This window comes from Photorhabdus namnaonensis (assembly GCF_001684335.1).
Taxonomy (GTDB): Bacteria; Pseudomonadota; Gammaproteobacteria; order Enterobacterales; family Enterobacteriaceae; genus Photorhabdus; species Photorhabdus namnaonensis.
This window is the reverse complement of sequence record NZ_LOIC01000034.1, coordinates 1-57,671: the sequence shown is the minus strand read 5'-3', so window position 1 is coordinate 57,671 and position 57,671 is coordinate 1. Positions and strand designations below refer to the sequence as shown.

General features: G+C 43.4%; 57 protein-coding genes and 1 pseudogene (1 of these 58 running past the window's edge). 31 read left to right on the top strand and 27 right to left on the bottom strand.

Translation table 11 applies throughout. The annotated features are described in order from the left end of the window. Positions 1-1,202, top strand: the 3' portion of a protein-coding gene (locus Phpb_RS06755) for an ABC transporter ATP-binding protein (RefSeq protein ID WP_065389695.1). The gene continues 724 nt to the left of window position 1, outside the view; only the last 1,202 of its 1,926 coding nucleotides appear in the window; the start codon falls outside the window, past its left edge; it ends in the stop codon at positions 1,200-1,202. A 208-nt stretch (positions 1,203-1,410) separates the two neighbouring features. On the opposite strand, the gene Phpb_RS06750 is transcribed toward Phpb_RS06755, so the two are convergent. The 10 genes from Phpb_RS06750 to Phpb_RS06705 all read right to left on the bottom strand — a co-directional run bounded on the left by Phpb_RS06750 (position 1,411) and on the right by Phpb_RS06705 (position 7,054). Continuing rightward, a complete protein-coding gene (locus tag Phpb_RS06750; RefSeq protein WP_065389694.1) occupies positions 1,411-2,301 on the bottom strand; it encodes a LysR family transcriptional regulator in 891 nt (296 codons plus the stop codon). Between the two features lie 540 nt (positions 2,302-2,841). Beyond that, complete coding sequence (locus Phpb_RS06745; protein WP_065389693.1) at positions 2,842-3,240, bottom strand: DUF1240 domain-containing protein; 399 nt, start codon at positions 3,238-3,240, stop codon at positions 2,842-2,844. A 47-nt stretch (positions 3,241-3,287) separates the two neighbouring features. Then, positions 3,288-3,689 (bottom strand): DUF1240 domain-containing protein, encoded by a 402-nt coding sequence (locus tag Phpb_RS06740; protein WP_065389692.1) that lies wholly within the window; start codon positions 3,687-3,689, stop codon positions 3,288-3,290. Between the two features lie 47 nt (positions 3,690-3,736). Next, positions 3,737-4,138 (bottom strand): DUF1240 domain-containing protein, encoded by a 402-nt coding sequence (locus Phpb_RS06735; RefSeq protein ID WP_065389691.1) that lies wholly within the window; start codon positions 4,136-4,138, stop codon positions 3,737-3,739. 47 nt (positions 4,139-4,185) lie between these two features. Beyond that, complete coding sequence (locus Phpb_RS27370; RefSeq protein WP_338046864.1) at positions 4,186-4,446, bottom strand: DUF1240 domain-containing protein; 261 nt, start codon at positions 4,444-4,446, stop codon at positions 4,186-4,188. Positions 4,447-4,603: 157 nt separating this feature from the next. After that, positions 4,604-5,005: a DUF1240 domain-containing protein gene (locus tag Phpb_RS06725; protein WP_065389757.1), complete on the bottom strand. Its 402-nt coding sequence runs from the start codon at positions 5,003-5,005 to the stop codon at positions 4,604-4,606. Between the two features lie 46 nt (positions 5,006-5,051). Next, positions 5,052-5,345 carry a DUF1240 domain-containing protein gene (locus Phpb_RS06720; protein ID WP_338046863.1) on the bottom strand — a complete coding sequence of 98 codons (294 nt, stop codon included), beginning with the start codon at positions 5,343-5,345 and terminating at the stop codon, positions 5,052-5,054. A gap of 155 nt (positions 5,346-5,500) precedes the next feature. Beyond that, positions 5,501-5,902 (bottom strand): DUF1240 domain-containing protein, encoded by a 402-nt coding sequence (locus tag Phpb_RS06715; protein WP_065389689.1) that lies wholly within the window; start codon positions 5,900-5,902, stop codon positions 5,501-5,503. Continuing rightward, complete coding sequence (locus tag Phpb_RS06710; protein WP_075489409.1) at positions 5,892-6,761, bottom strand: hypothetical protein; 870 nt, start codon at positions 6,759-6,761, stop codon at positions 5,892-5,894. The genes Phpb_RS06715 and Phpb_RS06710 overlap by 11 nt, the downstream gene beginning before the upstream one ends. Positions 6,762-6,841: 80 nt before the next feature. Further along, entirely contained in the window at positions 6,842-7,054 is a 213-nt protein-coding gene (locus Phpb_RS06705; protein WP_036780271.1) for a hypothetical protein, read from the bottom strand. A gap of 343 nt (positions 7,055-7,397) precedes the next feature. Here Phpb_RS06705 and Phpb_RS06700 point away from each other — a divergent pair, with 343 nt between their 5' ends. The 3 genes from Phpb_RS06700 (at position 7,398) to murP (ending at position 10,549) form a co-directional block, all read left to right on the top strand. After that, positions 7,398-7,877 carry an Hcp family type VI secretion system effector gene (locus tag Phpb_RS06700; protein ID WP_065389688.1) on the top strand — a complete coding sequence of 160 codons (480 nt, stop codon included), beginning with the start codon at positions 7,398-7,400 and terminating at the stop codon, positions 7,875-7,877. A 285-nt stretch (positions 7,878-8,162) separates the two neighbouring features. After that, complete coding sequence (gene murQ / locus Phpb_RS06695; RefSeq protein ID WP_065389687.1) at positions 8,163-9,068, top strand: N-acetylmuramic acid 6-phosphate etherase; 906 nt, start codon at positions 8,163-8,165, stop codon at positions 9,066-9,068. 29 nt (positions 9,069-9,097) lie between these two features. Then, complete coding sequence (murP, locus tag Phpb_RS06690; RefSeq protein ID WP_065389686.1) at positions 9,098-10,549, top strand: PTS N-acetylmuramic acid transporter subunit IIBC; 1,452 nt, start codon at positions 9,098-9,100, stop codon at positions 10,547-10,549. Here murP and tauD read toward each other — a convergent pair. From tauD to Phpb_RS06665, 5 genes are all read right to left on the bottom strand, one after another. Beyond that, positions 10,541-11,425: a taurine dioxygenase gene (gene tauD, locus Phpb_RS06685; RefSeq protein WP_065389685.1), complete on the bottom strand. Its 885-nt coding sequence runs from the start codon at positions 11,423-11,425 to the stop codon at positions 10,541-10,543. The two genes, murP and tauD, sit on opposite strands and share 9 nt — an antisense overlap. After that, positions 11,418-12,266, bottom strand: a complete 849-nt coding sequence (gene tauC, locus Phpb_RS06680; RefSeq protein WP_065389684.1) for a taurine ABC transporter permease TauC — start codon at positions 12,264-12,266, stop codon at positions 11,418-11,420. The genes tauD and tauC overlap by 8 nt, the downstream gene beginning before the upstream one ends. Next, on the bottom strand, positions 12,263-13,030 hold the full coding sequence (gene tauB / locus Phpb_RS06675) for a taurine ABC transporter ATP-binding subunit (RefSeq protein WP_065389683.1): 768 nt from the start codon (positions 13,028-13,030) through the stop codon (positions 12,263-12,265). Before tauB ends, tauC begins: the two co-directional genes overlap by 4 nt. Beyond that, a complete protein-coding gene (gene tauA / locus Phpb_RS06670) occupies positions 13,017-14,036 on the bottom strand; it encodes a taurine ABC transporter substrate-binding protein (RefSeq protein ID WP_065389682.1) in 1,020 nt (339 codons plus the stop codon). Before tauA ends, tauB begins: the two co-directional genes overlap by 14 nt. Positions 14,037-14,176: 140 nt before the next feature. Continuing rightward, entirely contained in the window at positions 14,177-15,346 is a 1,170-nt protein-coding gene (locus Phpb_RS06665) for an RNA-guided endonuclease InsQ/TnpB family protein (protein ID WP_065389681.1), read from the bottom strand. 207 nt (positions 15,347-15,553) lie between these two features. On the opposite strand from Phpb_RS06665, the gene Phpb_RS26630 reads away from it, so the two are divergent. Continuing rightward, positions 15,554-15,877: a hypothetical protein gene (locus tag Phpb_RS26630; RefSeq protein WP_065389680.1), complete on the top strand. Its 324-nt coding sequence runs from the start codon at positions 15,554-15,556 to the stop codon at positions 15,875-15,877. A 168-nt stretch (positions 15,878-16,045) separates the two neighbouring features. Here the strand turns inward: Phpb_RS26630 and Phpb_RS06655 are convergent, their stop codons facing one another. Beyond that, positions 16,046-16,654: a LysE family translocator gene (locus tag Phpb_RS06655; RefSeq protein WP_065389679.1), complete on the bottom strand. Its 609-nt coding sequence runs from the start codon at positions 16,652-16,654 to the stop codon at positions 16,046-16,048. 104 nt (positions 16,655-16,758) lie between these two features. On the opposite strand from Phpb_RS06655, the gene Phpb_RS06650 reads away from it, so the two are divergent. The 3 genes from Phpb_RS06650 to Phpb_RS06640 are packed head-to-tail and all read left to right on the top strand — an operon-like array spanning position 16,759 to position 18,842. Beyond that, positions 16,759-17,739 carry a hydrolase gene (locus tag Phpb_RS06650; protein WP_065389678.1) on the top strand — a complete coding sequence of 327 codons (981 nt, stop codon included), beginning with the start codon at positions 16,759-16,761 and terminating at the stop codon, positions 17,737-17,739. After that, positions 17,736-17,954 (top strand): YheU family protein, encoded by a 219-nt coding sequence (locus Phpb_RS06645; protein ID WP_065389677.1) that lies wholly within the window; start codon positions 17,736-17,738, stop codon positions 17,952-17,954. Before Phpb_RS06650 ends, Phpb_RS06645 begins: the two co-directional genes overlap by 4 nt. 18 nt (positions 17,955-17,972) lie before the next feature. Next, positions 17,973-18,842 carry a phosphoribulokinase gene (locus Phpb_RS06640; RefSeq protein ID WP_065389676.1) on the top strand — a complete coding sequence of 290 codons (870 nt, stop codon included), beginning with the start codon at positions 17,973-17,975 and terminating at the stop codon, positions 18,840-18,842. Between the two features lie 125 nt (positions 18,843-18,967). Here Phpb_RS06640 and Phpb_RS06635 read toward each other — a convergent pair whose 3' ends face one another. Next, positions 18,968-19,375 (bottom strand): OsmC family protein, encoded by a 408-nt coding sequence (locus tag Phpb_RS06635; protein ID WP_065389675.1) that lies wholly within the window; start codon positions 19,373-19,375, stop codon positions 18,968-18,970. A 318-nt stretch (positions 19,376-19,693) separates the two neighbouring features. On the opposite strand from Phpb_RS06635, the gene crp reads away from it, so the two are divergent. Next, positions 19,694-20,326, top strand: a complete 633-nt coding sequence (crp, locus tag Phpb_RS06630) for a cAMP-activated global transcriptional regulator CRP (protein WP_010848517.1) — start codon at positions 19,694-19,696, stop codon at positions 20,324-20,326. 49 nt (positions 20,327-20,375) lie between these two features. On the opposite strand, the gene argD is transcribed toward crp, so the two are convergent. After that, on the bottom strand, positions 20,376-21,587 hold the full coding sequence (argD, locus tag Phpb_RS06625; RefSeq protein WP_065389674.1) for a bifunctional acetylornithine/succinyldiaminopimelate transaminase: 1,212 nt from the start codon (positions 21,585-21,587) through the stop codon (positions 20,376-20,378). A 122-nt stretch (positions 21,588-21,709) separates the two neighbouring features. Next, positions 21,710-22,285 carry an aminodeoxychorismate synthase component II gene (locus Phpb_RS06620; protein ID WP_036813465.1) on the bottom strand — a complete coding sequence of 192 codons (576 nt, stop codon included), beginning with the start codon at positions 22,283-22,285 and terminating at the stop codon, positions 21,710-21,712. Positions 22,286-22,529: 244 nt separating this feature from the next. Between Phpb_RS06620 and Phpb_RS06615 the strand changes: the two genes are divergently transcribed. Further along, positions 22,530-22,880, top strand: coding sequence for a YcgJ family protein (locus tag Phpb_RS06615; RefSeq protein ID WP_065389673.1), 351 nt, complete (start codon positions 22,530-22,532; stop codon positions 22,878-22,880). A gap of 90 nt (positions 22,881-22,970) precedes the next feature. Here the strand turns inward: Phpb_RS06615 and ppiA are convergent, their stop codons facing one another. Further along, positions 22,971-23,540: a peptidylprolyl isomerase A gene (ppiA, locus tag Phpb_RS06610; RefSeq protein ID WP_065389672.1), complete on the bottom strand. Its 570-nt coding sequence runs from the start codon at positions 23,538-23,540 to the stop codon at positions 22,971-22,973. 307 nt (positions 23,541-23,847) lie between these two features. Here ppiA and yihA point away from each other — a divergent pair, with 307 nt between their 5' ends. After that, entirely contained in the window at positions 23,848-24,480 is a 633-nt protein-coding gene (gene yihA, locus Phpb_RS06605) for a ribosome biogenesis GTP-binding protein YihA/YsxC (RefSeq protein ID WP_065389671.1), read from the top strand. A gap of 81 nt (positions 24,481-24,561) precedes the next feature. Here yihA and spfP read toward each other — a convergent pair whose 3' ends face one another. Next, positions 24,562-24,609 carry a small protein SpfP gene (spfP, locus tag Phpb_RS27655; RefSeq protein WP_438361642.1) on the bottom strand — a complete coding sequence of 16 codons (48 nt, stop codon included), beginning with the start codon at positions 24,607-24,609 and terminating at the stop codon, positions 24,562-24,564. Positions 24,610-25,677: 1,068 nt separating this feature from the next. Here spfP and Phpb_RS06600 point away from each other — a divergent pair. Together Phpb_RS06600 and Phpb_RS06595 are read left to right on the top strand one after the other, a co-directional pair. Next, positions 25,678-26,988 (top strand): RCC1 domain-containing protein, encoded by a 1,311-nt coding sequence (locus Phpb_RS06600; protein WP_065389670.1) that lies wholly within the window; start codon positions 25,678-25,680, stop codon positions 26,986-26,988. Positions 26,989-27,149: 161 nt separating this feature from the next. After that, positions 27,150-27,755: an RCC1 domain-containing protein gene (locus Phpb_RS06595; protein ID WP_065389669.1), complete on the top strand. Its 606-nt coding sequence runs from the start codon at positions 27,150-27,152 to the stop codon at positions 27,753-27,755. A gap of 90 nt (positions 27,756-27,845) precedes the next feature. Here Phpb_RS06595 and polA read toward each other — a convergent pair whose 3' ends face one another. After that, complete coding sequence (polA, locus tag Phpb_RS06590; RefSeq protein WP_065389668.1) at positions 27,846-30,635, bottom strand: DNA polymerase I; 2,790 nt, start codon at positions 30,633-30,635, stop codon at positions 27,846-27,848. Positions 30,636-31,100: 465 nt separating this feature from the next. On the opposite strand from polA, the gene Phpb_RS26625 reads away from it, so the two are divergent. From Phpb_RS26625 to Phpb_RS06575, 3 genes and pseudogenes are all read left to right on the top strand, one after another. Beyond that, positions 31,101-31,340 carry an HTH-like domain-containing protein gene (locus Phpb_RS26625; protein WP_065389667.1) on the top strand — a complete coding sequence of 80 codons (240 nt, stop codon included), beginning with the start codon at positions 31,101-31,103 and terminating at the stop codon, positions 31,338-31,340. A gap of 26 nt (positions 31,341-31,366) precedes the next feature. Then, positions 31,367-33,994: pseudogene (locus Phpb_RS06580) on the top strand (TrlF family AAA-like ATPase). Then, entirely contained in the window at positions 33,973-35,136 is a 1,164-nt protein-coding gene (locus Phpb_RS06575; protein ID WP_065389666.1) for an RNA/DNA-binding domain-containing protein, read from the top strand. The pseudogene Phpb_RS06580 and the gene Phpb_RS06575 overlap by 22 nt, the downstream one beginning before the upstream one ends. A gap of 157 nt (positions 35,137-35,293) precedes the next feature. On the opposite strand, the gene dsbA is transcribed toward Phpb_RS06575, so the two are convergent. Both dsbA and Phpb_RS06565 read right to left on the bottom strand, forming a co-directional pair. After that, positions 35,294-35,917 (bottom strand): thiol:disulfide interchange protein DsbA, encoded by a 624-nt coding sequence (gene dsbA / locus Phpb_RS06570; protein WP_065389665.1) that lies wholly within the window; start codon positions 35,915-35,917, stop codon positions 35,294-35,296. Positions 35,918-35,937: 20 nt separating this feature from the next. Then, complete coding sequence (locus Phpb_RS06565) at positions 35,938-36,930, bottom strand: serine/threonine protein kinase (RefSeq protein ID WP_075489407.1); 993 nt, start codon at positions 36,928-36,930, stop codon at positions 35,938-35,940. Between the two features lie 315 nt (positions 36,931-37,245). Between Phpb_RS06565 and mobA the strand changes: the two genes are divergently transcribed. Further along, positions 37,246-37,836: a molybdenum cofactor guanylyltransferase MobA gene (gene mobA, locus Phpb_RS06560; RefSeq protein WP_065389755.1), complete on the top strand. Its 591-nt coding sequence runs from the start codon at positions 37,246-37,248 to the stop codon at positions 37,834-37,836. Continuing rightward, complete coding sequence (gene mobB, locus Phpb_RS06555) at positions 37,833-38,351, top strand: molybdopterin-guanine dinucleotide biosynthesis protein MobB (RefSeq protein ID WP_065389663.1); 519 nt, start codon at positions 37,833-37,835, stop codon at positions 38,349-38,351. Before mobA ends, mobB begins: the two co-directional genes overlap by 4 nt. Positions 38,352-38,459: 108 nt before the next feature. On the opposite strand, the gene gorA is transcribed toward mobB, so the two are convergent. The 3 genes from gorA to Phpb_RS06540 form a co-directional block, all read right to left on the bottom strand. After that, positions 38,460-39,812: a glutathione-disulfide reductase gene (gene gorA / locus Phpb_RS06550; protein WP_065389662.1), complete on the bottom strand. Its 1,353-nt coding sequence runs from the start codon at positions 39,810-39,812 to the stop codon at positions 38,460-38,462. A gap of 111 nt (positions 39,813-39,923) precedes the next feature. Further along, positions 39,924-40,766, bottom strand: coding sequence for a 23S rRNA (adenine(2030)-N(6))-methyltransferase RlmJ (locus Phpb_RS06545; protein WP_065389661.1), 843 nt, complete (start codon positions 40,764-40,766; stop codon positions 39,924-39,926). 638 nt (positions 40,767-41,404) lie between these two features. After that, the gene (locus tag Phpb_RS06540) at positions 41,405-41,923 is read right to left on the bottom strand and encodes an Hcp family type VI secretion system effector (protein ID WP_065389660.1); all 519 of its coding nucleotides are present in this window, start codon (positions 41,921-41,923) and stop codon (positions 41,405-41,407) included. A gap of 936 nt (positions 41,924-42,859) precedes the next feature. Between Phpb_RS06540 and tssB the strand changes: the two genes are divergently transcribed. From tssB to tssA, 13 genes are all read left to right on the top strand, one after another. Continuing rightward, on the top strand, positions 42,860-43,357 hold the full coding sequence (gene tssB, locus Phpb_RS06535; RefSeq protein ID WP_036813439.1) for a type VI secretion system contractile sheath small subunit: 498 nt from the start codon (positions 42,860-42,862) through the stop codon (positions 43,355-43,357). 23 nt (positions 43,358-43,380) lie between these two features. Next, entirely contained in the window at positions 43,381-44,859 is a 1,479-nt protein-coding gene (tssC, locus tag Phpb_RS06530) for a type VI secretion system contractile sheath large subunit (RefSeq protein WP_065389659.1), read from the top strand. Between the two features lie 6 nt (positions 44,860-44,865). Continuing rightward, complete coding sequence (gene tssE / locus Phpb_RS06525) at positions 44,866-45,306, top strand: type VI secretion system baseplate subunit TssE (RefSeq protein WP_065389658.1); 441 nt, start codon at positions 44,866-44,868, stop codon at positions 45,304-45,306. A 1-nt stretch (position 45,307) separates the two neighbouring features. Next, positions 45,308-47,155, top strand: a complete 1,848-nt coding sequence (gene tssF / locus Phpb_RS06520) for a type VI secretion system baseplate subunit TssF (protein WP_065389657.1) — start codon at positions 45,308-45,310, stop codon at positions 47,153-47,155. After that, the gene (tssG, locus tag Phpb_RS06515) at positions 47,119-48,171 is read left to right on the top strand and encodes a type VI secretion system baseplate subunit TssG (protein ID WP_065389656.1); all 1,053 of its coding nucleotides are present in this window, start codon (positions 47,119-47,121) and stop codon (positions 48,169-48,171) included. The genes tssF and tssG overlap by 37 nt, the downstream gene beginning before the upstream one ends. Before the next feature lie 5 nt (positions 48,172-48,176). After that, positions 48,177-49,463 (top strand): type VI secretion system-associated FHA domain protein TagH, encoded by a 1,287-nt coding sequence (tagH, locus tag Phpb_RS06510; RefSeq protein WP_065389655.1) that lies wholly within the window; start codon positions 48,177-48,179, stop codon positions 49,461-49,463. Beyond that, positions 49,463-50,029: a type VI secretion system lipoprotein TssJ gene (tssJ, locus tag Phpb_RS06505; RefSeq protein ID WP_052105895.1), complete on the top strand. Its 567-nt coding sequence runs from the start codon at positions 49,463-49,465 to the stop codon at positions 50,027-50,029. The genes tagH and tssJ overlap by 1 nt, the downstream gene beginning before the upstream one ends. Before the next feature lie 2 nt (positions 50,030-50,031). Next, positions 50,032-51,384: a type VI secretion system baseplate subunit TssK gene (gene tssK / locus Phpb_RS06500; protein WP_065389654.1), complete on the top strand. Its 1,353-nt coding sequence runs from the start codon at positions 50,032-50,034 to the stop codon at positions 51,382-51,384. After that, positions 51,384-52,154 (top strand): type IVB secretion system protein IcmH/DotU, encoded by a 771-nt coding sequence (icmH, locus tag Phpb_RS06495; RefSeq protein ID WP_109396568.1) that lies wholly within the window; start codon positions 51,384-51,386, stop codon positions 52,152-52,154. Before tssK ends, icmH begins: the two co-directional genes overlap by 1 nt. Before the next feature lie 11 nt (positions 52,155-52,165). Further along, positions 52,166-54,811: a type VI secretion system ATPase TssH gene (gene tssH, locus Phpb_RS06490; RefSeq protein WP_065389653.1), complete on the top strand. Its 2,646-nt coding sequence runs from the start codon at positions 52,166-52,168 to the stop codon at positions 54,809-54,811. Then, complete coding sequence (locus tag Phpb_RS06485) at positions 54,808-55,608, top strand: helix-turn-helix domain-containing protein (protein WP_065389652.1); 801 nt, start codon at positions 54,808-54,810, stop codon at positions 55,606-55,608. The genes tssH and Phpb_RS06485 overlap by 4 nt, the downstream gene beginning before the upstream one ends. Further along, positions 55,605-56,252, top strand: coding sequence for a type VI secretion system-associated protein VasI (gene vasI, locus Phpb_RS06480; protein ID WP_065389651.1), 648 nt, complete (start codon positions 55,605-55,607; stop codon positions 56,250-56,252). Before Phpb_RS06485 ends, vasI begins: the two co-directional genes overlap by 4 nt. A 5-nt stretch (positions 56,253-56,257) precedes the next feature. Then, a partial coding sequence (gene tssA / locus Phpb_RS06475; RefSeq protein WP_065389650.1) for a type VI secretion system protein TssA occupies positions 56,258-57,671 on the top strand: 1,414 nt, incomplete at its 3' end.

Sequence of the window (57,671 nt, the reverse complement as noted above, 5' to 3'; positions counted from 1 at the left end):
TGGCGCAACAACAGGCCCTTTATAAAAGTCAGCAAGAGAAAGTCGCCCATCTGCAAAGTTATATTGACCGTTTCCGAGCCAAGGCCAGCAAAGCCAAACAGGCTCAGAGCCGTATCAAGATGTTAGAACGGATGGAGCTGATCGCCCCTGCCCACGTTGATAACCCGTTTCATTTCAGTTTCCGTAAACCAGAGAGTCTGCCCAACCCACTCCTGAAAATGGAAAAAGTCAGCGCAGGCTATGGTGAACGGACTGTTTTAAACTCCATCAAACTGAATCTGGTTCCCGGCTCTCGCATTGGTCTGCTTGGCCGTAATGGCGCGGGTAAATCCACGTTGATTAAACTGTTGGCTGGAGAACTGCAATCTCAGAGTGGAACCGTAGAATTAGCTAAAGGGATCAAACTGGGGTATTTCGCCCAGCATCAACTGGAATATTTGCGTGCTGATGAATCACCATTACAACATCTAGTCCGTATTGCGCCACAGGAAACAGAACAGCAACTTAGAGATTATCTGGGGGGCTTTGGTTTCAAAGGCGATCAAGTGACTGACCCAAGTGGACGTTTCTCCGGGGGAGAAAAAGCGCGTTTGGTTTTGGCATTAATGGTCTGGCAACGCCCTAACCTTCTATTACTTGATGAACCAACAAACCATCTCGACTTGGATATGCGTCAAGCACTGACAGAAGCTTTGATCGACTTTGACGGTGCATTGGTTGTAGTTTCCCATGACCGACATCTATTACGTTCAACAACAGATGAGTTGTATTTAGTTCACGATGGCCGGGTAGAATCGTTCAATGGCGACTTAGAAGATTATCAACAATGGCTGACAGATCAACAACGTCAACAAAATCAGCAACTACGTGAAAACAACGACAAGGAAAAAGAGTCATCCAGCCAAAGCGCTCAGGAAAGAAAAGATCAAAAGCGGCGTCAAGCTGATTTCCGTAATCAAACGCAACCATTGCGCAAACAGCTTACTGATCTAGAAAAACAGATGGAGAAACTGGGTAACGAGATAGTTGCACTAGAAAACCAACTTTCAGACAGCGCTATTTATGATAGCAGCCGTAAAACCGAATTGACTGAATACCTGCAAAAACAAAATCAGACCAAATCAAAACTGGAAGAAATTGAATTAGCATGGATGGAAATTCAGGAACAACTTGAAAAAATGACGCAAGAGTTTGAAGGATAAATGATTTCATAAATTATCATTCAATAAAAATAGAGCGGAGAAAATAATCCGCTTTATTTTTCGATAATAGTCATATTATTTCATTTAAAACAGCAATAGATAAATCCAACCATAATACTCCATATAGACTTCATCTTTATCCAAAATAATATCACCGTACAATTTCAATATAATCACTCCCTATATAAATAACAGCTATCTTTCTTATTCACATATTATCGATTAATGAAGAGAATAATTCCGCTTCACTTACCAACTCATAATCGATAACAGGACTCCATAAGATACCAAAGTCAATCTCCATATCAGTTTTCAACACCTCTAATGAATCCAGATATTGTGATGGAATTGAGCGAATAACTTTTTCCGGCACTAAAGAAAAACCATTGCGTTTAATGATCAACTCAATCATGACCATAATATCATTAGTTCTTAACATTAAATTCATATTATTATTATAAATAGAAAATGTATTAATACCATCGGTAAAATCAAACGATATATTACTCTCACCAGTATCAACAAGGTTATATAATGATACTATTTCCTTATTTAACTCAGCAAAATTCTGATTCCAATCACTGCCTTTTTTAAAAAGATAAACGAGTTTTTCAGTAAAAATCTTCCTTGGCATAAGTGATGAAGTTAACGGTAAAGGAACAATGGCGATATGTAATAGACCTGAGTTTAATAGATTCATTTGCTGCTCAAATGTCAGCCCCGTCATTAGCACAAGTACCACCTTTTCCTTACTACCTAGAAAAAGCCGCTCTTCCATTTTCCCGGAATCATAAATAGGAAAACAAGAGCTAACATAGAGGTAATGTGGCGAATCATATTGCAAATCATGACTAACCTGAGTCTGAAACTGCTCAAAATGACCTAATAACTTCTGAGCACTCTCAAAGGTCTTTTGCCCAAAATCAGTCAATCTAGTACCATTCGGCCCTCTGGAAAACAAAGAAGCCCCAAATTCTTCTTCCAGCGCATTAATTTTCTTAGTCAACCCAGGTTGTGAAATATGTAGTATTTGAGAAGCCTGATGATAATTAAGTGTTTCAGCCAACACGATAAAAGCTTTGAGATTACGTATATCCATATCTCCACCATTCGGGTTTATCTTTCAAACTTTGCTTGCGTTATTATTTCAACAATAGACTAAATGACTTAGACTTAACTGAAATTAATTAAATAGAGATTAAACAACAATTATAAGATGATCAATTAATTTATTATAAAAATGTTGATAAAAATTTATTTATACCATAATTCCTTTCTACTCCTTGAGGTAAATGACTAAATAATCCATCTAAATTAAACGCTTTAAAATATAATGAATTTTACGCTTTTTAGGTGTTTTACCTATAGCAATCCCTATACATCCTGTGACATACATTCGCTACTACACAAGGTAGATAAATATATCTGGTGAATATCATTATGAAAACATCGCTATTAGCCTTAATTTTTAAATAACACAGGCAAAATCAGCGATAATATGGAGGTATTTATTATCTATAAATGATGATATATCATAAAATAAGCAATTATAGATAAATCACTATTTGATTCTTATTTTTTCAATAAACAATAATAAAATCACATCGTATAAAAATACGCCTATATAACCAAACTAATATTAATCATACAGTTTAATATCTTTTACATAGGTATTAGGAGATTTCCATGATATTCTTGGACATACCAAATAACCATCACTTTTTAACTTATAATGCACATACAAAGATGTAGGAAAACTTAAAACAATTGAAACAAGAGCTATCGAACAAAAATACTTGTTAAAGCTATCATGATGTTTTGGATAACGACCAACCACATTAACAAAAACAATAAAAACTATATAATATAAAACCAAAGGAAAAGAAAAAAATGTCATAAAAACACTGCTTGAAAATGTTATTTTATCATCCATTAAAACCAACGAAATCAAATATTCACTTACTATAAACATAGAAAACGACATTAAAGCCAATATTAAAATTGCGCAAATAATACGTATTATTTTATTATTTAACATATCTCCCCCAGTTATTAAGGAATTGATTGAAATCAAACTTAATAATATCAATCACATAGCTTCATATCTTTCACATAGGTATTAGGCGACATCCAAGATATTCTTGGGCATACCAAATAGTTATCACTTTTCAGTTTATAATTCACATAGAAAGATATAGGAAAACTTAGAAAAATTGAGGAAAGAGCTATTACAGCCGAATATCTTATATAGATCTCATGATGTTTAGGATAACGACCAGTTATATTAATAAAAACAACTAAGATCATAAGATATGAAAGAAAAGGGAAAGAAAAAAATATCATAAAAACACTACCTGAGAACGTTATTTTCTCATCCATTTTAACTAAAGAAATTAAATTTTCTCCTGTCAAAAATAAACATGATGACGCTAAAACAAGAATAGCAATGGCGATAATTATATGTATAACTTTTTTCTTATTTTCCATAACTCCCCCAGTTATTAAGGAATTGATTGAAGTTAAATACGACAATATCAATCACATAGCTTCATATCTTTCACATAAGTATTCGGCGACATCCAAGATATTCTTGGACATACCAAATAGTCATCACTTTTTAACTTATAATGCACATACAAAGATGTAGGAAAACTTAAAAAAAGTGAAATAATGGCTATCGTTCCAAAGTACTTATTAAAACTATCATGATACTTAGGATAGCGACCAGTTATACTGACAAAAATAATAAAGAAGAAAGAATAAAAAAGCAGAGGAGAAAAAAATAATATAATAATAACACTACTTGAGAATGTTATTTTCTCATCCATTTTGACTAAAGAAACTAAATTTCCCCCTGCCAAAAAGACAGCGAATAACGTCAAAATAAAAATAGCAAGAGTACCGATAATACGTATAATCTTTTTTTTATTTTCCATACTGCCCCCGATTATGAAGAAATTGATTGAAGTCAAATACAACAATATCAATCACATAGCTTCATATCTTTCACATAAGTATTAGGCGACGTCCAGGAAATTCTTGGACATACCAAATAGTTATCACTTTTCAGTTTATAGTCCACATAGAAGGAGACGGGAAAGCTCAAAAAAACTGAAACAATCGCTATCACAAATAAATATTTTGCACAGGTATCATAGTGTTTTGGATAACGCTTTGCGAAAGAAAGATAAACAGCCGAAACCACAAAATAAACAATAAAAGGGAATGAAAAAAAGAATATCATAACATTACCTGAAAATGTTATTTTTCCATCCATTAAAATCAACGAAAGCAAATATTCACTTACTATATACATAGAAAACGACATCAAAGACAATATGAAAATCGCGCAAATAATGTGTATTATTTTTCTTTTACTATCCACAACCATATCACTCATATCAATCACATAACTTCATATCTTTCACATAGGTATTAGGCGACATCCAAGATATTCTTGGACATACCAAATAGCCATCACTTTTTAATTTATAATGCACATAGAAAGATATGGGGAAACTTAAAAAAAGTGCAACAATAGCTATCGAAAAAAAACATTTAACAAATTTATCATTATGCTTTGGATAATGATCAGTCACAGTAAAAAAAATAATAAGAAATGTAGTATAAGAAATCAAAGGAAAAGAAAAAAATATTATAAAAACATTACTTGAGAATGTTATTTCCTCATCCATCTCAACTAAAGAAATTAGATTCCCCCCTGTTAAAAAGAGTCCTAATGATGCTAAAATAAAAATAGCAAGAGCACCGAGGATCTGTATAGCCTTTTTTTTATTTCCCATACCCCCCCAGTTATTAAGGAATTGGTTGAAGTCAAATACAACAATATCAATCACATAGCTTCATATCTTTCACATAAGTATTCGGAGACGACCAAGATATTCTTGGACATACCAAATAACCATCACTTCTTAACTTATAATCCACATAGAAAGATATGGGAAAACTTAAAAAAAGTGAAATAATGGCCATCGTTCCAAAATATTTATTAAAGCCATCATGATACTTAGGATAATGACCAGTAATAATGACGAAAATAATAAAGAATAAAGAATAAAGAACCAAAGGAGAAAAAAAGAATATAATAATAACACGACTTGAGAATATTATTCTCTCATCCATTTTAACTAAAGAGACTAAATTTTCCCCTGTCAAAAAAAAAGTGCATGACGTTATAATGAAAATAAAAATAACGAAGATGATATGTATAACCTTTTTTTTATTTCCCATAACTTCCCCAGTTATTAAGGAATTGATTGAAGTCAAATACAAAAATATCAATCACATAACTTCATATCTTTCACATAGGTATTAGGCGACATCCAAGATATTCTTGGACATACCAAATAGTTATCACCTTTTAACTTATAATGCACATAGAAAGAGGTAGGAAAACTTAAAACAATTGAAACAATAGCTATCGAACAAAGATATTTAACAAAATTATCATGATACTTTGGATAATGACCAGTCACAGTAAAAAAAATAATCAAAAATGTAGCATAAGAGATCAAAGGAAAAGAAAAAAATATTATAAAAACACCACCTGAGAATGTTATTTTCTCACTCATCCTAACTAAAGAAATTAAATTTTCTCCTGTCAAAAAGAAAGCAAATAACATCAAAATAAAAATAGCAAGAGCGCCGATAATATGGATAATCTTCTTTTTACTTCCCATAATTCCCCCAGCTATTAAGGAATTGATTGAAATTAGCTTCTGGAGTTCTTGGTTTTCTCTCCATTTCCTTTCTGATTAAATTAATAACAGTTTCGCTAATATTAAATTTTTTATCCACAATATCAAGTAAATATGTCATTCCAAAACCTACAATAAACACAACAGCAGCCACAAAAATTACGCTAGCACCAGCGGCAAATGTGAGCGCTATCAAAGACCCAATAGTCCAAGAAACAAAAGCTGCTACTACCGTCTTAGCCAGATCTACCGCAATATTACCTAGAAAATCAGCCAGTGAGTATTCATCCTTAAACATAAGTTCAACCGTTCGATAAGCCGCGGAAAAGAATATACTAAACTTCATTCCTTTAACTATGCCGCTATTCAGTCCTTGCTGCCCAATCCCCATAGATATCACCTTCATATTAGAAGCTTTGTATCTTGAAGCAGTGATGATCTTTCTAACTCCCGCATAACCTGATATTTTAATATATCTGTTTCCATCTTTACCCACATACTCTGTGGCTTTAATTCCTAATGTTTTAAACTCACCTATAACATTAAAGAGATCAAAAGAATCATGTATGTTACCTGCATAAGGTGATATGGGATCGGTAATCTCAAATATCTTCTTTATAAATGGACTTTTTGTCTTCGGAGAATCAAGCTCCTCCAGAACATCTTTCGCCTCTTCTAACGAGAGTAACGCAATATAGGTTGTATTCTCTCTTAACTGCTTTTCAAGACCAATGGCATCAAAGAATTCATGCTGAGGTTTTAATTGGTTAACCCCAACCTGACCTCTCAGGAAATCCCCCATATAGCCCTCTGGCGAGGGGTTGTATTTTTTATATGTCATTGTGAAACCCTTTTAATATTCTTACTGCCTATCCCAATAAGACTATTGGGATAGGCACTTTAAAATCAAAAATCATCACATCAGTGCTTAACCGCCGGAGCTTCCATTTCCAATTTGAGTGAAAGGACGCGGCCATCTGAAGTCTTCATATCAATCGCACTGGCTTGAGTTGACAATAATAGCTGAAAACACTGCATCATCATCATTGCCAGTTTTTCCTCTGGGATTAACGGACTATTCATTAATACGTCGGTGAGCTGTTGTAATAACTGTTGTCTATCTCTATCGTTCATACGGCTAATCCCATTAACAATTAAAGGTTCAAATACCGCACTATATTACATAAGAAATAGGCCATGTCGACCATATAATAGCAAAAAATTAAACGACCGTAGAATACCAACAGTTAAGTTCCTGTATAGCAATACAAAAATAACAGCTGATGTTTAAGCGTGAAAGTAATAAATACATCATCAAGCAAATGAGTTTTTTCTTATATCACTATTTCTATCCTTTAAGAAAAAAACCAACATTGAACTCTTAATTTCTTTATATTTTAGTGGTAAGGTCGTACCTTGACAGCCTAAACATATCGTTCTAGGTAACTTAAATAAAGAATTTGCATGGTAATCGCTTATGTCACATATAATCTATTTATCGTTAAATGGTAAGAATCAAGGTTTAATTTCTGCCGGTTGTTCAACGCTAGACTCTATAGGGAACCGATATCAAAATGGGCACGAAGATCAAATACAAATATTGAGTTTAAAGCACTCGATAGCTCGCCAACAACATGTCGATCATCACCCTATACAATTTCTCAAGCCAATAGATAAATCATCCCCGCTGTTAGCCTCCGCAATATCGTCAAACGAGCTAATCAATGCGATTTTCTTCTTTTATAGAACAAATCTGGCTGGGCAATTAGAACTTTTCTATGAGGTCAAATTAACAGAAGCGAGTATTACTGATATTGCTTGCGTTTACCCGCACTCAATAAATGATCATGAAGTGATGCCGTACGAAAAAGTCTTTCTCAAATATAGATCCATATCCTGGAGTCACATAACCGCCGGCACATCTGCCTATAGCATATGGGATGATAGAATTTATTGAAAATAAACCGAGTTAAGCGTATACAAATATATATGCTTAACTCTACCCACTCACACATTAATTATTTTAATAATTATAGCGACAACACCGCTTTCGTTTCTTTTTTCCAATAAATCCAACTCTATTCTGATAACTCAAGTTCAACCAAAAAATACAACGTTTTTAACTTCGAGCGGTATAACGCCCGGTAAAAATTTCAAACAATTAACACCGTGATAATAATCACATTTTAAGAATAAATGATTTTTTATTATCAATTACAGAATGCTCTCTTAGGAAAACAATATGAAAATCAATCTCAACAGTATGGTCACTGAAAGCCGCAATCCCGCCAGTGCCAATATTGATACTTTACCAACCCTTGAAATGCTAAAACTGATTAATAATGAAGATAAAAAGGTCGCACTGGCTGTAGAGCAAACTTTGCCGAAAATCGCTGAAACGGTAGATAAAATTGCCGAAGCTTTCCATCAGGGAGGCCGTTTAATTTATATCGGTGCCGGGACATCGGGCCGATTAGGGATTTTGGACGCCAGTGAGTGTCCGCCTACTTATGGCGCCAAACCGGAACAAGTGGTTGGATTAATTGCCGGCGGGCATCAGGCCATCCTAAGCGCCGTTGAAAATGCAGAAGATAACCAACAACTGGGCGTAAATGATCTTCAAGCGCTAAACTTTAATGCAAAAGATGTATTGGTTGGCATTGCCGCCAGCGGCCGTACACCTTATGTCTTGGGTGCGATGGCGTATGCGAAATCCGTCGGCGCCACCGTTGCCTGCATTAGCTGTAACCCGGAAAGCCCGATGACACAAGCAGCCGATATCGCCATTACACCGATAGTGGGGCCGGAAATTGTCACAGGTTCATCACGTATGAAAGCCGGTACCGCACAAAAGTTAATTCTGAATATGTTGACCACCGGCGCCATGATTCGTATAGGCAAAGTTTATAGCAACCTGATGGTGGACGTAGAAGCGACGAATGCCAAGCTGGTTGAAAGGCAGAAAAATATCGTTATGGCCGCCACAGAATGCAATCGTGAACAAGCGGAGCAGGCACTGGCTGAATGTGATGGACATTGTAAAACCGCCATTGTGATGATTCTGGCTGGAGTCAGCGCTCAACAAGCAAAGGCTTTACTGGAAAAACATCACGGTTTTATTCGACCGACGATCTCAGCCGTTCGGTAACGATTTCCTTGCTGAGAAGGAGTAATAAGATGGCTAAAATTAATCAGACAGTCATTGCTCAGATCCTTAAAGCTATCGGCAATGCAAATAATGTGGCGCAATGCGGTAACTGTATGACCCGTCTGCGATTGACATTGCATGATAATACTCTGGTGGATAAAACCGCGTTAAAACAGATCCCGAATGTGTTAGGTATTGTCGAAAGCGACAATCAGTTTCAGATTGTGCTTGGGCCGGGAAAAGCCCAAGCAGCGGCTGAAATAATGAATGAATTGCTAAATTTTTCTCCTCCTACAGAACAATCGAAACCGAGCGGCACTGATTTAACCAATATTGCTTCTGCGAATAAAAAGCAACTTAAAGAGAAACAGGTAAGCTCGGTACATAAATTCCTGACCAAGTTCGCTACCATTTTTACCCCACTGATCCCCGGTTTTATTGCCGTTGGCTTGCTTCTCGGCTTTGCCACTTTACTCGAACAGATAGCTATTCAAGGCGTTAAACACCCTAATACTGTTTTGGTTGAAATCATCGGCTATATGAAAGTTTTCAGTAAAGGCATGTTCAGCTTTCTGAGTATTCTGATCGGTTATAACGCGCAAAAAGCATTTGGCGGATCGGGAATAAATGGCGCCATTATCGCTTCGCTGTTTGTACTCAGCTATAACCCAGACGCCACCAGCGGTTTCTATTCCGGTATTTCCACTTTCTTTGGTTATGGCATCGATCCACGCGGCAATATTATCGGCGTTCTTATCGCCGCTATTCTGGGAGCATGGGTAGAACGGCAGGTTCGTAAGATTATTCCAGACAATCTGGATATGATCCTTACCTCGGCTATTACGCTGCTAATCGTGGGAGCAATCACCTTTATTATTATCATGCCATTGGGGAGTTATCTGTTTAGCGGCATGTCATGGCTATTCCTTCACCTTAACGGTAATCCTTTTGGTACGGCGATATTGGCCGGGCTATTTTTACTCGCGGTTATGTTTGGTGTTCACCAAGGGTTTGTTCCCGTCTATTTCGCACTGATGGACGCACAAGGCTTTAATTCTCTGTTCCCAATCCTGGCAATGGCAGGCGGCGGACAGGTTGGTGCGGCGCTGGCGCTGTACATCAAGGCGAAAAAAGATTCTCTGCTACGCACGCAGATAAAAGGCGCCATTATTCCAGGCTTTCTTGGCATCGGCGAACCCTTGATTTATGGCGTCACACTCCCACGGATTAAACCTTTTATCACCGCCTGTTTGGGCGGCGGCGCCGGTGGTTTTTTTATCGGTTTGGTGGCTTATTTGGGATTACCTGTTGGGCTGAATACGGTTTTTGGCCCATCTGGATTAGTAGCACTACCACTGATGACCTCAAACAGTGGTATTTTTGTCGGAATGGCCGTGTATGCCGCCGGGCTAGTGATTGCTTATATCAGTGGCTTTGTTATGACTTTGCTATTTGGCAGTAAAAATGTCGATTTAACCTGATGATAGTGAATGACTCTCTTTATTGGCTTTATAAAAATAACGCGGTTTGTCACCCAGAATCGTTGCTCGGTGCATAATCCTGCGCTGAGGCAGATAATCCGCGTTGGCGTAATGTTGAGTCACCCGGTTATCCCAGATAGCGATGTCATTCTCCTGCCAGCGCCAACGCACCTGAAATTCAGGTTTTGTAACATGGGCAAATAGAAAGTTCAAAATCGCTTCACTCTCCTTATCACTGAGACCAACAATCCGGGTAGTGAAACCTTCATTAACAAACAGCGCTGAACGACCAGAAACGGGATGTGTTCTGACAACCGGATGTAGCAAAGGCGGGTTTTTCTCTTTACCCGCTAACCAGCGCTGATGTTGCTCTTTAGAACTTCGATGTCGATGTTCAGGAAAAGACTTAGTGAAATCATGCTCAGCCTCAAGCCCTATCAGCAATGTTTTGAAAGGCTCTGACAATGCTTCGAACGCAGCGATACCGCTGCACCACAGCGTATCTCCACCAAACGGCGGGACTTTTTTAGCCGCTAGAATGGCCCCCATCGGTGGTGTTTCAATGAAAGTCACATCCGTATGCCAGTTATCATTATCCGGCGGATTGTTGTCATGAGTATCCAAAACAATAATCTCTTCACTTTCTGGTGTATGAGGGTAAACCGGGTGAATATGTAAATCACCAAATTGACCGGCCAAATCACGTTGCTGTATTGGCGTAATAGGTTGATTACGAAAGAATAATACCTGATGCTTCAGCAGTGCGTGATACAGTTGCTCAAACTGAATATCCGTCATCGGTTTAGTGAGATTCGTCTGTTCCACAAGCGCGCCAATATAAGGTCCTAACGGGACGATTTTCAGACGTTCATTCATGATTGTTTACCCCATGCCACGGCATTAAGTGACGTTGAATAGCCCGCAATCCCAGCTCTAAGCCACATGCAATCAACGCAATGACAATGATTCCCGCCACCACCATGTCAGTTGCCAGAAACTCACCCGCCGATTGCACCATAAAGCCTAACCCTTGTGTGGCGGCAATCAGTTCCGCGGCCACTAGAGTCGACCAGCCAACACCAAGCCCGATACGCAGACCGGTCAACAGCTCCGGCAAAGCATTAGGAAGAATAACGTGTTTCAGTAGTTGCCAGCGACTAGCGCCCAACGCCTGTGCCGCCCTTATTCGCACTTGCCCAACATTTTGTACCCCCACCACGGTAGATAACGTCACCGGCGCAAAAATGGCTAGCCAGATCAGTAAAACCTTTGAGGTTTCTCCGATTCCAAACCAGATGACAATCAAAGGTAAATACGCTAACGGCGGGACAGGTCGGTACAGCTCAATCAAAGGGTCCATCACCGCTCGGATTTTTTCATTCAGCCCCATTGCTATTCCTACCGGAATAGCAATAGCTACCGCGGCTAATAAAGCCAGTAACATTCGGCTCAAACTGGCTGCCAAATGTTGCCATAACGTCGCCCCCATAAACCCTTGTTCACTCGCTGCGGTTATTAATTGATGTACCACCTGACCCGGCGCCGGCAATAATACGGATTCAATCCAGCCGAATGTTGTCACTAGCCACCAGATAAATAATAAAGTAACAACGGTAACTAATCGCCATAGCACCCCGACAGGAATTGGTTTAAAACGTCTTTTACTATTTTTCAGCAGAGCCACCACACCGGCTTCCTGTTCCTGATAAAGAGTCATACCAAAGCCCTCCGGTATCTGAACACGCGTTCCAACACATATTCACGGCAGATAATAAAATCGGGATCAGATTTAATGCTGCGGCTACATTCTCCATCTGCAAATCGTTGGCCAAAGTCGAGGGTAATCCGTTCAACAATTCTTCCCGGTGAAGATTCCATCAAATAGAGATCAGTTGCCATAAATATGGCTTCTTCAATATCGTGAGTAATCAACAGACACTGTTTTTTACTGTCACGCCAGATAGTCAGCAAAAGTTCCTGCATCTGTTCTCTGGTATAAGCATCAAGCGCTGCAAACGGTTCATCTAACAGTAATAGTTGAGGTTCAACCGCCAATGCACGCGCAATCCCCACCCGCTGTCGCTGGCCGCCAGACAGTTGCCAAACATATTTATCTTCGTAATCACTCAAACCAACTTGATGAATGATCTGCCGAGCGGTCTCCAATCTCTGTTTTTTAGTCACACCGGCAAATTTCAGCCCCAAAGCCACGTTATCCAGTACCTTCAACCACGGCATCAATCCTTCATGTTGAAACACCACACCACGCTCTACACCGGGGCCAGTTACCGGTTTACCATTCAGCCAAATATCACCGGAGAAAGGGGTGAGAAAACCCGCAATCAGATTCAACAAGGTTGTTTTGCCACAGCCGGATGGCCCAAGGATCACCACAAATTGCCCGGCGGTAATATCAAAACTGATATCACGAAGAACTTCTTGGTCCTGATATCTGGCGGTTAAGCCACTAATTTGTAGCATCGTTCCCTCCAGCCATTGTTGATGAAACGATCGCCTTGATAAATTTATCTGTCACATAATCCTGATAATTATCAGCAACCTGTGAAACTTTACCCTGTTGTTGCAGAAACTTGGCCGTATCACGAATCACTTTCGCCATTTCTGACTTTAATAAACTCAACTGCTGATCAGCGTTCAGATAACGATTGGTGAGTATCCATCGACTGATTTTGTCTTCCGACAAGCCACTCAGTCTCGATACCGCAGCAATATTCCTGTTATTTGCCAGCCATGTTTCAGGAGAAGTCAGATAGCGCTGATTTTCATCCAGTACACTTTTCACGAATATGGTGACCCATTCAGGATGTTGTTCCGCGAAATCATTACGGACAACCCATACGTCCAGCGTTGGCGCTCCCCATTGGGCAATTTGCGCTGCATCGGTCAGCACGCGGCCTGTTGCAGCTAATTCATTCACGGCCGGTAACCAGACAAAAGCACCATCAATATCACCGCGCTTCCATGCGGCAACAATCGCCGGTGGTTGTAGGTTAATAATCTGGATCAGCTTTGGATCTATCTGCCAGTGATGCAATGCGGCTAATAGGCTGTAGTGGGCGGTAGAAATGAAAGGAACAGCAATTCGCTTGCCGATAAGCTGAGAAGGCTCAGTGATTTTTTGATTAACAATCAGTGCTTCCGATTGCCCCAACTGGGAAGCAATGAGAAAAATCTTCACCGGTAGTTTTTGGCTGGCAGCAACCGCTAACGGACTGGAACCCATATTGCCTATCTGCACGTCACCAGAAGCTAACGCTCGCAACACAGCGGAACCACTGTCAAATTTTCGCCATTGAACATCAGCACCCGATTGCCGGGCAAAATCGCCGTTATACTGAGCAACTTTTGCCGGCTCTGGTGAAGTTTGATAAGCAATCGTTACTTGCTGACTGTTCGCCTGAACAGCGGGAGCCAATAGCAAGAGCGCCAGAAAAAAAAGATAAACCACAAGAGCGGATCTACCCACTTAAACACCTCCAATGCCATAAAAAGACGAGGTACATCAGAATAAGTGTTGTAGATATTTGCCAAAGTAAAAAAGAATAAAATAGTATTTTCTATAAGTGACTGCTCCCCGCCGTAAAAAACGGCGAGGCTTCCCACTTCTCAGGCCGCCACCGTCTTTATGACGGATTTACGCTGGCCTCCGTGGGCAGAAACGACGAGTCCCGCCGCCTGTAATTCTGTTATGCCCTTGCGCTGGATGTTGAGCGCCGCATTGATATCGCGGTCATGTTCGACTCGACAGAAAGGGCATGGCCAGATCCGCTTACGCAGCGGCATTTCTGGCACTTTGTGACCGCAGCAATGGCAGGTTTTCGAACTGGCGAACCACTGATCCAGTTTGACCAGATGAACGCCCGCCGCTGCGGCTTTATATTCCAGTTTCTTGACGAAGCCATGCCAGCCCGCATCCCCGATAGCGCGGGCAAGGTGGTGATTCTTCATCATGTTAGCCGATTTCAGCGTCTCAACAATGATCGCTTGGTTTTCGTCAACTATTGTCCGAGAGAGTTTGTGTTGAAAATCGGCGCGGGCATGGGCTACCCGTTCATGGACGGCCGCCAGACGTAATCGGGCCTTGCCGCGGTTAGCGCTGCCCTGTTGTTTGCGGGACAGTGATTTCTGCTTACGACGCAGGTTACGGGCGGCGTTGATAAGGTGACGCGGGTTATTGACCTTCTCCCCGGTCGACTGAATAAGATAATGGGATAACCCCATATCACACCCGGTCACGCGGGTGATAACGTCCGGCTTTTCCGGCGCCTCTTTGCCATCGTCACACAGGATAGCGGCGAAATATTTTCCCGTGGCGGTGCGAGAGAGCGTAATGCTCTTCACTTTCCCTTCAATTTTTCTGTGTATGCGGGCCTTTATCGGTGACAATTTCGGGATTTTTACTGCGCCCTCCAGCACTTTCACCCCAACACAGTGATAGCTGGATTGCTTGCCCTGTTTACGTTTGAATGTGGGAAGTTGGGCGCGCAACTTTGGATTGAAGAAATTATCAAACGCGGTATGCAGATTGATCACCGCCTGCTGTAATGCAATGGCGTCATATGCCCTGAGCCAGGCATACTTGCGGGATTGCTTCGCGACCGCCAGGAGCGGTTTGAGGTCTTTGCGCGGATGTAAACTTACGCCGTGATGTTTGTAGACATGCTTTTTGATGTGCAGCGCCTTGTTGTACGCAAAACGGACCGCGCCGAACTGGCCGTTAAGATACCCGGCCTGTTCGGGTGTAGGGTAGATGCGGACTTTGGTCGCTCTTAACATATTCAGCGCTCATTGATAAAGTACATTGATTTTAGCCTGTTTTACCGGCAGATATCAATCCAGTCAGGAGACGTCGGAGTTGCCAGCCCTAAAGCCCTCTGGGCTTTTCGCCTTATATCCCCGCCCGCACTGAGGATGTCGCAAAAGTTAACCCTTATCAGCTAATATCAGTTAAGCTCTGGGTTAATATTCCAAACGAGACCTTCTATGACTCAATTCCTACGGCAACTGACACCTTCCGTTCATACCGGGCGTCAGTTTGTCACCGCTCAGCACCTAACTGTACTGGAAGGAGTTCTTTCCCTCCATGACTATTTGAAGCAAGTGGGGAAACGCGCGGCATTTATTGTCTCCGATATCCTTGATGAGCAGGATTTGGCCCCTTTCGAACGCGATTACACCTCATCCGTATTACATCACAGTCAATCCGGTGTTTCCTGTCTGGCGGGGGACGGAACCGTGATAGAAGCGGCGTGTTCTCACTATAACCTCCTGACTCAGGAAGCGATTTTGCGAGAAAAAAAGCTTTAACTACCACCCCCGCCAATCCCCAAGAAGCAGATAAAATCAGGGTTGTCAGTCCCAATAACAGGCAATCAATCTCTATGGGTTTATTGTCAATGCCGGCCTTTTGCGACACCCTCGCACTGGGCAAGGGTTTACGGCGGATTTTGCTAAAAACGCAATTAACTGTCTGAATTACCCAAGCCAAATCAATGGCACGCAAGTTGCCGTTAATATGCCCATCATGATATTGAAAATAAACCAAGCATTACGACTACGGAGTAACGTCCCTATCAGCGAACCAAAACCCGCCCACACCATGCCGCACAAGACATTAATAAACATCACCGCAATGCTGATCACAATGATGGAATAGAGGTAGTGATCACCGGCAATACTGTAGCTGCCAACAGCTCCCAACCCCATCAGCCAGGCTTTCGGATTTAAAAACTGCAATAACCAACCTTGGTACCACCTAACCGGCTTGATAACAGCGCTGTCTTTGGTATCCAGACGCCGGTAACTGGCCGTTGCTGTTTTCCATGCTAACCATAGCAAATAGAGGCTACCTGCAATTTTCATAACCGTGTGAATAGCAGGGTAGACCAACAGCAATGCCGCTATTCCGAAAGCAGCCAGATATAAAATCGTCTGCATGCCCAGAACAACGCCAAGGAGCAACCCCAAAGAGCGGATAAAACCGAAGTTAGCGCCCGATGAAGTCAGCAACATGTTGTTCGGACCCGGCGTAATGGCAGAAATAAACAAAAAAGTCGTTAATGAAAAAATCAGGCTTGCTGTCATGAAGAGTTATCTTTCATCCTGAATATTGGCGTTTCCCTTTCACAGAAAATATCAGTATGTTATTCACCATACAAGATAACTAATCAATTTAACTCGAAACCATTATGACTGATATCTTTCGACCTCTAACCGGAGCCAGTAATCCGCATGTGCAGACACTCCTCCCGCGTCTGGTGCGGCGGTATCCTGAACTGCAACCATATTGGCAACGACTTAATTTACCGGATAACGATTTTGTTGATCTGGCGTGGAGTGAAGATCCCGCCACCGCAGCACATAAACCACGGCTGATCCTGTTTCATGGTCTGGAAGGCAGTTTCCACAGCCCTTATGCCCACGGTTTGCTTCATATCTGCCAAGAGAAAGGCTGGCTTGGGGTTGTCATGCATTTCCGCGGATGCAGTGGTGAACCAAACCGCCAAAAGCGTCTCTATCATTCCGGCGAAACAAGCGATGCCCGCTATTTTCTGAGCTGGTTAAAACAGACCTACGGTGATGCACCCACCTCAGCCGTCGGTTATTCAGTCGGCGGTAATATGCTGGCCTGCTATCTGGCGGAAGAAAAAACAAACGCCCAGATCAATGCCGCCGTCATTGTTTCCGCCCCTTTGATGCTGGCAGCCTGTTCCTTTCGGATAGAAAAAGGATTTTCTCAGGTTTATGAACGTTATTTACTTAATAGCCTGAAACGTAATGCCACTCGTAAATTGTTACGCTACCCCGGTTCCCTCCCCATCAATCTGTCTCAGGTAAAAAGATTGAAACATATTCGAGAATTTGATGAAATTATAACCGCAAGAATCCACGGCTTTAAAAATGCGGCGGACTACTACCGCCAGTGCAGTGCTCTGCCGCGTCTGCCTGATATTACTGTGCCACTGCTGATTATTCATGCTAAAGACGATCCCTTTATGACACCGGAAGTTGTTCCTGATCTCAAAATGTTACCCAAAAATATTGAATACCAAATGACAGAATATGGTGGACATGTGGGCTTTGTCAGTGGTTCGTTGAAGAAACCACAAATGTGGCTGGAACAACGCATCCCAAATTGGCTGTCATCTTATCTGGAGCAACCACAATGATTATTCCGTGGCAACAATTGCAGCCAGAAACTCTGCTAAATTTGATAGAGAGTTTCATCCTGCGGGAAGGTACTGATTATGGCGAAGATGAAAAATCTCTGGAGCAAAAAGTCACTGACATACGCCGTCAGTTGGAACAGGGAGATGTTATGCTGGTGTGGTCTGAACTGCATGAAAGTATCAATATTGTGCCAAAAGAGATGTTCCATTCTTAATATTATGGAGTTTACTGTATGTCCGCCAAACATCCGATTATCGCAATTACCGGCTCCAGCGGCGCCGGAACCACCACCACCAGCTTAGCTTTCCGCAAGATTTTCCAGCAACTTGACATCAGTGCGGCACAGATAGAGGGAGATAGTTTCCACCGCTACACCCGCCCTGAAATGGATGCCGCAATCCGTAAAGCCAAAGAGCAAGGCAGGCATATCAGTTATTTTGGGCCGGAAGCCAATGATTTCGGCATGCTGGAAAAAACCATGATTGATTATGGTGAAACTGGTGAAGGCCGCCGTCGGAAGTACCTTCATACCTATGACGATGCCGTCCCTTACAACCAGCTCCCCGGTACATTTACGCCGTGGGAATCTTTACCCAAGCAGACTGATGTGCTGTTTTATGAAGGTCTGCACGGCGGCGTTGTCACACCGCAACATAACGTTGCCAGTCATGTTGATTTGCTAGTGGGAGTCGTGCCGATTGTCAACCTTGAATGGATACAGAAACTTATCCGCGATACCGGAGAACGAGGGCACTCGCAGGAAGCCGTGATGGATTCTGTCGTGCGTTCTATGGATGATTATATCAACTACATTACGCCACAATTCTCGCGAACACATATCAACTTTCAACGTGTTCCCACCGTTGATACATCCAATCCATTTTCAGCTAAAGCCATTCCATCATTGGATGAAAGTTTTATTGTCATCCGCTTCCGTGATCTGACTCAAATTGATTTCCCATACTTGTTAGCCATGTTACAAGGCTCATTCGTTTCAAGCATTAATACCATCGTGGTTCCCGGCGGAAAAATGGGATTAGCAATGGAGCTAATTATGACGCCATTGGTACAGCGACTGCTGGAAGGGGGAAAAATTAGTTAATCAGCGCCTGAGATAAATCGAGAAAATCCGGCACTTAAAGTTTACCTCTTATATTATTCAGTTAAAAAAACAGGTAACTGAGATATTAGTTACCTGTTGTTATTTTCTAATCAAGAAATAATTTTTCAAGCTATATCTTTAATTTCAAAACTGTGGGTAATTTCAACTGATTTCCCCAACATCAATGAAACAGAGCAATATTTTTCCGCAGACAACATGACTGCACGTTCAACCGCTTTATCTGTCAAATCCTTACCCGTAACAATAAAATGCAGATTAATATGAGTAAACAAGCGTGGCGCCTCTTCACGACGGTGGGAAGTTAATTTTACTTCACAATCTCTTATGTCGTACCTGCCTTTCTGCAAAATAGAAACTACATCAATCGTACTGCAACCACCGGCTGCCATTAATACCATTTCCATTGGGCTTGGCGCCTTATCGCCGGCATTACCATCCATCATGACCTGATGACCGGAAGATGACTCCCCCAAAAGAGACAATCCTTCAACCCATTTTACCCGCGCTTGCATAAATACCTCTTAAGTCGTTCTTTGCATCCAAGCCTACTCTTTCAGTATTAAACTGGCAATCTAATGAGCGGTTTATTATGCTGAAACAATACAAGACAAGACAGAAGCCTTTTCCTGTGTTAAAAACAGAAGCGGGCCAGGTATATAGGTTAAGCTCAATACGTAAGGTTCAAATTTCAGATAACCTATATAAAACCCTTATCTGTCGGTTTTTCAACAAACTAATATGTTAAGCTAGTGTCTTTATAAGCCAGCCTGACGAGAAACTTTTAGATTCTCGTGTTATTTAGGCAGCGATAACAACAGAGGATGAAACGAATGGTTCTCGGCAAGCCACAAACAGACCCGACTCTTGAATGGTTTTTGTCACACTGCCATATTCATAAATATCCATCTAAAAGTACGCTTATTCATCAAGGCGAAAAAGCAGAGACGCTTTACTACATCGTAAAAGGCTCTGTTGCGGTTTTGATTAAAGATGAAGAAGGCAAAGAGATGATCCTCTCCTATTTAAATCAGGGAGATTTCATTGGTGAACTTGGATTATTTGAAGAGGGGCAAGAGCGTACAGCCTGGGTACGGGCCAAAAGCGCCTGTGAAGTGGCTGAAATCTCCTATAAAAAATTCCGTCAACTGATTCAGGTAAACCCGGATATTTTGATGCGTTTATCTGCCCAAATGGCAAACCGTTTGCAAACCACTTCTGAGAAAGTCGGTAATTTAGCTTTCCTGGATGTTACCGGCCGGATTGCCCAAACTTTATTGAATCTGGCGAAACAACCAGATGCAATGACCCACCCGGACGGAATGCAAATCAAAATCACGCGTCAGGAAATTGGTCAGATTGTCGGCTGTTCCCGCGAAACGGTTGGTCGTATTCTGAAAATGTTAGAAGACCAAAACTTGATCTCCGCACACGGTAAAACTATTGTCGTTTACGGTACACGTTAACGCTTGATTAATCAGCGCATAATCCTGCGCTGATTTTTCTTGTACTTAATTACACCAACTGATTAATTGCCTGTTCCAGCCGTTCCATGCCCTGAGCAATCTCTTCTTCACTGATAATCAATGAAGGAGTGAAACGCAATACATCACCGCCGGCACTCAACAACATCAAGCCATTGTCAGCCGCTAGTTGCAGAATATCTTTAGCTTTCCCCTGATACGGCGCTTTGAGTTCTGCACCAATCAGCAGGCCTTTTCCTCGAATTTCACCAAATATCGAATATTTTTGATTGATATCATTCAGAAAATTCACCATCAAATTATGGCGTTTTTCAACTCCCTCCAGAACTGTTGGTGTATTAATAATATCAAAAGCCACATTTGCAACTGCACAAGCCAACGGATTACCGCCATAAGTTGTACCGTGAGTTCCCGGCGTCATCGCTGAAGCAATATTCTCTGTCGTCAGCATAGCGCTGATAGGAAAGCCATTTCCCAATGCTTTTGCTGTGGTAATGATGTCCGGCGTAACATCATAATGCATATAAGAAAATAGTTTACCGGTACGTCCCATCCCACTTTGCACTTCATCAAACACCAACAATACCTGATGTTTATCACAAAGCTCACGCAATCCACGAATAAATGCCGGTGCTGCCGGCGTAACTCCCCCTTCTCCCTGAACAGGCTCCAATACAACAGCACAAGTATGGTCATCTATGACGGCTTTCACTGCGTTTAAATCATTAAAAGGCACATGAATAATATCCGCGGGTTTTGGCCCAAAACCATCAGCATATTTCGGCTGACCACCCACAGAGACGGTAAATAAGGTGCGACCATGAAAACCCTGATGAAATGCGATAATTTTGGTTTTATAGGGGCTGTGACGAGTAATTGCATAGTGGCGAGCCAGTTTAAATGCCGCTTCATTCGCTTCCGCGCCTGAATTGGCAAAAAATACCCGTTCAGCAAAAGTGGCATCAATCAGTTTCCGCGCCAGAATCAAAGCCGGTTCATTGGTGAAAATATTACTGATATGCCAAAGTTTCTCCCCTTGCTGCTTCAAGACATCCACTAACGCAGGATGACAATGACCCAAAGCCACAACAGCAATCCCACCCGCAAAATCAATATACTCTTTCCCTTGTTGATCCCATACACGGCTACCTTGCCCTCTCACCGGAATAAACTGCGCCGGTGAATAAATTGGCAACATAACGTGATCGTATGTGTTTCTATCTACTGCGGCATGCCCCTTCATTTTCCCACCCGTTTTTATATATACGCCATTCAGAAGTGAAAATATAATCACTGAATATGCATAAAAAATCGAAGATGGGCAAATGAAAAAGGTGGATAAATGAAGAAATTATCGGTATCTGGTTAATATCTCAGAAAGTTGCTCAGTAATTGGTGACCTTGCTCACTGAGAATACTTTCAGGATGAAACTGCACACCTTCCAATGGTAGCGTGCGATGACGAATGCCCATAATTTCATCGACGTCACCGTTATGCTGGCTCCATGCGGTGACTTCAAATGAGGCAGGTAATGTCTCTGCGGCAATCACCAATGAATGGTAACGCGTCGCGGTTAATGGCCGGTTAAGCCCTTTGAACACACCTTGCTGATTATGGTGAATAGCCGAAGTTTTTCCATGCATCACTTCCCTGGCTTTTACCACGCTGGCGCCAAACGCCTGTCCAATTGCCTGATGCCCAAGGCAAACACCAAGAATCGGCAATTTATCCGAAAAATGAGAAATCGCCGCCAGAGAAATTCCTGCTTCATTTGGGGTACAAGGACCAGGGGAAATCACCAAATGAGTAGGCATCAATCTCTCAATATCTTCAAGTTGCAATTCATCATTGCGCTTAACTAAAACATCTGTACCCAATTCACAAAAATATTGATATAAGTTATATGTAAAAGAATCATAGTTATCTATTATTAGTAACATAGGAGTCAATCCTACTCATTTTTATCGCTGTATTTGTTGCCCTGCCACTCCTGCAATTTGTTTATCCTGCACAACATGGCTCCAGGTAAAACGGCCTCGCGACAACGGGGCGGCTATCATAGCACATCAATATTTGTAGCATAGTATAACAAAATCGATGGCTATTTTTTCCTCAACCAACTTACTCTCATACCCTACAAAACATAGGCTCTATTTTGATATTCAATAAGTAAAGGTAATTGTTATGAAGACAAAACTGATTATAGCATCTCTTTTTTTACTGTCCTTCTCCACGCTAGCTGTTACCAAAACCGCTAACATTTTCTTCCCGGAAAAAGGGGTGGTTTGTGATAAAAAAGGAAAATATTGCTCTGATCAACAAGGGGTATCGCTAAAATTAACCGAAAAGTATTTAGGGAAAAAAGCGGTAGAGCGCCTGAAAAAAGAGTTTGGTGATGGGAAAGATATTGACTTTTCATCTTACACTTTAAGTAATGGGGTACACTGTGAGAGTAAAGAGAAAAAATGTTACAAAGACAGATATTATCCACAAACCGAAGTGAATAAAGAATTTACCCAAAAGATGTATGAATAACGGCGGAACTGGCCTTCATTTAATGCGGGCCAGTTTTTCAATCTGATGAGAGTTAACTAGAAACTCTATACCCCAATCAAGATAATAAAATTAAGGAATAATCTCCGCAGACAGAATAACGACAGGCTTAACCGGTACATTCTGATATGGACCAACGTTTCCCGTTTTGACTTGAGAGATTTTATCCACAACATCCATGCCTTTTACGACCTTACCAAAGACTGCATAACCAAAGTCACGCTGTCCATGATCAAGAAAAGCATTGTCTGCTACATTAATAAAAAATTGGCTGGTAGCACTGTCTTTATCGGCGGTACGCGCCATAGAGATAGTTCCGCGTAAATTACGCAGTCCATTATCCGCCTCATTTTTAATAGCGGCTTTAGTCGCTTTCTGCTGTAAATCTTTGGTAAAACCGCCACCCTGCACCATAAATCCAGGGATTACCCGATGGAAGATTGTATTGTTGTAATAACCCTCATTGACGTATTCAATAAAGTTCTTCGTTGTAATTGGCGCTTTCTGGTCATTTAATTCCAGTTCAATATTACCCTCCGTTGTGGTCAGCTTCACATGGGTTTCTCCCGCAGCCAAAGCCAGAGGCGCCATTGCGCTCAGAGAACATGCAGTTACAAGTGCTACTAAAATACGTTTCAACATTCTGGGTTCCTATATTATTAAGGTCAACAACACAAATTAAATCAATTCTAATAATCTCTTCAACATCGTGCTCAATATTTACCTACCTTTACGCTATCAATCGACGGAGGCTTTGAAGAAAAATTCATCCTTCCAATAATAGGTTAGATTTTATTTCACAAACCGGGTCACCATCGGTAACAAAATAGCAAGCTCGGTTCAACCCATTAGAAATATGTCATTATTTTTAATCCTGTCAACCAACAGTGGCTATCGGTATAATCCCCTTTGCCATATATTCAGCGCATTTCTCAGGGAGATAATCATTTTGACCATCAAAAACCACAACTATCATATGACCCGTTTTATCACGAGCGCACCTGATATTCGCCATCTGCCTCAAGATATGGGCATTGAAGTCGCGTTTGCCGGTCGTTCAAATGCAGGTAAATCTAGCGCTCTGAATGCTCTGACAAAACAGAAAAGCCTCGCTCGTACCAGTAAAACCCCTGGCCGAACTCAACTCATCAATTTATTCGAAGTAGAAGAAGGTATTCGCCTGGTTGACTTACCGGGTTATGGCTATGCCGAAGTGCCGGAAGAGATGAAGCGCAAATGGCAAAAAGCATTGGGTGAATATCTACAAAAACGTGAATGCCTGATCGGACTGGTCGTGCTGATGGATATCCGCCACCCATTGAAAGATCTTGATCAGCAAATGATCCAATGGGCAGTCGCAATGCAGGTGCCGGTTATGGTGTTGTTGACTAAAGCCGACAAATTGGCATCCGGCGCCCGTAAAAGTCAACTGAATAAAGTTCGTGACGCCCTATTGGCGCTTAATGGGGATATTCAAGTGGAATATTTCTCGACCCCGAAAAAAATCGGTATCGATAAACTACAACAAAAACTGGATATATGGTTCAGCCAGAACGCCGTCCCTGTTGAAAACCATAGTTAATTCATCCTTTCTTTATACACTTACGTGTTAAATTCAGTTGAAAAAAATGCCCCAGTCAGAATTGACTGGGGCAGCTAATATTCAGCTAAATCCGATTACGTGAAGTAAAAGGTCTGAAAGATAGAACATCTTACCTCTGTACCCTACGCCAATAACTCTACCCTATTTTATTTCTTAGAAAAAGCCTTTTTGTAATTTATTTTCAGCAATTATCTCGATTCAGCTGGGATTTTTGTTCATTTTATCGCCATAAAATGTAGTTTAATTACATATTTATGCGATTTGGATCTAATATGCATTACATGGACAACAAATCAGTACTAATGAGTACATAAAATATTACATTAGTTATGTTGACTTTACAGCAACACATGAACTTAAAACCGTCCAGTAACCTTTTCACATTACACTTATCTACCTCTAGGTCAGTAATATTGCTAAATGGAAAAACAAAAATTGCTCTGTTTCATCCACAACTGAAACCATTTTTTAATGTCATCACTGAGATAGTGAACAAAAAAATGTAAAATTCTTATTACAAGAATACATATCCAAACAACTATATGATAACTACCCCTTTCATTCTGCAATTGCTCAGCTACAAGATATCGGTTGAAGAAGGAGAAGCCATAAGCATAAAGACCAGAATTGAAATTGGATCACATAGAACCACAGATATTCCGAGATAATATCAGGGTAAGAACATGTGAGGATGACTCAAAAGAAGAAATTTATATGATTTATCTGATCCTTAGTTGCCATGCAAAAAACAAAAAAGTCATTATTAACGATGAATTCGAAACTTATACGTAGGCAGGAAAGATGATTTATATAAATATTATTTAAATGAATAAACTAAAATAACGTTAAAATAAAAAAGTCTAATTTAGAAACAACCGTTATATCTTCCAAGCCGGAAGACTAGGGAAACACGAAGAATCAGAATATAACTTGATTTTTTTCAAAAACTTAAATAAATACCAAACATAATATCACAGCTCATGAGAGCTTTATTTTGCAAAAATATATAAGCCATATAATCATCTGATAGCTTTTTCCTATTACACTTTTTTGCATTAATACATTAATATTTTTTAATTAAAGTAGTCATCTAACTTACCCACAAGGGATAGGTTTCACTGCACAAACTCCCTATGGGCAAAGGTAAATCCGATATAGCCTTATCAGGAGAGTAATATGAACCAACATGATAACTCATCACCGAACACGAGTAATGATAATAACTCTTCTTTAGGAAGATATGCATTTGAAGATAATTGGAAAAAATATTCATCGAAAAACAATAACAGCTCTACTGTATCTACTAGCATCCTAGCAACTGCCATACTATTGAAAAATGGCAGTGTCATCGCCTGGGGGGATATAATGTCTGGCGGCTATGTTCCGCCTGAAATTGCTCAACTACGGGATATCGTCAGCCTGAGTTCAACCCTTTATGCTTTCGCAGCGCTACGGACGGACCGTAGCGTAGTTGTCTGGGGAAATAAGAGTGTCGGTGGCCTGCTCCCACCCGAAATTGCCCAACTAAAAGATATCGTCAGCCTGAGTTCAACAACTTTTGCTTTCGCCGCGCTACGGGCAGACCGTAGCGTAGTTGCTTGGGGACGTGATAGGTACGGCAGTCAGATACCACCCGAAATTGCCCAACTAAAAGATATCGTCAGCCTGAGTTCAACAGGGGAGGCATTTGCAGCGCTGCGGGCGGACCGTAGTATGGTTGCTTGGGGAAATGATAGGTACGGCGGTCAGATACCACCCGAAATTGCCCAACTAAAAGATATCGTCAGCCTAAGTTCAATTCTTGAGTATTTTGCAGCGCTACGGGCAGACCGTAGCGTGGTTATTTGGGGAGGAGCAGGTTACAGACCAATTCCCGAAGTTACCCAACTAAAAGATATCACCAGCCTGAGTTCAACAGGGCAGACATTTGCAGCGCTACGGGCGGACCGTAGCGTGGCTGTTTGGGGAAATATAATTCCACCAGAAATTGCTAAGCTGAACGATATTGTCAGTCTAAGTTCAACAAATCAAGCATTCGCGGCGCTACGAGCAGATCGTAGCGTGGTTACTTGGGGAATTCCGGATCATACTAGCCGTATCCCACCCGATATTGCCCAACTACAGGATATTGTCAGCTTGAGTTCAACCGTCTATGCTTTCGCAGCTTTGCGGGCGAATCGTAGCATAGTTTTCTGGGAAGATTCGAATAAAGATAAGCAATTACGAATTCCATACGAGATTTCCCAATTACAAGATATCGTCAGCCTGAGTTCAACCCTTTATGCTTTCGCAGCGCTGCGAGCAAACGGTAGTGTAGTCGCCTGGGGACACGGACAACATGGTGGTTATGTTCCCCCCGAGATCGCAAAATTAAAAGATATTGTCAGTCTGAATTCAACAGCCACTGCTTTTTCAGCTTTGCGGGTAGACGGCCGGAGAGTCGGCTGGGGCGGAGGAGATCTTTTAGAACATGGAGAATATAACTAGCTGGCTATTAGACATTATTTTTTCATCACAAATAAGAAAACCATTAACATCCCTAAACGAAAGCTGCACCCCAACTTAGCCCGTAAGGGTAAACAAGTTTCACGACAACAAGCTCCCTATGGGTAAAGGTAAATCCGATACGACCTTATCAGGAGAGTAATATGAATCAACCTAATGATTTCTCACCAGATATAAATACTGATGATAGTTTTATAAAACAATACTGTAAATCTGCAAGATATAGTAATGATAGTAACATTGATCATAATAATAGCTATATTGTCACCAATGAAAGAGTAACCGCCATGTTATTACAAAATGGCAGTGTAATCACTTGGGAAAGCCCCTTTTACTGGTGGGACGGTGACAATCATGGCAGCCTAATCCCCCCTGAGATTATTGCATTACGAGATATCACCAGCTTGAGTGCAACTAACCGTGCATTCGCAGTGCTACGGGCAAATCATAGCGTGGTTGCTTGGGGAGATGAGAATTATGGTGGTCAGCTCCCACCTGAAATTGCCCAACTACAAGATATCGTCAACCTGAGTTCAACACGTGGAGCATTCGCAGCTCTGCGGGAAGACCGCAGTGTGGCTTCTTGGGGAGATCTTTATTTAGGAGGAAGAATGCCATCCGAAATTGCCAAATTGAAAGATATTATCAGCCTGAGTGCAACACAATTGGCATTTATAGCCATACGGGAAAATGGCAAGAGAGTAGCTTGGGGAGGCGGTGACACTAGAGCACATGGTGACTATGATTAGCAGAGCTATTAAACATTACCATTTATTGTGAACAGTTCAAAAAAGGCTGAGCCAAATACACAGCTCAGCCATCACTGTTAATTCAAAATATCAATGCGCCTGATCCCAATTGTCACCAATACCTACATCTACTTTCAGTGGAACATCAAGCACCATACTCTTCTCCATCAATTCACGGATTTTCTGTTCTGCATTTTCAAGTTCTGATTCATGAACTTCAAATACCAGCTCATCGTGAACCTGCATAATCATACGAACTTTCGGTTCTTCACTGATAATCCAGTCATCCACCGCAATCATCGCTTTTTTGATGATATCCGCCGCAGTTCCCTGCATCGGCGCGTTAATAGCTTCACGCTCTGCTGCCTTACGGCGCATGGCATTGCGAGATTTGATATCTGACAGATAAAGACGACGACCATCCAGCGTTTCAACGTAACCCTGCTCTTCCGCTTGTTTACGAGTACGCTCCATATACGCCAAGACGCCCGGATAGCGTTCAAAATAGAGATCCATATAGCGCTGAGCTTCACCACGTGGAATGCCCAACTGACGGGAAAGACCAAATGCGCTCATACCGTAAATCAAACCAAAGTTAATCGCTTTGGCACTACGGCGCTGCTCACTGGTTACCTGTTCTAGTGGCAAACCAAAGACTTCCGCCGCCGTTGCCCGATGAATGTCTTGCCCCTCAGCAAAAGCCTTCAACAACCCTTGATCTTGAGACAAATGAGCCATTATCCGCAACTCAATCTGAGAATAGTCAGCAGCCATAATCCGGTAACTTTCAGGCGCCACAAACGCCTGACGAATGCGGCGGCCCTCTTCATTACGGACAGGAATATTTTGCAAATTAGGATCACGTGAAGAGAGACGCCCAGTTGCCGTTACCGCTTGGTGATAGGAAGTATGCACCCGTTTGGTCAGCGGATGGACCATCTGTGGTAATTTATCGGTGTAAGTGGATTTCAATTTTGCCAGCCCACGATGCTCCAAGATCACTTTCGGCAACACATGATTATCCGCTAACTCTTCCAGCACTTCTTCATTGGTGGATGGCGCACCGCCCGGCGTTTTCTTTACCACCGGCAATTGCAGTTTTTCAAACAATATCGTCTGTAATTGTTTTGGCGAAGCCAGATTGAAAACCTCACCTGCCAATTCATGCGCTTCTTTTTCCAACTCATCCAGACGAGCAGTGATCTCTTTTGAATGCTCAGCCAAAATATTTGCATCAATTAGCACCCCTGTACGTTCCATACGGGAAAGCACCATGACCAATGGCATTTCTGTATTCAGGAATACCTTCTCTAGCGTCGGCGCTTGCTCCAATTGCGGCCACATAGCTTGATGCAGCAATAAAGTAACATCTGCATCTTCTGCGGCGTACATTGCAGCCTGCTCCACCGGGACCTGATTAAAAGTAAGCTGATTTTTACCTTTACCGGCAATCTCTTCAAAAGTCGTAGTCTTATGATTCAAATGGCGTTCAGCCAAGCTATCCATATCATGCCGCCCCATGCCTGCAACGCTATTAAGTACGTAAGATTCCAGCATGGTATCGTAAGCAATGCCTTGCAGTTCAATGCCGTGACTCGCCAACACGCCACGATCAAACTTAATATTCTGACCAATTTTCAGCAGGTTACTATCTTCAAGCAGCGGTTTTAATGCAGCCAGCACAACTTCTCTGTCAAGTTGTTCCGGCGCGCCCAGATAGTCATGGCCTAGAGGTAGATAAGCCGCATCGCCGGCAGAAATTGCGAATGACATCCCCACCAGATTAGCAGTCAAAGTATCAAGGCTGTCAGTTTCGGTATCAAAAGCAAAAACCGGTGCTTTTTTCAGCTTCTCAAGCCACTCATCAAAGCTTTGCTGATCAAGAATAGTCTGATAATTATCAGAAGAGAGTGTGGCCGCAACAGATTTATCCTCCGTCGGCGATGATTCATCATTGCCAGTGGATACCGGTTTTTTGCCTTTCTCTGCCAGCCAATCGCCGTTTGCCACATCACTTAACCAACGTTTGAACTCATAACGGGAAAACAACTGATGCAGTTTCTCCGTATCAAGCTCTTTAACTGACAAAGCAACGCAGGTTTTATCCAACTCAACATCGGTTTTGATAGTTGCCAATTTATAGGAGAGATAAGCGACATCTTTATGCTGCTCCATCTTATCCGCCAGCGTTTTCGCCCCACGGAAACTGAGCCCGGCAATTTTATCCAGATTAGCAAAGATATCATCCATGCCACCAATCCCTTGCAGTAATCCCAGCGCGGTTTTTTCTCCTACGCCAGGTACGCCAGGAATGTTGTCAGAAGAGTCTCCCATTAATGCTAGAAAATCGATAATCAAATCTGGCGGCACACCATACTTTTCAACGACTTCTTCCGGCCCCAAAATGGTGTTATTCATGGTATTGATAAGCGTGATATTTGGCGTTACCAGTTGCGCCATATCTTTATCGCCAGTGCTGATAAGTACCGCACGCCCCTCTTTTTCTGCCTGTAACGCCAAAGTCCCGATAACATCATCAGCTTCTACTCCTGGCACCACCAGCAATGGCAACCCCATAGCTTCAACCATCTGATGTAGCGGTTCTATCTGAGTACGCAGATCATCCGGCATAGGAGGACGATGAGACTTATACTCAGCGAACAATTCATCACGAAAAGTTTTGCCCTTAGCATCAAATACCACCGCTACATGGCTTGGTTTGTACTGCATTATCAAGCTGCGTAGCATATTCAATACACCATACATAGCTCCGGTCGGCTCTCCTGCGCTATTCATCAGCGGAGGGAAAGCATGATAAGCACGATAAAGGTATGAGGAGCCATCAACCAAAATCAGGGGATTGTCTGCTATCTGAGCCATAAATCTTCTTCATTATCTGTATCTATTACGGGTGTGATAAGGATAATAGGATGCCACAGCAAGAAGTAGGAAACGAATTTTATGTGAATTTTCTTTGCTGAAACCCGATTCAGATATTCACACTCTACTATAAATTCTGTGGATAACTTTGTGTATAGATATTACAAGTTTTATTTAGGTAGTGATCGTTGATAAAAAAAACTTATCAACCCCAAGTGAAAAATCAATGACTTATAATCTTAGTCATCAAACTGTCATATTGTCTTATAGATCACAGAGTTGTGGATATAACCAGAGTTTGTCTTACATAAAATCTTTTTAGCATGCATCGTGCCAAAGATTCTCAAGTTGGTGGGCAGGCCGTTTGTGATGTAACTTACTTTTGCCTTACCAGAAGTTGTTCGATTTCAATGTCAATTCTTGCTTTTTTATGCCCTTTATATAAGCACGTGAGTAGTGTTAAATATGAGTAAAAATGAGATTTACAGATGCATAAAGCTTGCTTTTGACACAGCGCCAAGAAACCAGTTTACGGTTGAGTTACATTTACAAATGCTCAAGCATACCGACGAATTAAAACACATTACAGCGAGGGAGTTTTGTGAAGGAGTAAGTCTTCACCCGAACTTCGACGCGGAGTTTAGTAAAATGCGTAATTTGACCTCTCATCTTAAAGCTGCTGGTCTTGACACGAATCTTCTTTAACAAAATATTTTTGGAAGGGGGTATTAATGAGTGACGACACTTTTGAATATGGCAGCCGGTGGCTCAAGACGGATTTTCACCTCCATACCCGTGCGGATAAAGAGTTCAAATACACAGGTGCAGATAACGACTACGTGAATCAATACGTACATTCGCTAAAAGATGCCGGTATTGGCCTTGGTGTGATTACCAACCATAACAAGTTCGATATGCTTGAATTTCAGAGTTTGCGCAAAAAGGCCAAAAGATCCGGCATTGGTCTGCTGCCCGGTATTGAGCTCTCGGTAAAAGATGGGAACGCGGGTGTGCATACCCTAGTGGTGTTTTCCGATGAGTGGATAAGCAACAAGGAACAAAAAAATTATATCCAAGACTTTCTCAATGTGACCTTTGCCGGGAAAGCTAATTTTGAGCAGGAAAATGCGCGTTCGAATCACGATATTCTCAAAACCATTAAAATTTTGGATGGTTATCACAAAGACTACTTTTTAGTTTTTGCTCATGTGGAAGCACCCAACGGTTTATAGGGTGGTTTATTGCCGGGTCGGATAAAAGAACTTTTCGACAATGCTTTTGTTCAATGCAGAGCTTTGGCATTCCAAAAGGTTCGCACCCGAGATGAGCGCTCTAAGATCCAGCAAGCACTGGGTGACTTATATCCTGCTGAAGTGGAAGGTTGCGATGCTAAGAACCTTGCCGATATGTCGGCCAGAAAGGAAGCCAGTTATCTCAAACTCGGTGCGTTCAGCTTTGAGGCTATAAAATTTGCCCTGCGGGATAAGAGATCCCGCGTACAAGCTAAACTACCTGACTATCGCCATTCGTTTATTCGCAAAATCAGTTTTGAAGGTGTGGGTACCTTGGGTGGCACTGAAATCTGTCTATCTCCGGAACTGAATACTCTGATTGGCATTCGTGGCAGTGGCAAATCTTCCGTATTGGAAGGCATTCGCTATGCCCTGAATATCCCGTTTGGCGATAAGTCCTCTGACGTTGAATACAAAGAAGGTTTAGTTAAGCACCTACTATGTAGTGGCGGGAAGATCACTATCGACGCGATTGACCGGCGAGGCCAACCTTACCAGATACGACGTATATTAGGTGAACGCCCTGATGTATATGTTAACGGGCAATTACAGCCGGGTGTGTCGATTCGAGAAACCGTCCTACATCAACCCATTTACTTTGGTCAAAAAGACTTGTCGAGCACTGGCGCTGGATTTGAAAAAGACTTAATTGAAAAGCTGGTTGGGGAAGCTTTAATTTCTGTTCGCCAAAAGATAGAGCAAGGTCGTCAGCGCATGGCGGATGTTATTAGTCAGATTAAACGTTTAACCCGTGCTGCCTTGCAGAAACAAGAGTGGCTGCAAAAAAAGCAGGATGTTGAATTTAAGTTAAGGTTTTACCAGCAACACGGCGTAGAAGCCAAACTGCAAAAGCAGATTGACTTTGATCGGGATGAGCACAAAGCGCAGCAGATGATCCAAGGGGCGCAGCATTATCTGACTGAGCTAAATAGCTTTATTGCCAGCTTTGAAGATGAACTGAAAAACCAAATTCTGTATAAGTCAGCACAGAATCAGCCTTTTTTTGATGACTTTTTTGCGGTCTATCAACAGTTGCTCACTGGCTTTGATGGAATTAAGCAAGTGGCTGGAAGTGACCAAACGACAGTTCAGCAATTGCAGCAAAAGTTAACGGGCTTTCAACAACAAAAACAAGCGCTGAAAGAAGAATTTGCGGAAATCGAGCGCAAGTTAGCCAGTGAATTTCAACAAGCGGGTGCGCAAGCAATCAGTCCGCAAGAGTTTAAGCAGCTTAAAAGTCAGCTCGATCAGGCTGAGCAAATGCTGGCTGTATTGGACAAGAGTGAGCAGCAATATGAGGAGTTGAATCAAGGAGTTGAACGGGAGTTAGTTCAACTGAATGGCCTTTGGCTTGAAGAATACTGCGCTATTGAGCAAGTGCTGAATAAAATCAATCGAGTGGATTCGCCGTTAAAAATTGTACCGAAATTTAAAGATAACAAAGCGGCCATGCTCAAGCATATTCAGGATTTATACCGCGATAGCCGTATTCGAGAAGCTACATTGAAAACAGTGGTGGACGAGTTCATCGATTTTGGTGCGGTATGGCGAGAAAAAGATAAGTTGAAATTGCTGGTTGGTGGTTCATTCGATACCTTCTGGCAGTATTTTGAAGATAATCTAGATGCTTTGCTGACTTGGCAGGTGCCGAATGTTTTCACCATTGAATACCACGGTAAGGCTCTGGCTCATCATTCATTAGGGCAGCGCGCATCTGCATTAATACTGTTTGTTCTAAGCCAACAAGAAAATGATGTTGTTATCATCGATCAGCCAGAAGACGACTTGGATAACCAGACTATCTATGACGATGTTATCAAGCTCATCCGTGAGTTAAAACCAAAAACGCAATTCGTCTTTGCCACTCATAACGCCAACATTCCAGTGCTAGGCGATGCTGAGCAGGTCATCGCCTGTGAATATCAGGATGATCATATTGATATTGTCAGTGGCAGCATTGACTGTGCGGATGTTCAGCAGCGTATAGTCGGTATTATGGAAGGCGGTGCAGAAGCCTTTGAAAAACGTAAACAGGTATATGAAGCATGGAAACCCAAGAGCTCTTAGCAATAATTGCACGTGATGAAGATAGCCGTCATCAATTTAAAGCAGACGTCAATAATGCATCTTCGTTGGGTGCCGAAATGGTAGCGTTTTCCAATGGTACTGGAGGCTTAATTCTCATTGGTGTTAACAATGGCGATGGGTCTCGATCTGGATTGACGAGAGAAGATATCGGTCGAATTAATCAAGTTATAGCGAATGCTGCTACAGATAATGTTCGTCCCCCAATAAATCCTGTTTCTGAAAACATTCAACTCCCCGATGGCCTGGTCATTGCGGTACATATAGAGCAAGGCATCAGTAAACCTTATATGGATACTCAAGGTTATGTTTGGGTGAAAAATGGTTCTGATAAGCGAAGGGTGACCGCTCGCGAAGAGTTGCAGCGAATGTTTCAGGAGGCGGCACTGATTCATGCAGATGAGACACCGGTAAGTGGTACGTCAGTAGCCGACATCGATCAGGAGTTCTTTGATTCGTTTTTTGAAGGGGAATACGGCGAGAGGGTTGAGGAACAAGGTGTATCTCGCTCTCAACTTTTAGAGAATATGAATTTGGCTAAAAATGGTCAGTTGAATATTTGTGGTACTTTGTTGTTTGCATCGCGGCCTCAGATTCGCCTTCCTGTTTTTATCGTAAAGGCGGTTGCCTTCCCCGGCGTAGATATTGAAGATGAGCACTATATTGATAGCCAAGATATCAATGGCAAGCTGTCGGATGTGTTCCAAAAGGCGCTGGGGTTTGTATTGGCAAATATCCGACATATTCAAAATAAGCAAAGTTTTAACTCACTTGGCGAGCCTGAAATCCCAAGGATTGTTTTAGAAGAACTGATTTCCAATGCGCTTATTCATCGCGATTACTTTGTGTCAGCCCCCGTTAAAGTGCTGGTTTTTGCAGATCGAATTGAAATTATTAGTCCCGGCCATTTACCCAATAATTTAACCATTGAAAACATCAAGATGGGGAACTCAAATATTCGCAACCCAATCTTGGCTTCATTTGCTTCTAAGGTATTGCCATATAGAGGCTTGGGAAGTGGTATTAAGCGGGCAATTAAAGCATACCCAGATATTGAATTGATTGATAATAGGGAGGGAAATACATTCAAAGCTATCATTAGCCGAATGTTACCTAATGAGTGACGCCAAATCACTTCACTGAATATTTTCCGCCTGTATTTTGTGACGAAAACTAGCAAAAGCAGAAATTCGGCACCTGAGCAATCAGATTGTCGCCCACTAAAGGGAATCCCCCCCTCCCGAGTCACGGCGTGCGAAGGTGGGGGAGGATGTCGAAATATTACTTCTGATTTAACAGAAAGTTAACGACGTCTGAATAGGATTTCGCATAGTTATCAGCAGAAGAGGCATCGATACCGTCACTTTTCATCATATACTTGCCATTAACAAACATTGCCGGTACACCCCGTAGTTGCAAATCCTGAGCGGCTTTTTGCTGCTTAACAACTAAGGATTTCACCACAAAACTACTCATGGCAGCATCATAATCCTCAGCCGCCACCCCGGCTTTGATAAAGGCATCACGAATATCATTCGGAGTCTTAATAGCCAGTGTTTTCTGAATACCCTCAAACAGTACCGGGGTTACTTTGTCTTCAACCCCCATTGCCATTGCCGCAGCCCAGGCAGTAGTCAATTCTTTACCCAGCGGCCCTAAAAAATCCACATGATAACGGACAAGTTTTGTCCCTTCCGGTAAATGCTGTTTCACCGTCTGAGGAACTTTAAAAATTTCTTCAAACTGATAACAATGGGGGCAATAGAAAGAGAAGAATTCTAGCACCGGTGGTTGATCCGCCACCGGCGACTTCAATTCAACATACTGTTTTCCTTCGGTAAAATTGGCAGCAGATGCGCTAAATGCCATCACCATTCCAACTAAAGCCAACCAAAACTTCTTCATAACTATCTCCATGATAAACATTAATACATCGGGTTAAGCTGCAAAGGTGGTTCCTGCAACAGCTTAATCTGTTCAGAAAAAAGTGACGTCTGTTTTAACCAAAAATCGGTATCTGTCATCCAAGGAAATGCTTTAGGGAAAGCAGGATCCTGCCAACGTCGGGTAACCCATGCTAAATAATAGACCATCCGCATCGCGCGTAATGGCTCTATCAATGACATCGCCTTTGGATCAAAATCCGCAAATTCACTATAGGCTTCCAACAGTGTATCTAACTGCAATAGTTGTTCCTGACGGGAGCCATGCAGCAACATCCATAAATCCTGAATTGCCGGACCGTTACGCGCATCATCAAGGTCAACAAACCAAGCTTCGTCACGCCACAAGATATTACCCGGATGACAGTCACCATGAAGCCTCAATATTTGCCAATCATCGCGCCAATATGATGCTACGACATCTATCAAATCATCCAATACCGCCAAAAATTGCCTTTTCTGGCCCGCAGGAACTAACTCACATGCAGCCAAATACTGACGTGGCTGATGCAGATACTCATTTAACCCGATAGTTGGACGAGAAGTGAATTTTTGTCGACAGCCAATTTGATGAATTCTCCCTAGCAAACGCCCTACATCTTCTAACTGAAAGAGATTATCGGATTCATACTGACGCCCTCCAATGCTTGGAAAAACGGCAAAAAAGAAATCCTTAAACGTCAGTAAAGTTTGCTTATTAAATACCAAAGGTGCCGCAACAAGTAAATCAGCCTGTTGTAACGCCAAAGCAAAATCGTGCTCTTCCTGAATCTGCTGCTGGTCCCAACGTAGTGGCCGGTAAAATTTCACAACATAACGTTTACGATCTTCATCCGTAAACTGATAAACACGGTTTTCATAACTGTTTAATTCTGTCAGCCCGGAATCGACATACAGCCCGGTCTGCACCAATGCATCCATAATCAAATCCGGTGTTAACTCCCGGAAATTAAAAGCAGACTGGTTTGTTAGCACATTCTATTCTCTTGATTAATCTGTAATAACGCCACGGCAAGCAAGTTTGAAAATCCACTTGGTGATCCTTTTTCAGCCATTAGTCAACGTAGATAAATGACATTGCATACCGAATCCCTTATAAATAAAGCCTATACAAATTAACAGGGATAACCGCATAGAGAAAGGATTGCTCTGTCAATAAGCGTAAAGATAACTCTTTTATCAGCAAGTTATCCGGTGATTCTATTTAAAAACGCTGAGTTGAGCCCAAATAATCAAGCTGAAAGCAGTTATATTAGTGTAATAACTACCTCAGTTGATAACTTGAACATCATGAAACCAAAAATAAGCGGAGTGATCCTTGCAGGAGGTCGCGCCACCCGTATGGGCGGCAATGATAAGGGGCTAATTTTTCTAAATAAAAAACCACTGTATCAACATATTGCGGATAAGCTACTTCCACAAGTAGATGAATTAATTATCAACGCCAACCGCAATCTGGATATTTACCGACAAAGTGGTTATCAGATTATTCCAGATTTAACGCCAGACTTCTTTGGTCCCCTTTCAGGAATGCTGACAGCCCTAAAATCAGCTAGTCACGACTGGGTTGTATTTGTTCCTTGTGATGTACCAGACCTCCCTACTGATTTGGTCACTCGCTTATGGCAAGGAAAGCAGCAAGCATTAGCAGCCTATGTAAATGATGGCAACCGGGCTCACCCTACCATCTCTTTACTACACCGCAGTCTTTTTTCTCAGTTAGAAAATTATCTGGCTGATGGTGAGCGCAAATTGATACTGTTTATGCATAAGATCAAAGCGATAGCCATTCAGTTTGATGACAATCCTACTGCCTTTACTAACCTAAACACACCGGAAGATTGCCAACATTGGGAGCATATACAGGAGATCAAAAAATGAGTACCAAACCGCTTCCGATCCTGGGTATAACAGCCCATAGCGGAACAGGAAAAACAACACTTCTCAAACACGTGATCCCACTGTTACGTCAACGGCAAATCCGGGTCGGTCTGATAAAACACACCCATCACGATATGGATGTGGATAAACCGGGCAAAGACAGTTATGAGCTGCGCAAAGCTGGCGCAGAGCAAACTCTGGTTGCCAACCAGCAACGCTGGGCGTTAATGACAGAAACACCAGATTTGCAGGAATTAGATTTGAGCTATCTTGCCAGCCGTTTTGATCCAAATTCACTGGATCTGATTCTAGTGGAAGGTTTTAAAGATGAGCCAATCAATAAAATCGCTCTATACCGCAACACTCTTAACCACCGATTAAGCGATCTGCTTGATCAACATGTGATTGCTGTTGCCAGTGATGAAAAATTAGAGACTATTTTGCCACAATTGAATATCAATCAACCTGAACAGGTAGCTGATTTTATTGTCGAATGGCTGTATATGGAACGTTAAGTTACTTCTACTTGCGCTCAGTAGTGTGAAGACCCCCGAAACTCTGATGAGAGAAAGGCCGAAGAAATCGGCCCTCAGAAAAATACTTATAGATAGGGTTCAACAACATCACCGCATCGTTACAAACTCTTCCGCCGCAGTGGGATGAATCGCGACCGTGTTATCAAAGTCTTTCTTCGTTGCCCCCATCTTCAATGCAACAGCGAAACCTTGCAGCATTTCATCCATTCCGAAGCCAATACCATGAATGCCAACAATCTTCTCTTCCGGCCCGGCACATACCAATTTCATTCGGCACGGCTGGCGATGTTGAGTAACAGCGGTATACATCGCAGTAAAAGAAGATTGATACGTTTTCACCTGCTCTTCACCAAATTGCGCTTTCGCCTGAGGTTCAGTCAGCCCCACAGTACCAATCGGTGGATGGCTGAATACGACGGTTGGAATATTGGTGTAATCCAGATGTTCTTCTGGTTTATTGTTAAACAGGCGCTCAGACAAACGACGACCTGCCGCCACCGCAACGGGGGTTAATTCCACCGCACCAGTGTTATCACCTACTGCATAAATACCTTTCACATTCGTGTTCTGGTATTCATCAACTTTGATATAGCCTTTTTCATTCACCTCAACACCAGCTACAGACAGGTTCAGGTTATCCGTTGCGGGCTCACGGCCAATAGCCCAGATTAGGGTATCAACGATTTGTTCTTTGCCGTTCTGCAATTGCAAGGTCAAGCTGCCATCCGCATTTTTACTTACTGCTTTTGGCACCGATTCTGTATGCAAAGTGGGTCCTTCGGTATTGATAACTTCCAAGAGTGTCTCAACAATCATCGGATCAAAAGAGCGCAACGGTGCATGCTGACGCACAAATAGATGGGTTTCACTACCAAGCGCATGCAATACGCCGGCAATTTCCACGGCAATATAGCCTGCGCCAACAACCGCAACCCGCTTTGGCATCTCTTCCAACGCAAAAAAACCATCAGAATCAATACCATATTCTGATCCTGGTATATCAGGCCGCACAGGACGGCCGCCTGTCGCAATCAGAATATGATCGGCGGTGATTTTTTCACCATTCACTTCAACAGTATGTGCATCAACAAAACGGGCAAGCCCTTGGATCACATCAACTTTATTGTTACCCAAGCCACGTTCATAAGACTGGTGGATACGATCGATATAAGCAGTGCGACTGGCAATGAGCGTCTTCCAGTTAAAGCAATTGATTGTCGTATCAAAGCCATAATCTGGCCCATATTGGTGGATAGATTCAGCAATTTGCGCCGCATGCCACATCACTTTCTTCGGCACACACCCCACATTGACACATGTTCCACCCAATGCCTTGGCTTCAATTAAGGCACATTTCTGCCCGTACATAGCCGCACGGTTAATTGAAGCTATGCCGCCACTGCCACCACCAATCGCTATATAGTCGTAATGTTTGCTCATCCGGATTGTTTCCATCTAATCAATTCAAGGGAGTTAATACCCAAAACCTAATTATGGCAAAAAATATCAAGCAATCGCGATGATTCTGGCTCTCGCTGCCATTGCTAAAAGCTATTCTGGCGCCACCCATTTAACCAAGGTGTGACCAATTCCTGCCGGCACCAGAACCTGATGTAACCACGGCAATACCGATTTCATCTGCTGTTCCAGTTTCCAAGGCGGGTTAATCACGATCATGCCAGAGGCGGTCATTCCTCGCTGATCGCTATCAGGCCGGACAGCCAACTCAATTTGTAGAATACGGCGGATGCCGGTTGCTTCCAGCTCTTTAACCAGTCGTTTGATATTCTGGCGTAATACCACTGGGTACCACAACGCATAAACACCGGTTGCAAAACGCTTATAACCTTCCTGAATTGCCTGTACAACCGCCTGATAATCCGATTTCAGTTCATAAGGCGGATCAATAAGAATGAACCCACGGCGACTCGGTGGCGGCAATTGTGATTTTAATTGCTGATAACCATCTTCACGCACAACCCTGGCGCGGTTATCTCGGGAGAATTCATTACGTAATAAAGGAAAATCACTCGGATGCAGTTCTGTCAGATTGAACTTATCATCCTGCCGGAGTAAATGGCGGGCGATAAAAGGCGATCCTGGATAGTAACGTAAGTTGCCACTCTGATTCAGTGCGGCCACTGCACTTATATAAGCGCTCAGTTCCTGCGGTAAATCTTCACGCTGCCAAACGCGGGCAATCCCTTCCAAGTACTCACCAGTACGTTCAGCATGTTCACTGCTGAGTTGATAACGCCCCGCACCAGCATGAGTATCCAGATAGAGAAAAGGTTTTTCTTTTTCTTTAAGAGATTCAATGATTAAGCTTTGTACAGTGTGCTTGAGCACATCGGCATGATTACCAGCATGAAAACTGTGGCGATAACTTAGCATTAATTTCAGACCCCAGAGCAGAGAATAGGTTGATTGTCAGATGAAGTACCTGACAACTAAAAACCCATCCCAGTAGATGGGACAGATAGTAAGGCCCTATTATAGCCCTATTAGCGACAAAAATGTCAGACTCCTCATCTTTCTCCTTGAGCTCCCTTTAATCATATTAATAAAAATTTAGGATAAGTGGAAAACTCTGCCCAGATCAATGTGATATTTAACGAGTAATGCTATCTGCATTTTCACTGAAAATCATAAGTAGTATTTACGTAATTACAAACAATAAGAATTGTGCAATTAAAAAAACAAGATATTAAACGAACAGTTAAATATACAAGATTTTATGTTGATGTTCACGAAATCACCAATCAGGAACAGAGATTGGAAAATGTAAACATTCGATTATGGAAAAATAATCAAAAGAAAAACTAGAAAAAATGACTGAATGTTATCGATACTATTAAGCAATATCGTTAAATAGTACGTGTAAAAAATTGAAGGGAGAATAAAGAAGAAAATCAGAAAAGCTGAAAAAAGTTGAAGACAGTTATTAAGAATCTTCAACTTAAGATTAAAGAAAGATTCAGCTTTTCAGCCAATGAAGAGATACTTCATTGGCTGAATGATTATATTATCTATTAGGCAACAATAGGCGCACGCCAATCATCTGCGCCGGAAGTCCCTGCGGTTGTATGCTCCCAGTTAATCTTACGATAAGACAGAGAAACACAAACCAACTGAGTAAATTCAGTTTTTGCTGGGTCCTGACAATGAGGCATTTTGCAATCAATGTCGACAATAGTGGCATCTTCTAATTGTGTCGTGAAGAAGTGTTCTTGTTTCCCTTCAACCGAAGTGCGATACCATTTCAATACTACACTTGTCAGCATTTCACCCGAAGCCAATGCGTTATAAAGCAATGGAACGGATTTATTTAATGCAACGGTAAAACGAAATGGTTTATGAGCACGCTGACCTGAAGGCTGACCTGATTGAGGATCAGTTGGTACGGTGACGATATGATCAAATGCTTGAACCAGCATTTCATCTTCGTGGCCCTGAACGTAGATATTACCCACTGATTCAGCAGTGAATGAACCCGCGGTAATATTGCCCTGTGTTTTTCCAGTGATGGAAATATAACATGGAGTAGGCATTGCAAATATCCTTTATAGAGATTGTGTCAACATTAAGGTAACGCTCATATTACTTTCAATAGTGATTATTTCATCTTGGGAAAGATCACTTATAGATACATTGAACGCTGAAACGAATAATAAATACCAACCGGCTCATTTCAAAATAAAATCTAAATTGCAAAATCATCAACTCATCACCAATAAATGAAAATATTATAATTAATGCCACTTAAAACAATAAATTTAAAATTGGCTACATTAGCAGAATAATTAACTGTTAACACTCATTTAACTTAAGAGGAAAATGACGTATCTATATGAAATACAACAATTTTAATAATGACGACCTAAATTATATTTTGCTCAATTAAAAAATGAGATCTGGATCAAGAAAAGTGCCACCATCCACTTAGTTAATATCGAAACTAATATTTACAATATGAAATCAATTCTAATATGTAAACAAAAATACATCTAGAAATACTTTGTTACAAAATGAAACAAAAAATCATAAAATTCTCAAAAATACAAAAAAATAGATGCTACTCAATAACTATATAGAGTTCTTTGATCAATAAACAGCTTAAGAAAACACCTAATTGTAACTTATTGCCAAATATCATAAAATCATCAAAATGCCGAATAGGGGGGTATGCCTATATATATTTTAGCTTTACAATAAAAAAACAAAATGCGAGACTTTGCTTTGCAAAGTGTTCTATATTGATGCTATTGTTCGATGAGTAAGAATATTCTGAATTTCGTATTTATCTATATGCTCATAGAAAGTCAGCTTACTATCCAATTCAATGCAGTGAATCTCCCGCCCCTTAATCCGGGAGAATTTTATGGTCTCCGTCACATATAGGTAGGTATCTAAGGGCAACTCTCTCATCCAATATTGTTATCAGATAATTCCTAATTGCCTAATTGTATTACCCAAAGGATTCTAATATGAGTAAAGATAGTTCAGGTAGCGTAGCGCCAAAAGAAAGGATTAATATCAAATACGTTCCGAATACCGGTGATCAAGTAGCCGAAATTGAATTACCTCTCAATCTACTTATCGTCGGCGACCTTAAAGGAACAAAAGAAGATATGCCCATTGAAGAACGGCAAGCTGTTTCTGTGCACAAAAATAACTTTAACGCCGTGATGAATGAAGCCAATATCAATCTCACTTTTAGTGTCCCCAATCGCCTCAACGATAATAACGGAGATGACCTGCCGATTAACCTGGAAATAAAATCACTCAATGATTTTTCACCCGACAACGTAGCGAAGAAAGTGCCTGAATTAAATAAACTTTTAGAGCTACGTGAGGCACTTGTCGCACTAAAAGGGCCATTAGGAAATATTCCGGCATTTCGCACCCGCTTACAGGAATTATTGGGTGATGAGAAAGTCCGTGAACAACTTCTAAAAGAGCTTGAAATCGTCAATCAAAAGTAATTGACTAAAAAGGAGTTTCTAACATGTCCTTGCATGAAGAGAGCAGTACAACATTAACCCCAGGGTCCACTACCTCTTTGCTTGACGAGATTATGTCTCAGGCAAGAATGACGCCGGAAAATGATGGCTACCATATCGCGAAACAGGGTGTAGCCGCTTTTATCAGCAGCATTTTGGATACTGGTACTAGCGAAGAACCTGTCAACAAGCTTGTTGTTGATAGAATGATTGTTGAGCTTGATAAAACACTCAGCACTCAAGTCGATGAAATTATGCACGCTAAAGCGTTCCAAGAACTGGAATCATCCTGGCGTTCGCTGAAATTGCTGGTTGATCGTACCGATTTCCGTGAAAACATCAAAATCAACATCATCCACGCGACCAAAGAAGAGTTACTGGAAGATTTCGAATTTTCACCAGAAATCATTCAGTCAGGCTTATACAAACATGTCTACTCGACAGGTTATGGCCAGTTTGGTGGCGAACCAGTCGCTGCGGTCATCGGTAATTATGCGTTCGGCAATAGCTCACCCGATATTAAACTAATGCAATACGTCAGTGCGGTTGGCGCAATGGCTCACGCGCCATTCCTCTCTTCCGTCGCCCCTGATTTCTTTGGTGTCAGCAGCTTTACCGAACTGCCAGCGATTAAAGATCTGAAATCTGTCTTCGAAGGTCCGGCACACACTAAATGGCGTTCGCTACGCGAATCGGAGGATGCGCGTTACCTAGGTCTGACAGCACCGCGCTTCTTGTTGCGTCTGCCTTATTCAACCGTCGAAAACCCAATTAAAAACTTTAACTATCAGGAAAATGTCAGCAAAGATCACGAACATTTCCTGTGGGGTAACACTGCTTATCTGTTGGCAACGTGTTTGACTGACAGCTTCGCCAAATATCGCTGGTGTCCGAACATTATCGGCCCACAAAGCGGGGGGACTGTCAGCGATTTGCCAGTTCACCTATTCGAAGCAATGGGACAGATCCAGGCCAAAATCCCAACAGAGGTTTTGGTTACTGATCGCCGTGAATTCGAATTGGCGGAAGAGGGCTTTATCACCCTGACAATGCGTAAAGGCAGTGACAACGCCGCGTTCTTCTCTGCCAACTCAGTTCAGAAGCCAAAAGTTTTCCCAAATACTCGCGAAGGGAAAATGGCTGAAACCAACTACAAATTGGGCACTCAACTGCCCTATATGTTCATCATCAACCGTCTTGCACACTACATCAAAGTGTTGCAACGCGAGCAGATTGGTTCCTGGAAAGAGCGTCAGGATTTGGAGCGTGAACTGAACACCTGGCTGAAACAGTACATTGCTGATCAGGAAAATCCACCAACGGATGTCCGTAGCCGTCGCCCTTTACGTTCCGCCCAAATTCAGGTTTTGGATGTGGAAGGAGATCCAGGCTGGTATCAAGTGGCAATGCAAGTTCGCCCTCATTTCAAATACATGGGAGCTAGCTTTGAGTTGTCCTTGGTCGGTCGCTTGGATAAGGAGTAATGAGTTATGGCTACGCTGTACAGTTGGAATAGAGAAGGCTCTGCCAGCTTGTTCGAGCGTATTCAAGGGAAGAACTCCGGTTCTTCCCGCCAATCAAGAATGCGTGAACTGCTCAACTCCATAAAACGACACCTGAATCATGTTCTCAATACTCATCCGGGTGCTTGTCAGAGTGCGGTTGATCTTGGCGTCATTGATCTCAATGACGCCACAACCACGGCAACGGACTTTAAACAGAGTATTGAGCAAGCAATAGTGCATTGCATCACAACTTATGAACCAAGAATATCGTCAGTCACTGTCAGTGCAATCCATGATGAGAGTGACCCGCTGTTGTTACGTTTTCACATCAACGCGCAGGTATCCCTGGATGATATTCATGATGTTGTTGAATTTAACATTCAACTGGATAACAACCGGCGTTATTGCCTAGAGAGGACTCAATAAAATGTCACTTGAAAAATATTTTAGAGAGGAATTGGATTACATTAGGCAATTGGGGCGACAAGCCGCAATTGAACATCCTCACCTCGCCTCATTTTTGTCTGAACAAGGCTCTGACCCGGATGTTGAGCGTTTACTAGAAGGATTTGCCTTTCTCGCGGGCAATTTGCGGGCAAAAATTGATGATGAGTTCCCTGAACTCACTCATGGATTATTGCATATGCTCTGGCCAAATTACCTGCGTCCAACGCCTAGCATGACCATTATCCAATATACACCTAATGATAATGCCATCACAAAAGCAACGCAGATCCCGCGTGGAACTCAAATCAAAAGCCGTCCACTGGTGGATGATAGCGAAAATGATGAGGATGAAGATAATTACTTAAACAATACCAAGACTCAAAAAACAGACCAAGACAATCATCGCTGTACTTTCACTTTATGCCGTGATGTCTGGCTGTTTCCGATGTCTATCCGAAACATTTCGGTCAATAATAGTAATGAGCAGGGTGTCATCGGCCTGAATTTCACCTCAAAAACAGAGCTTAACTTACAAGAACTACAACTTGATAAACTCCGTTTTTATCTAAGCGGCGATGATTACAGCAGTACACAACTCTATTTCTGGCTCAGTTACCATCTTGAAGACGCAAAACTTGTCGTCGGCGATACCACGATTTCATTACCAGATTTCGACTTCGTTCCAGTGGGTTTCAATCGGGAAGACGCCCTATTGCCGTACCCCAAAAATGCCTATATGGGTTATCGCGTCTTACAAGAGTACTTCTGTTTTTCTGAAGGTTTTCTGTTTTTCGATGTCATTGGTTTCCCTAAGTTACCAGCAGATCTTAAAGCCAAAGATTTCACGTTGAATCTCTATTTCTCAGAAGCACTACCACCAGAAATCAAAATCCGTCAGGATACTTTCCGGCTGCATTGTGTCCCGGCAATCAATCTCTTCCCGATGGATAGCGAAGTTATTCAACTAAATGGCAGTCAGTCTGAATATCCATTAAGAGCCAGCTATAGTCATCCCAATCGTTACGATATTTTCTCTGTGGATAAAGTAGAAAGCTGGCTGGTCGGATCTGATGGCAAACCCAAACCAAGCCGCGATGGCAGACGGACTTATGTACCATTTGAAAGCTTTCATCATCAGATCGAACATGAAAGCGAGCTCAATACTCGCTATTTCCGAATCAGAATCAAAGAATCTCCATTTCGTAAAGGTCTTGAACACTACATCTCTTTTGTCCGTGGTGATGAATCTCAACTTCTATTAAGTGAGGAAAATGTCTCTATTCAACTGACGTGCACCAATCGCGAACTGCCACTGCAACTCCGGGTAGGTGATATTGATTACCCTTTATCGGGAAACTCGTCATTTGCGACATTCCGCAACATAACCCGCCCATCCGTTCCACTCTATCCATTGATGAGCGGTGAGTATCACTGGTCGCTTATTTCTAATATGTCGCTGAACTATATGACATTATTGGACAAAGACGCACTAAAGGCGGTACTAAGAACTTACGATCTCCCCAGCCGATATAACCGACAATCCTCACGCTCATCCCAAAAACGGCTAGATGCCATTGAACGGATTGAAACGAGGCAAATAGACCGACTATTTAAAGGTCTCCCGGTACGTGGTTCGGAATCAACATTGTATATCCGGCAACAGGCTTTCTGTTCTGAAGGCGAGCTTTATCTGTTCTGCAACATACTGTCACGCTTTTTTGCCTTATATGCCAGCGTTAACTCCTTCCACATGTTGAAGGTGATCAATTTAGATAATCAGGAATGTTATCAATGGCCGGAACAGACAGGTCAACATGCGTTGATGTAACGAGCGAAAACTCGCCAGAAAATCAGACACTGGATGTGTCAAGGTATAACTTTCATCAATTGGTCGAATTGTTCAACCAATTGGCGGTAGCGTGGGAAAAAACTGGGCAAACCAACCGCCCGGACCGTGAAGCAATCCTATTTAAATCCAGTGCAAGCTTGGCTTTCCCAACCAGAGACATTACCTCTGTGAAACGTTCTAAGGAGGGTCGCTTCCAAGTGGAAGTCTCTTTTCTTGGACTACATGGCAGCCAATCACCCATGCCAGGTTATTACCTTGATTCGTTGGCATGGGAAGACGCTCAGGATGAAAATCGACTGACTGATTTTCTGAATATTTTCAATCACCGTTCAGTCGTCATTCTTCATCAGATTTGGCGAAAATATCGCTATTACATCTGTTTTGACAAAAACGGGCAAGACGGATTTTCTCAGCGCATGTTTGCGCTGGTGGGACTTGGTAGTGATGTTAATCGTTCTCACTTGAATATCAATCACAGCAAAATGCTGGCCTATGCCGGTTTGTTAGCCAGTCCTGGTCGATCACCAGCAGTGATATGCAGCCTGGTTTCACACTGTTTTGATCTACCCGATGTAACGGTACACGGTTTGCAGATCAGAAAAGTCGCTATCGAGCCATCACAGCAAAATCGCCTAGGTGGAACACTGAAAATAAAGGGACGGAAACAAAAGGTTGAACAATCCGTAATGGGAAAGAATTTTTTCCTCGGTTCATGGGTGAGAAGCTGCGATAGTAAATTTACTTTATGTATCAATAATCTATCACGAGAACACTTCCTATCATTTCTCCCGGACGGTAAGAATTTCCTGCCACTAGTGATGTTTCTCTGTTTTGTCCTACGTGATCAATTGGCCTGGGATCTGCGTCTTGGATTGGCCGAAAACCAAGCAGGCGGCATGGTGCTTGGCACAAAATTAAACAATAACCTGGGGTGGACCAGCTTTCTCGGCGAGCCGGAAAAGAAACCCTTTATCACGATTTCAGTGAATGGATAAAGACGATGGAAAAACAACAGCCAACTCTCTCATTACGAGTGATCAACAGCGATCAATTGGAAAGCGGCAAAGCGGCTAGCTGCCTATTCTCGACTCAAGGTGGCACAGTTGGTAGCAGTGAAAGCCATCTTTGGTCCGTTCAGGATCTGCAAGGAAATATCAATCCATCACAATTTACTATCCAGTGGCGTGATGGTGCATTCTGTCTGCAAATGATTGCGGGTCCCCTGTTTGTGAATCAGTCACCCCTGACTGCTGACGCTGGTTTCATCCGCCTGCAACAAGCGGATGAAATTACCATTGGTAAACTAGTGATCAAAAGTTATATCAGTTTTTCCGATGCAGATCGCATTGATCCCATGACGGTATCACCGGAATCACTGGTTTCCAGCTATAGCAATCCACTGGACGCTATGATGGAAAAAGATCCCGCTCAAGATTCCGCTTTCACTGATCATGGTTCTTTGGCCCCCACGATCAAACACGATTTCAGCCATGATCCACTCAAGGTTCTCGATAGCGAAAATCTGACCACTCTGGACCAGACGTCAGTGAGTAACGAGGTAGACCAAAGCCTGCAACAAGACCACTACCGCGCCCCATTATTTTTCTCTTCCCTCTCAGATAACAGAGGCAATGCTATGGATCAGGATTTTGTTGATTTACCCGGTATCTCTTCGCCTTTTAATGAACAGTATCAGGACATGGAACAGCAACATGTTGCTATCACCCCATTGATGCGAGGATTGAACACGCAATTGCCTTTGCATAACAGCCAACAGGCCAACGACTTTCTGGAAGAAATGGGTAAGACCATGAAAGCGGCCATTGAAGGTCTACTGGTACTGCAACGTACACAACATGGGCTGCGCGATAAGCAATTGCGCCCTATCGAAGATAATCCGCTACGGCTTAACATGGACTACAACACCACTATGCAGGTGATGTTTGCGGATCAAAAAAGCCCAGTCCATCTCTCTGCCCCTTCCGCTGTCGCTGAAAGCTTACATAACCTGCAATTGCACTATCAGGCTAACCGGATCGCCATCACTGCCGCCTTGAATACCATGCTGGATGCTTTCTCACCGGAACATCTACTGAATCGTTTTGCCCAGTACCGCCGCAGCAATGAGACACAGGAAAAAAACGCGACTTGGGCATGGGAAATGTACACCAATTACTACCGCGAACTGGCTTCCAGTCGCCAACAAGGGTTCGAAAAACTATTCGGTGAAGTCTACGAGCAAGCTTATGACCGTGCTCTGCGTCAAGGTTTAGAGGATAGCCAGTAATGAAGCGCTCCGGCGGTAATACCTCATGGTCCGGTAGTTATACCGTATGGTTTGTATTGTTGGCAGCGCTGATATTAAGCGGCTGTAGCAGTGCATGGCAGGCAACGAAGAAAGTCGGACAGGTCGTCTGGGACCCATCAACTCCTGTTGGTCAACCTGCGAACTTACCTTCCACCGTCGCGATCACTTTGCTGGCGGAACCTGATATTAACCCCAATAAAAATGGAGAAGCCACTCCGGTTGAAATGCATCTGCTATATCTCAGTGAAGATTCCCGTCTACTTGCCGCTGATTATGACCAACTGGCGAGTGACAAACTGGATAAAGCGCTGGGGAAAAATTACATCGACCATCAGGATTACACCTTATTGCCGGGGCAGTACAAACCACTGCCAGTCATCCCGCTGGAAAAAAATAGCCGCTACATCGGCGTTATCGTTCGCTATGCCGATATTAATCAATCCGAATGGAAAAAGGTCATCCGTGTGAAAGACACAGGACAGCAATACCACATTCTGGTGCACATCAGAGCGAACGAAGTTGAACTTAGAAAAGAGGAACAATAACTATGTCAGGTAAGAATCGGGTGATTTGGCGTGAAGGATTATTCATCAAGCCACAACACTTTCAGCAACAACAAAAACATAATGACTATCTGGCTCATAGTCGCCAGACCTCCTTAACCAGTTATAGTTATGGCTTCAGTTCTTTGACGCTGGACGAAGACCTTCTCGCTCTGGGACGCATCGGTATCATCGAAGCCAGCGGTATCATGCCAGACGGCACAGTGTTCTCTATTCCTCATCAGGATGCAACTCCTCAACCGCTTGATGTTGTGAATATTCACGAAAACAACAGTAAAAATATCTATCTGGCACTGCCAATAGCCAACGATATTCTCAATGAAATCTCTCATTCAGAATCCAATCGTGCAGGAGCTATGCGCTACCGTGAACACATGGAAGATATCCGTGACCTGCATACAGATGGCGGTGATATCTGCCAAGTCATGCTGGCACAACTGACGCCGATTCTGAAACAGGGCTCAGAAGATCTCAGCGCTTTCTCCGTACTACCGCTATGCCAGATAATAGAAAAGCGCCCTACCGGAACTATCATACTGGATGAAGAGTTCGTACCAACCTGTACATCGATCAGGGTCTCTACTCAATTAAAAAATTATATGGATGAAGTGGATAGGGCGATGACAGAACGAGGTAGATCACTCGCTAACCGGATTGGTTCTCCCGGCCAGCAAGGGGTCGCTGATGTTGCTGAATTTATGATGCTCCAGCTAGTTAACCGAGTTCAGCCGTGGTTTACCCACTACGCCGGACAAGCCATTTTACATCCGCAAGATTTTTTCACTCAGTTGATCCAAACCTGTGGTGAACTGAGAACATTTACTCATGAATCCCGTCAGGCCGGCGATATGCCGATTTACAAACATGACAACCTGACGGAAACATTCAAGGAAATCATGATCCTCATGCACGAAGCAATGGGCGTTGTACTGACTCCGCGGGCGATCCCAATTAAGCTACAAACTCAAGCCAATGGTATCCGGGTGGCGCACATCCATGATCGCAATGTTTTGACAAACGCGGAATTCATTCTGGCAATCCGCGCACAGGTTCCGCATGATCAATTACTCCGCCAGTTTGCCCAACAGACTAAAGTTACATCGGCTGAAAGGATCCGCGAAATGGTCAGCATCCAGTTGCCCGCTGTAGCACTGGTTGCGCTTCCCTCTGCCCCACGTCAGTTGCCTTATCATGCTGGTTACACCTACTTCCGGCTTGATCAACAAGGCGACGCATGGAAAGACATTCTAAAAAGTAACTCCATCGCCTTTCACGTTTCGGGAGAATTCCCAGGATTAGACATGCAATTCTGGGCGGTTAGGAATGGGAGTGCCTAATGAAAACCGAAGCCATGAGTGACAACACCATTCTGATGCAGACGGAAACCGATACGACTCTACATCGTCAGTACCAGTTACCGTTACGCGGAGAAAGCCTGAACCCAATGATTGATGCCGCCACACCGCTGCTTGGTATGGTCATGCGTCTAAAAGACATGGGTGATCAGCCACTGCCGGACCAGCTTTACCCACAGGTCGTTACTGATATCCAAGCAATCGAACAACTTCTACAAACCAAAGGCTATGAGCCGGGGGCAATTGTCTCTTTCCGCTACATGCTCTGTACCTTCATTGATGAAACCGCACTGGGGCATGGCTGGAACAGCAAGAATGAGTGGCTACAACAATCACTGCTGGTGCAATTCCACAACGAAACCTGGGGTGGTGAAAAAGTCTTTCAGTTGTTAGATCGTCTGATGGGTGAACCTCAACGCTATCAACATCTGCTGGAATTTATCTACCTCTGTTTCTGTCTTGGCTACCGTGGTCGCTACAAAGTCGCTTCGCAGAAAAGTGATGACTTTGAACGTCTATTCCGTCGATTACACCAACAACTGCACGCGTTGCGGGGCGAAGCTCCGCCCATCATTCTCCACAATAACGCCAATGAGCGTAATGATCGCTATCGCTTGGGTAAACGTCTGACCATTAAACATCTGTTCTGGAGCGGTATTACCCTGCTCGCTATCGTTTATAGCTTCTACGCTATCCGTCTGCACCACCAAACCCAGAACATCTTACAACAACTAAATAACTTACTGAGCTAGGAAAGAAACCGATGATTCAGATTGATCTACCTACATTAGTTAATCGCTTAAATCCGATGACTCGGCACGCTCTGGAAGCGGCGGCGGCACAGTGCGTCAGCCAGCAACAACCTGAAATCACGGTTTCACAACTACTGTTGCAAATGATCAACACCCCTCTCAGTGATGTCAGAGCGATCTTCAATCAAGCAGAAGTGGATAGCGATTTGCTGAAAGAACAACTTGATCAGACGATCCCTCACCATCAAGCAATGGTTCAGGCTTATCCTAGCTTCTCTCCAATGCTGGTGGAGTGGTTACAGGATAGCTGGCTGTTAGCCTCGACTGAGATGCAGCATCAAGAACTACGCGGCGGCGTCATGTTAATGACCTTGCTATTCAGCCCATTACGCTATCTGACGCCACAATCCGCACGTCTTTTATCGGGAATAAACCGCGAATTGTTACGCCAGAATTTTACCCAATGGACAGCCGGCTCTGCCGAACAACCAGTTGTGGAAAACGATCGAAACGGGCAAGACAAAGCTGCCGCCAACAGTGACAGCCTGCTCGCCCGTTTTACGCAAAATATGACGGAACAAGCTCGTCAGGGAAAACTCGACCCTGTTCTATGCCGTGACAGAGAAATCGACCTAATGATCGATATTCTCTGCCGTCGCCGTAAAAATAACCCGATTGTCGTGGGTGAAGCGGGCGTCGGTAAAAGTGCTCTTATTGAAGGGCTGGCTCTGCGCATTATCGACAACCGAGTACCGGAAAAATTGCGTAACAGTGAATTGATGACGCTGGATCTGGGAGCATTACAATCGGGAGCCGCAGTCAAAGGTGAATTTGAAAAACGTTTCAAAGGCATTATGAATGAAATAAATCAGTCATCCGTACCGATTATTCTGTTCATCGATGAAGCTCATACCCTGATTGGCGCCGGTAATCAACAAGGCGGATTGGATATCTCCAACCTGCTAAAACCCGCTCTGGCACGTGGTGAATTGAAAACCATTGCCGCAACCACTTGGGGCGAATACAAAAAATATTTCGAAAAAGACGCGGCCCTCTCCCGCCGTTTTCAACTCGTTAAAGTGGCTGAACCGACTGCGGAAGAAGCCATTATTATCATGCGGGGCCTGCGGGCAATCTATGAACAATCTCATGGCGTATTAATCGATGATGAAGCGCTAAAATCCTCTGCGGTATTAAGCGACCGTTACCTCTCTGGACGCCAGTTGCCAGACAAAGCCATTGATGTGCTGGATACCGCCTGCGCCCGCGTCGCTATCAACTTGACTTCACCTCCGCGCCAAATTTCCGCCCTGAAAAACCAACTGCATCAGCAGAAAATGGAATCAGACGTGCTGACAAGAGAACAGCGTATGGGGCTAAACCAGCATATTGATAGGCTGGATGAATTACAGCAACAACAGCAAGAAACCACAGAGAAATTGGTTGGACTGGAAGCCAGTTGGCAACAACAACAGCAATTAGTTCAGCAAATTATTGAACTACGCCGTCAGCTATTAACCGACAAAACAGAATTAACCAACGAAACAGAAGAGAGCGAAATATCGGCCGAGATAACAACTAACGAGTTGATTGCACAATTGACTGAACGCAATGAACAGTTGGAACAATTACAGCAACCACAAACGCTCGTTTCTCCTCATGTGGATAAAAACCAGATTGCAGCGGTTATCGCTGAATGGACTGGCGTCCCCCTTAATCGCCTGTCACAAAGTGAACTCTCCGTAGTGACTGAACTACCAACTCATTTGGGACAAAGCATCAAAGGACAAGATCTCGCTATTAACTGCCTGCATCAACATTTGTTGACTGCCAGGGCGGACCTACGCCGTCCCGGTCGTCCATTGGGCGCCTTCTTGCTGGTAGGGCCAAGTGGCGTCGGTAAAACCGAAACCGTTTTACAGATTGCCGAATTGATGTTTGGCGGACGTCAATATCTGACCACTATCAACATGTCGGAGTTTCAGGAAAAACACACCGTTTCCCGCCTGATTGGCTCACCTCCGGGCTATGTTGGATATGGGGAAGGTGGTGTACTCACCGAAGCTATTCGCCAGAAACCTTATTCCGTCGTTCTACTTGATGAAGTAGAAAAAGCCCATCCTGATGTACTGAACCTGTTCTACCAAGCTTTCGACAAAGGTGAGTTGGCCGATGGGGAAGGCCGAGTGATTGACTGTAAAAATGTGGTCTTCTTTTTAACTTCCAACTTGGGCTATCAAACTATCGTCGATAATGCCGATAAACCGGAAGAGCTGAATGACCTGATTTATCCTGAACTGGCGGCTTTCTTCAAACCCGCGTTACTGGCGCGAATGGAAGTGGTGCCTTATCTACCATTGAGACACGACACCCTGAAAACCATTATTCAGGGCAAACTGGCGCGCCTCGATAACCTGTTGCGTCAACGCTTCAATGCCGAAGTCACCCTGAGTGACGACGTGGTTGAAGAGATACTGCAACGGGCAACCCGTGCTGAAAATGGCGCACGTATGCTGGAATCGATCATTGATGGCGCTCTATTGCCACCATTATCTCTGCTGTTGTTGCAAAAAATAGCCGCCGGAAAACAGATCAGCACTATCCAGCTCACCGTTAACGACCATCAATTCAACGCGGTGGTTGAGGAGATACCATGAAACAACGGCTGAAAAGCGCATTAGCGCTATTGGAAAATGACTCGATTGAGCAACTGGTTCATCACTTTCTCCAGGTGAATCACCAACGCCAGCGTTTTGACGCCTTGCTGGTCTCTCTGCTTAACGTGAATGAAAACCGCCTGGAATGCTACCGGCTGCCGGCGCCAAACCAGATAAGCGCGCTGCAACTGGATATCAATATCGGTGATATCAACCATCCATTGGTACAAATCCTGTACAAAGGCACCCCGACGACCTGGGAATCACTCAATCAAGGGGTTCGAATAGACCATCGAAACTTTCGTATCTTCGTCGAAGAGCTCCCTAATCGCTGCGGCCTACATGCTATCCCGTTGTTTAATTGCAACGGACAAGCCTGTGGCGTGGTTGCTGTTTTCGCCAAAGATGTCCATCGTTTTGCTGACGATAGCAACATGTTTTACATCTACTGCCACGTCATGCAACACCGATTGAAAAAATTGCAGGAACTGGAACAACTGCGTGAACAATTACGTCAGATCCGCCAGGTATTTCAGACACAGCGCCAGAAAGAAAAACAGCTTGATGAGTTGCTGGCGTCGTTAAGTACCACAGCCGAAAACAAAACATCCGCCAGCGTCTCGCACGATTACAGCAAAATCGACGATTTATCTCAGGCGCTCGAAGAGTTCGAATGTGCAGTACTGATACAACGCCAACATATTTACGGCAATAACACCAAACAGATTGCCGCAAGCTTAGGTATCGCACCCCGTACACTGACTTACAAACTGGCGAAATACAGGTGTAAATTATGAGTTTTCTGTTACTGGTCAGTTCACTGATCGCCTCTCTGACGGGCAAACCCGCTATTCAGCCAGATCAGGAAACCACAACCGCGCCTTCACTGCCCGCTTTACTGCAATGCCGGGCAGAACCGTCGCCGCTGGTCAGGCTCGATTGCTACGACCGTCTATTGGATAAAGTCGATAATATTGCCGTTATCCCGTTAGAAAAAACGGGCCCTGTCTGGAAACAGGCAATGGAACAGGAGATGAAACGAACTGACCATTCAACCGGTTTTATCACTACCCAATCTGAAAGCATCCCGACTCGCGTCATACTGACTACCCCCGCGATTGGTGTTCCCCCACCACGGCCAGTACTGATGCTCAGTTGTATCGATAGCATCACCCGAATACAAATTGCCCTGGCTAAACCACAAGATAGCGGCACTGTGATGATTTCGACGGAAATCACCCAATTCAGTGCTGACTGGTTCTTGCGTGAAAACGGCTACCTGCTGGAATCCAGCCGTGGATTGCCGGGCATTGAAGAACTAAAACGACTGATGACAGGAAAAACCCTGACCATCAAAACCGGCAACGGAAACCGAATGACATTTAACATTTCTCAACTGGAACAGGCGGTGAAACCTTTACGCTCCGCCTGTCGCTGGTGATCTCAATGGATATCAGGAAACAATTTGACTGGCAGGGCCTCCTGCTGACCCCCCTGTCGGATGAACTTATCAGCCGGGAGCTGGATGAAAACGAACCCGCCTGGGAATATATCGATGGAGAGATGGTTAAGCTGGGATCGCTGGCTCATTCCAGCATCAATATTGACGAGATCCAGCGTCAGGCGCTGCAACTGCTCAGTGAAAAAAGCAAAGATTTCAGGCTGATGGTTCATTTACTGCGGACACTGCAACACGGCAGTCATCCCGCTGAACTCATCCTGGCAATGGAGCTGCTGGCCGATTACATCCAGCATTACTGGCAGACAGCCTGGCCACAAAAACCGTTGCTCAAACGCCGCCTGGCGCAACAGGTGATTAAACGTTTTGGCTCTGCGCAACCCGGCTTCTGCGAACAGGCTGATGAGACTCAGCGCGAAGAGGCACAAGGCGCACTGGCTCATCTGGCACAATGCTGGCATACCGATGAGCCGGCACTGGCTAAAGAGATTGACCAGTTACGCCCCCGCTATGCCCGTAAACCTGAGCCAAAACCGGCACCGGCTGAACCGACAGCAACGACGGCACAACCGGCAAACACTTCAGCACTGACATCCCCCCCCATACCGGATGTCACCGTAGACAGTTCCGGTGAAAAAGCCTGGAAACAGACGCTCCTGACCGTGGCCGACCTGCTATGTGAACGCCAGCCTGACTCCCCTGTCGGTTACCGTCTGCGTCGTTATGCAATCTGGCATACCCTGACCACGGCGCCGATGGCGAATGGCGCAGGCAAGACACCCCTGGCACCGACTGCGGCAGACCGTACCGCCGATTATCTGACAAAACTTCCGGCGGCGGATAAATCCCTGCTGCAACAGATAGAACAGAGCCTGACACTGGCCCCTTACTGGCTTGACGGGCACGCTATCGCGGCTCAGGCCGCCGAAAAACTGGGGTACCGCCCTGTCGCAGACGCTATCCGCGATGAACTCAGCGCCTTTCTTGACCGCCTGCCGGCCTTACAGCGCCTGCATTTCGCCGATATGAGCCCCTTTATCTCAGACGCCACCCTGAACTGGCTGCATCCTCCGGCCACCGCCACGGTCAACAGCACCACCACGCAGGAACAGGACGCCATCTGGCACTGTTTTCAGCAACACGGCCTGGAGGCCGCCCTCCACGCCGCAGAGCACTATCAGCAACAGCTGACCGAACCCCGGGATCAGTTCTACGGTCAGCTGCTGACGGCACAGTTACTGGAACAGGCGGGGATGAGCGCGCTGGCACAACAACATTACCGACAGCTGCTCCGGGCAGGGCGACACCTGTCACTCGCCGACTGGGAACCCGGCCTGCTGGCGGCCCTGGCGGAAAAAGCCGCCATCACCGCCCCCGCAAAGGCGACGACCGCAAACAGGA

What these genes read in the sequence shown, in the direction of transcription:
- ppiA (WP_065389672.1), bottom strand. Translation starts at nt 23,540, where the DNA reads ATGTTGAAACGTATTTTAGTAGCACTTGTAACTGCATGTTCTCTGAGC.
- tssG (WP_065389656.1), top strand. Translation starts at nt 47,119, where the DNA reads ATGGCCGGAACAGACAGGTCAACATGCGTTGATGTAACGAGCGAAAAC.
- Phpb_RS06545 (WP_065389661.1), bottom strand. Translation starts at nt 40,766, where the DNA reads ATGCTAAGTTATCGCCACAGTTTTCATGCTGGTAATCATGCCGATGTG.
- tagH (WP_065389655.1), top strand. Translation starts at nt 48,177, where the DNA reads ATGGAAAAACAACAGCCAACTCTCTCATTACGAGTGATCAACAGCGAT.
- Phpb_RS06600 (WP_065389670.1), top strand. Translation starts at nt 25,678, where the DNA reads ATGAACCAACATGATAACTCATCACCGAACACGAGTAATGATAATAAC.
- mobB (WP_065389663.1), top strand. Translation starts at nt 37,833, where the DNA reads ATGAGTACCAAACCGCTTCCGATCCTGGGTATAACAGCCCATAGCGGA.
- Phpb_RS06705 (WP_036780271.1), bottom strand. Translation starts at nt 7,054, where the DNA reads ATGAACGATAGAGATAGACAACAGTTATTACAACAGCTCACCGACGTA.
- Phpb_RS06665 (WP_065389681.1), bottom strand. Translation starts at nt 15,346, where the DNA reads ATGTTAAGAGCGACCAAAGTCCGCATCTACCCTACACCCGAACAGGCC.
- Phpb_RS06700 (WP_065389688.1), top strand. Translation starts at nt 7,398, where the DNA reads ATGTCACATATAATCTATTTATCGTTAAATGGTAAGAATCAAGGTTTA.
- Phpb_RS26630 (WP_065389680.1), top strand. Translation starts at nt 15,554, where the DNA reads ATGACTCAATTCCTACGGCAACTGACACCTTCCGTTCATACCGGGCGT.
- tauB (WP_065389683.1), bottom strand. Translation starts at nt 13,030, where the DNA reads ATGCTACAAATTAGTGGCTTAACCGCCAGATATCAGGACCAAGAAGTT.
- tssB (WP_036813439.1), top strand. Translation starts at nt 42,860, where the DNA reads ATGAGTAAAGATAGTTCAGGTAGCGTAGCGCCAAAAGAAAGGATTAAT.
- icmH (WP_109396568.1), top strand. Translation starts at nt 51,384, where the DNA reads ATGAAAACCGAAGCCATGAGTGACAACACCATTCTGATGCAGACGGAA.
- tssK (WP_065389654.1), top strand. Translation starts at nt 50,032, where the DNA reads ATGTCAGGTAAGAATCGGGTGATTTGGCGTGAAGGATTATTCATCAAG.
- Phpb_RS06645 (WP_065389677.1), top strand. Translation starts at nt 17,736, where the DNA reads ATGATTATTCCGTGGCAACAATTGCAGCCAGAAACTCTGCTAAATTTG.
- Phpb_RS06620 (WP_036813465.1), bottom strand. Translation starts at nt 22,285, where the DNA reads ATGTTACTAATAATAGATAACTATGATTCTTTTACATATAACTTATAT.
- Phpb_RS06735 (WP_065389691.1), bottom strand. Translation starts at nt 4,138, where the DNA reads ATGGAAAATAAAAAAAAGATTATACGTATTATCGGTACTCTTGCTATT.
- Phpb_RS06540 (WP_065389660.1), bottom strand. Translation starts at nt 41,923, where the DNA reads ATGCCTACTCCATGTTATATTTCCATCACTGGAAAAACACAGGGCAAT.
- Phpb_RS06615 (WP_065389673.1), top strand. Translation starts at nt 22,530, where the DNA reads ATGAAGACAAAACTGATTATAGCATCTCTTTTTTTACTGTCCTTCTCC.
- Phpb_RS06710 (WP_075489409.1), bottom strand. Translation starts at nt 6,761, where the DNA reads ATGACATATAAAAAATACAACCCCTCGCCAGAGGGCTATATGGGGGAT.
- gorA (WP_065389662.1), bottom strand. Translation starts at nt 39,812, where the DNA reads ATGAGCAAACATTACGACTATATAGCGATTGGTGGTGGCAGTGGCGGC.
- Phpb_RS06750 (WP_065389694.1), bottom strand. Translation starts at nt 2,301, where the DNA reads ATGGATATACGTAATCTCAAAGCTTTTATCGTGTTGGCTGAAACACTT.
- Phpb_RS06635 (WP_065389675.1), bottom strand. Translation starts at nt 19,375, where the DNA reads ATGCAAGCGCGGGTAAAATGGGTTGAAGGATTGTCTCTTTTGGGGGAG.
- tauC (WP_065389684.1), bottom strand. Translation starts at nt 12,266, where the DNA reads ATGACTCTTTATCAGGAACAGGAAGCCGGTGTGGTGGCTCTGCTGAAA.
- tauD (WP_065389685.1), bottom strand. Translation starts at nt 11,425, where the DNA reads ATGAATGAACGTCTGAAAATCGTCCCGTTAGGACCTTATATTGGCGCG.
- argD (WP_065389674.1), bottom strand. Translation starts at nt 21,587, where the DNA reads ATGAAGGGGCATGCCGCAGTAGATAGAAACACATACGATCACGTTATG.
- murP (WP_065389686.1), top strand. Translation starts at nt 9,098, where the DNA reads ATGGCTAAAATTAATCAGACAGTCATTGCTCAGATCCTTAAAGCTATC.
- crp (WP_010848517.1), top strand. Translation starts at nt 19,694, where the DNA reads ATGGTTCTCGGCAAGCCACAAACAGACCCGACTCTTGAATGGTTTTTG.
- mobA (WP_065389755.1), top strand. Translation starts at nt 37,246, where the DNA reads ATGAAACCAAAAATAAGCGGAGTGATCCTTGCAGGAGGTCGCGCCACC.
- Phpb_RS06640 (WP_065389676.1), top strand. Translation starts at nt 17,973, where the DNA reads ATGTCCGCCAAACATCCGATTATCGCAATTACCGGCTCCAGCGGCGCC.
- Phpb_RS26625 (WP_065389667.1), top strand. Translation starts at nt 31,101, where the DNA reads ATGAGTAAAAATGAGATTTACAGATGCATAAAGCTTGCTTTTGACACA.
- Phpb_RS27370 (WP_338046864.1), bottom strand. Translation starts at nt 4,446, where the DNA reads ATGATATTCTTTTTTTCATTCCCTTTTATTGTTTATTTTGTGGTTTCG.
- Phpb_RS06745 (WP_065389693.1), bottom strand. Translation starts at nt 3,240, where the DNA reads ATGTTAAATAATAAAATAATACGTATTATTTGCGCAATTTTAATATTG.
- Phpb_RS06485 (WP_065389652.1), top strand. Translation starts at nt 54,808, where the DNA reads ATGAAACAACGGCTGAAAAGCGCATTAGCGCTATTGGAAAATGACTCG.
- Phpb_RS06720 (WP_338046863.1), bottom strand. Translation starts at nt 5,345, where the DNA reads ATGGATGAGAGAATAATATTCTCAAGTCGTGTTATTATTATATTCTTT.
- tssJ (WP_052105895.1), top strand. Translation starts at nt 49,463, where the DNA reads ATGAAGCGCTCCGGCGGTAATACCTCATGGTCCGGTAGTTATACCGTA.
- tssC (WP_065389659.1), top strand. Translation starts at nt 43,381, where the DNA reads ATGTCCTTGCATGAAGAGAGCAGTACAACATTAACCCCAGGGTCCACT.
- tssH (WP_065389653.1), top strand. Translation starts at nt 52,166, where the DNA reads ATGATTCAGATTGATCTACCTACATTAGTTAATCGCTTAAATCCGATG.
- tssE (WP_065389658.1), top strand. Translation starts at nt 44,866, where the DNA reads ATGGCTACGCTGTACAGTTGGAATAGAGAAGGCTCTGCCAGCTTGTTC.
- Phpb_RS06595 (WP_065389669.1), top strand. Translation starts at nt 27,150, where the DNA reads ATGAATCAACCTAATGATTTCTCACCAGATATAAATACTGATGATAGT.
- dsbA (WP_065389665.1), bottom strand. Translation starts at nt 35,917, where the DNA reads ATGAAGAAGTTTTGGTTGGCTTTAGTTGGAATGGTGATGGCATTTAGC.
- Phpb_RS06575 (WP_065389666.1), top strand. Translation starts at nt 33,973, where the DNA reads ATGGAAACCCAAGAGCTCTTAGCAATAATTGCACGTGATGAAGATAGC.
- vasI (WP_065389651.1), top strand. Translation starts at nt 55,605, where the DNA reads ATGAGTTTTCTGTTACTGGTCAGTTCACTGATCGCCTCTCTGACGGGC.
- polA (WP_065389668.1), bottom strand. Translation starts at nt 30,635, where the DNA reads ATGGCTCAGATAGCAGACAATCCCCTGATTTTGGTTGATGGCTCCTCA.
- murQ (WP_065389687.1), top strand. Translation starts at nt 8,163, where the DNA reads ATGAAAATCAATCTCAACAGTATGGTCACTGAAAGCCGCAATCCCGCC.
- Phpb_RS06655 (WP_065389679.1), bottom strand. Translation starts at nt 16,654, where the DNA reads ATGACAGCAAGCCTGATTTTTTCATTAACGACTTTTTTGTTTATTTCT.
- Phpb_RS06740 (WP_065389692.1), bottom strand. Translation starts at nt 3,689, where the DNA reads ATGGAAAATAAGAAAAAAGTTATACATATAATTATCGCCATTGCTATT.
- Phpb_RS06715 (WP_065389689.1), bottom strand. Translation starts at nt 5,902, where the DNA reads ATGGGAAGTAAAAAGAAGATTATCCATATTATCGGCGCTCTTGCTATT.
- tssF (WP_065389657.1), top strand. Translation starts at nt 45,308, where the DNA reads ATGTCACTTGAAAAATATTTTAGAGAGGAATTGGATTACATTAGGCAA.
- Phpb_RS06650 (WP_065389678.1), top strand. Translation starts at nt 16,759, where the DNA reads ATGACTGATATCTTTCGACCTCTAACCGGAGCCAGTAATCCGCATGTG.
- Phpb_RS06725 (WP_065389757.1), bottom strand. Translation starts at nt 5,005, where the DNA reads ATGGGAAATAAAAAAAAGGCTATACAGATCCTCGGTGCTCTTGCTATT.